Genomic DNA, 56737 nt, shown 5'->3' with positions numbered 1-56737 from the left:
CAGCCCCAAGCCGAGCCCATCGCCCACGGGCTTGGTGGTGAAGAAGGGGTCGAACACGTTGTTCAAATGTTCCTCGGCGATGCCGCCACCGCTGTCGCTGACGGTCAACTGCCACAGTTGCTCATCGGCGTGCAGGCGGATTTCCAGGCGTTTGCGCGGTTTGTTGGCCATGGCGTCGAGGGCATTGCGCAGCAGGTTGATCAGTACCTGTTCCAGGCGGATCGCGTCGCCACGGACCCAGGCGGGGCGGGTCAGGTCCAGCACGGTGCCGATGCCTTCATCGCGCAGGCGTGCGTCGAGCAACTCCAGGGATTGGTCGACCACCGTGGCCAGGTCCAGGCGTTCGCGCAGGCCGCTGGGGCTCTTGCGGGCGAAGGTCTTGAGATGGCCGGTTAGCGCGGCCATGCGCGTGAGCATGTCGTCCAGTGGTGTGAGCGCCTTGTAGGCATCGCCCACGCGGCCATGGTCCAGCAGCAGACGTAGGGTCGCCAATTGCATGCGCTGCGCGGTGAGTGGTTGGTTGATTTCATGGGCGAGGGCGGCGGACATCTGCCCCAGCGCCGCCAGCTTGGCCGATTGCACCAAACCATCCTGGGCCGTGCGCAGCGCCTGGGTGCGCTCCTCGACAAGCTGTTCGAGCTCTTCGCGGCTGCGCTGGCGCATGCGGGCCAGACGCCAGCGTTGGGTCAGAAACAGCACCAGGAACACCAACGCCAGCCACGAACCGGCGGCAGCGAGGCCGGCGTTGCGTTGGTCTTCGAAGGGGAACTGAGGTTTGCGCAGCAGGTGCAAGGTCCAGCCTTCGGCCTTCAGCGGCAGGGATTCCCAGATGTAATTGGCGTTGCCATCGGGGCCGTTGACGCGCATCAGGTGGCTGTTTTCGTCGAAACGTTGCAGGGCCTGGGTCTCCAGCGGCTGCAATTGTTTCTTGTCGTATTGGCGGGTGGCCTGTAGTTCGGCCAGATCGCTAGCCGACAGCGGGCGCAGGTTGCGATAACGCCAGCCCGGCTGGTTGGCGATAAACACGATACCGCGCGCGTCGCTGACCAGCAGCAGGTCATTGCCTTGGGCCCACTCACGCTCGAGCTCGGGGAATTCCAGCTTGACCACCATGGCGCCGAGGAACTGCTCGTGTTCATCGAGCACCGCGCTGGAAAGGAAATACCCCGGCACGCCGGTGGTCACCCCGACCGCAAAAAAGCGCCCGGTGCCCTGGCTCAACGTCTGCCTGAAATACGGCCGGAACGCGTAGTTATGCCCGACGTAACTGCTCGGCAGGTTCCAGTTGCTGGCGGCCACGGCCAGGCCGGTGCGGTCCATCAGTTCCAATGTGGAGGACTGCGCGGCGCCGTTGATACGTTCCAGTTTACGGTTGAGCACGCCCTGGGTCGCAGCATCCAGCGGGCCTTTCAGCGCGCTGATCATTTCCGAATCCAGCGCCAGCACGGCGGGCAGCGCACGGTAGCGTTCGATCAGGGTGTGCAACGAGTTGCCATATAGCGTGAGCTGCTGATTGGCGCGGGCGGCATCGTCTACCAGGGCCTGGCGTTCAGCGTGGCGTGTGGCCAAGGCGGCGGCCAGCACCGCACCGGCGATGATCAATAGGGAGTAGACGGTCAGGCGCAGGGGACGGGTGATCGCGATCATACGAAGATGAACAGTTGCAATTAGGGGGGGCACCATAGCATGCGCCATAAAAAAGGCGACTGGGCCGTGTAGCCGCAGTCGCCTTTATCGGTACGAAGAAGTGTTTACTGCACTTCTATCGCCAGGCTTTCACTGATCTTTTTCTGCCAGATGGCAGGACCGGTGATGTGGACGGATTCGCCCTTGCTGTCCACCGCAACGGTGACCGGCATGTCTTTGACCTCGAACTCGTAGATCGCTTCCATGCCCAGCTCGGCGAAAGCGACAACGCGCGACTTCTTGATGGCTTGCGCCACCAGGTAAGCAGCGCCGCCCACGGCCATCAGGTACACGGCCTTGTAGTCCTTGATCGCTTCGATGGCGGTCGGGCCACGCTCGGATTTGCCGATCATGCCCAAAAGGCCGGTTTGCTCGAGGATCTGGCGGGTGAACTTGTCCATCCGCGTCGCGGTGGTCGGGCCAGCCGGGCCAACCACTTCATCGCGCACCGGATCAACCGGGCCGACGTAGTAGATGAAGCGCCCCTTGAGGTCCACCGGCAGGGTTTCGCCCCTGTTCAGCATCTCGACCATGCGCTTGTGCGCGGCGTCGCGACCGGTGAGCATCTTGCCGTTGAGCAACACGGTTTCGCCCGGCTTCCAGCTCTGCACGTCTTCCGGGGTCAGGGTGTCGAGGTTGACGCGACGGGCCGACGGGCCGGCTTCCCAGACGATTTCCGGGTAGGCGTCCAGCGATGGTGCTTCCAGCGATGCCGGGCCCGAACCGTCGAGCACGAAGTGCGCATGACGGGTGGCGGCGCAGTTGGGGATCATGCACACCGGCAGCGAGGCGGCGTGGGTCGGATAGTCCATGATCTTCACGTCGAGCACGGTGGTCAGGCCACCCAGGCCCTGGGCGCCGATACCCAGTTGGTTGACCTTCTCGAACAGCTCCAGGCGCATCTCTTCGATACGGTTGGAGGGGCCGCGCTTTTTCAGCTCGTGGATGTCGATGGATTCCATCAACACTTGCTTGGCCATCACGGCAGCTTTCTCGGCGGTGCCGCCGATGCCGATGCCGAGCATGCCCGGTGGGCACCAGCCGGCGCCCATGGTCGGAACGGTCTTGAGCACCCAGTCGACGATCGAGTCGGACGGGTTGAGCATGGCCATTTTCGACTTGTTCTCGGAACCACCGCCCTTGGCGGCCACATCCACTTCCACGGTGTTACCCGGGACGATGGAGTAGTGGATCACCGCCGGGGTGTTGTCCTTGGTGTTTTTGCGCGCGCCCGCCGGATCGGCGAGGATCGAAGCACGCAGGACGTTTTCCGGCAGGTTGTAGGCGCGACGCACGCCTTCGTTGATCATGTCGTCCAGGCCCATGGTGGCGCCGTCCCAACGCACGTCCATGCCTACGCGCACGAACACGGTGACGATACCGGTGTCCTGGCAAATCGGGCGGTGGCCGGTGGCGCACATGCGCGAGTTGATCAGGATCTGGGCGATGGAGTCACGGGCTGCTGGCGATTCTTCGCGCAGGTAGGCTTCGTGCATTGCCTGGATGAAGTCAACGGGATGGTAGTAGGAAATGAATTGCAGGGCGTCGGCAACGCTCTGAATCAGGTCGTCTTGCTTGATCACGGTCATGAGTCGCGCTCCTCTATAAGGGAACATTCAATAAAGGCGGCTTCAGAGGGGTGTATCGGTCGGCTGAAACCACCTTTCCAAGGCACGCCGAGTGATGCTGGCGCGACGCTAAAAAGGCGCGGCAGTATAACCCGGCACGGTGGCCGATACACCCGACTATGGTCAAACTCTGCCGGGCGTGATTCCCTGTGTACGCTTTTTTGATCAGAGACCTTGTATGCCTGAACTGCACGTCGGCGAACGCCACTGGTCGGTCTCCACCGGCAGCAACCTGTTGGATGCCCTGAACCAGGCCGGCGTCGCTGTGCCCTACAGTTGCCGCGCCGGCAGTTGCCATGCGTGCCTGGTACGTTGCCGGGGCGAGGTCGAGGACCAGCAGCCCGACGCCCTCAGCCCGGCGCAACGCGAGGACGGCTGGCGCCTCGCCTGCCAGTGCCGGGTGACGGCGGACCTGCAGGTCGAAGCGTTTGACCCGAGCCGCGACGGCGTGTCGGCCGAGGTGGTGGGCGTGGATTGGTTGAGCGCGCAGGTGTTGCGCCTGCGCCTGCAACCGGAGCGCGGCCTGCGCTATCGGGCCGGGCAGCATCTGGTGTTGTGGGCGGGGCCGGTGGCGCGCCCGTACTCCCTGGCCAGCCTGCCCCAGGAAGATCCGTTCCTGGAGTTTCATCTCGATTGCCGTCAGCCCGGCGCATTCAGCGATGCCGCTCGACAGTTGCGCGTCGGTGACCGCCTGCGCCTGGGCGAACTGCGCGGCGGCGCGCTGCAATACGACCCCGACTGGCAATCCCGGCCGATGTGGCTGTTGGCGTCCGGCACCGGCCTGGGCCCGTTGTGGGGGGTGTTGCGCGAGGCATTGCGTCAGGATCATCAAGGCGCGATCCGCGTGATTCACCTGGCCCACGATGCCAGCGGTCACTACTTGGCCGAGCCCCTGGCAGCGCTGGCCGCCCGCCATCCGAACTTGACGGTGGAGCTGTGGACGGCGGCGGAGTTGACCCCGGCATTGGCGCAACTGCGGCTGGTTTCCCGGCAAACGCTGGCCTTGCTCTGCGGGCATCCGGCCAGCGTCGAGGCGTTTTCCAAGCGCCTGTTCCTGGCGGGGCTGCCGCGCAATCAACTGCTGGCCGATGTGTTCCTGTCCCGCTCGACTGCCGGGCGCTGATGACGCCATCGCAGGCAAGCCCATCACCGTGAGCTGCAAAGCAAAAAGCCCCGCCATTCACAGGGCGGGGCTTTCGTTTTTCAGCGGATCACTCAGACCATTGGGTCGCCAACGTGCAGGATCTTCATGCCGTTGGTGCCGCCGATGGTGTGGTAGCTGTCGCCCTTGGTCAGGATGACCCAGTCGCCTTTCTCCACTACGCCACGCTTGAGCAGTTCGTCGATGGCAGCCTGGCTGACTTGCTCAGGCGGCAACGACGCAGGGTCGAACGGTACGGTGTAGACACCACGGAACAAAGCCGCGCGGGCCTGGGTTTCGCGGTGCGGGGAGAACGCGTAGATCGGCACCGAGGAACGGATACGGGACATGATCAACGGCGTGTAGCCACTTTCGGTCAGGGCGATGATCGCTTTGACGCCAGGGAAGTGGTTGGCGGTGTACATGGCGGCCAGGGCGATGCTCTGGTCACAGCTTTCGAACACTTTGCCGATGCGGTGGCTGGAGGTCTTGCTGGTCGGGTGCTTTTCGGCACCGATGCAGATACGCGCCATGGCCTGAACAGCTTCCAGCGGGTACGGGCCAGCGGCACTTTCAGCCGAGAGCATCACGGCGTCGGTGTAGTCGAGCACGGCGTTGGCCACGTCGGACACTTCGGCGCGGGTCGGCATCGGGTTCTGGATCATCGACTCCATCATCTGGGTCGCCACGATCACTGCTTTATTGTGGCGGCGTGCGTGCAAGATGATTTTTTTCTGGATACCGATCAGTTCGGCATCACCGATTTCCACGCCCAGGTCGCCACGGGCAACCATCACGGCGTCGGACGCCATGATCAGGCCGTCGAGGGTTTCGTCATCGGCCACGGCTTCGGCGCGTTCGATCTTCGCCACCAGCCAGGCAGTGCCGCCAGCTTCGTCGCGTAGCTTGCGGGCGTATTCCATGTCGGCGGCGTCGCGAGGGAAGGACACCGCGAGGTAATCCACTTCCATTTCGGCGGCGAGCTTGATGTCGGCCTTGTCTTTTTCAGTCAGGGCCGGCGCCGTCAGGCCACCACCGCGACGGTTGATGCCTTTGTGATCCGACAGCGGGCCGCCGATGATCACGGTGCAGTTCAGTTCGGTGACGCTGGCGGTGTCGACTCGCATGACCACGCGGCCGTCGTCCAGCAGCAGTTCGTCGCCGACGCCGCAATCCTTGACCAAGTCCGGGTAGTCGATACCCACGATTTGCTGGTTGCCTTCGGTCAGCGGGTGGCTGGTGGAGAAGGTGAACGTGTCACCGATCTTCAGCTCGATCCGCTTGTCGGTGAATTTGGCGATACGGATTTTCGGGCCTTGCAGGTCACCCAGCAGTGCGACGAAGCGACCGTGCTTGGCGGCCAGGTCACGCACCAGCTTGGCGCGAGCCTTGTGCTCGTCCGGGGTGCCGTGGGAGAAGTTCAGACGGGCAACGTCCAAACCAGCCAGAATCAGCTGTTCGAGGACTTCCGGCGAGTTACTGGCCGGGCCAAGGGTGGCGACGATTTTGGTGCGACGGACGGACATGCACAGACTCCTGAGTTCAAGCGCTGAGGAAGGCTACTATGCTCTTTGGTTGTAGTCATTGTTCGTTTGCACTACTTATCGGCGATTCGCTTTTCGCTATGATTGATTAGATGAACATCCTTGAAGATTTTTGACGAGGGGTCGATACACTGCACGAGACAGGAGAACCCTCATGCGAATTTTGCTCATTGCTGCCCTGGCCGTCAGTGTTGTCGGCTGTACCCGTTGGTCGATGGACCACCATTTGAACGACGCCTACCGTGCGTATGGGGCCGGTGACTGCGAGCGCGTTACCCTGGAATTGTCCCAGGTCGACCGTGAAAGTCGCACTCGGCGCTATGTGCAGCCGGAGGTCTCGATGTTGCGCGGGCAGTGCCTGGAGCGGCAGAAGCTGTTCGTCGACGCGGTGCAAACCTATCAGTTCATCATCAACCAGTATCCGTCCAGCGAGTACGCCTACCGAGCCCGCGCGCGCCTCGACACCCTGCAGCAACTGGGGCATTACCCCGGTGCGAGCGTTGCGCAGCCACGTCCTGCGTCGTTGTGATGATATTTGTCATGCTATAGCTGGCTCGTCACCAGTCTTGGGCTATTCTTTGAGCGTTCGTTTGTACAAGTTTGTGTTCGAGCGGATGGAATACTTGGAGTTGGCAAGCGGTAGAGTGGCAAAGCGCTAGCTGTTGTCGCACCGATCTCCAGGGAGAGCGGGGGTGTTAGGCCCGTTCCGAATCACTGGCGCGGCCAGAGTTATGGCCAATGGATGGCGATATCAACATGTTTACCAACCGACGAATTGAGCGGCATCAATTGTCTCGTTTCCTACAAGTGTTCAACCGGCTTACGGACAAGCCCATTGGTTACTTGGGTAACGTCTCTGCAGAAGGGCTGATGTTGATCAGTCAATTGCCGATGATGGTCGACGTGGAGTTCGAGCTGCGCTTGAAGATTCCCACGGCTGGCGGCGATTTCCATGCAGTTGATTTCACGGCGAGCTGTTTATGGAGTCATGAGGACATCAATCCCCAGCATTACGACTCAGGCTTCAGTGTGGTTGAGGCGCCTGCCGAATACGGTCAACTGATCAATGCCTTGCTGCGGTACTTCAGTTTTGACCCCTTGCAGGCGTCTGCTTAGGTATTGCGCGCAGTCGCCCCGACTTGGGTGTGGCGAACCACAGCCTGGAGTTTGCTGCTTTCATAGTACGCCGGCTTTTTTCCAGCCCAGGTAGCGTGTCACCAGGGCGGCGCCCAATTCCGAGGGCGGCGTATCCAGTACCGACAACCCGTGAGCGCTCAGGCGGTCATGCAGTTCGTCGCGTTGATTGAGGTAGTCGACGGCGCCGCTATAGGCCAGCGCTTCGGGCAGGGTTTGCACGGGCGACAGGCGCAGTTGGTCGAGTACTTCTTCACGCAAGCTGGCGACCAGTACCCGGTGTTGCCGGCTGATGCGTTTGACCGCCGTCAGTAACGCCTCATCGTCCTCATCCCGCAGGTTGCTCACCACGATCACCAGCGCCCGGCGTTTCTGCCGAGCCAGCAGTTGGCTGGCTGCGGCCTCGTAGTCGGCCGCGCGTCGGGTGGTGTCCAGGTCGTAGACGGTGTTGAGCAACAGGTTCAACTGCCCGGTGCCCTTGACGGGCGCCAGGTAGCGCGGCTGGTCACAGGCGAAGGTGCATAGCCCGACCGCATCGCCCTGGCGCAACGCGACGTAACTGAGCAGCAGGCAGGCGTTGAGGGCGTGATCGAAGTGGGAAAGTTCGGCATCCTGGCTGCGCATGCGCCGACCACAATCGAGCATGAACACGATCTGCTGGTCGCGTTCGTCCTGGTATTCCCGGGCGATCGGCGTGCGTTGGCGCGCGGTGGCTTTCCAGTCGATCTGCCGCAGGCTGTCGCCCTCCCGAAACTCGCGCAGTTGATGAAACTCCAGTCCCAACCCCCGTCGTTGGCGCTGACGCACGCCCAACTGGCTCAACCAGTTATCCACACCCAATAGCTGTGCGCCATACAGACGGGCGAAATCCGGATAGACCCGGGTTGCATCGCTGACCTCAACAACGCGCCGCGCGGACCACAACCCCAAGGGGCTGGGCAGGTGAAGCTCGCAACGACTGAAGCAGAAGTGGCCACGCCGCAAGGGGCGCAGCCGATAGCCAAGTTCGCTGCGCTCACCGGGGCGCAGTTCGATGGACTGCGGCATGTTTTCCATGCTCAGGCCGTCGAGGACGTGATCGAACACCTGTACAGTCATTGGCTGTGGGTAATCGTGTTCAAGCGTCAGGCGTACTTCGCCCCAGCGAGCCAGTGCCAGGCTGCCGGGCATCTGCCGTTGTACCCGTGGGGACGGACGGCGGCGAAGACGCATGGCGTCCAATAGCGCCAGCAGGAACAGGGCCAGCAGCAGGCCCCAGGCTACCGAATGCAGGCTTTCGGGCACCCCTAGCTGCAACGCCTGTGCAGTGCCCAGGAGGATATTCAGGCCCAGCAGCACGCCGAGCCAGGTCAACAGCAGACGGGTCGGCTTCATGGAGGGTTCATTGCCGAGGTGCCGGAATCTGGTCCAGCAGTTGTTGGAGTACCTGATCCACTTCCAGTCCGTCGATATCCAGTTCGGGGGCGATGCGAACCCGATGACGCAGCACCGCAAGGGCGCAGCCCTTGATGTCGTCCGGGGTGACGAATTCGCCCCCGCGCAGCAAGGCTCGGGCTCGGGCGCCGCGCACCAAGGCGATGGAGGCACGTGGGCCGGCACCGATGGTCAGCCCCGGCCAACTGCGGGTGGCTCGTGCCAGGCGCACGGCGTAATCGAGCACTTGCTCATCCAGCGCCAGTTCGCTGGCGATCTGTTGCAGTTGCAGCACGTCCTCGGCTTGCAGCACGGTGCGCAGCGGCTGTACGTCGAGCATGTCGGCCCGGGATGAGCGCGTGACTTCGCGCACCATCTCCAGCTCTTGCTGGGAATCAGGGTAGTCCATGCGCACCTTGAGCATGAAACGGTCCAGCTCTGCCTCGGGTAGCGGGTAGGTGCCTTCCTGCTCAATAGGGTTCTGGGTGGCCAGCACCATGAACGGTTGGCCGATGGGCAGCGCTTCACCCTCAAGGGTGACTTGGCGCTCCTGCATGGCTTCGAGCAAGGCGGCCTGGGTCTTGGCCGGCGCTCGATTGATCTCGTCCGCCAGCAACAGGTGGGTAAACAACGGCCCCTTGCGCAGCTTGAACTGTTCGGTGTGCAGGTCGTACACCGCGTGGCCGGTGACATCGCTGGGCATTAGGTCCGGGGTGAACTGGATGCGCGCAAAGTCGCCGCCAAAGCAACGGGCCAGGGCCCGTACCAGCAAGGTCTTGCCCAGGCCGGGTACGCCTTCGAGCAGCACGTGGCCGCCGGCGATCAAGGCGGTGAGTACGTCATCGATCACCTGGTCCTGGCCAATCACTGCCTTGCGCAGTTCAACGCGCAAGGCCTGGGCTTGGCGGCTGGCGTGTTGCAGGGTTTCGGTGGTCAGGGCAGTGGCCGTTGGAAGTTCGCTCATAGGGCATTCCTGAGAGTTTGCAGGCACGCCACCTGGCGGCTGAAATCGGCGCTGGAAAGCCGTTTTGCCGCAAGTGGGCCGAGGGCCTGGCTGATCACGTGAGAGGGTTGGCGCGTCAGGTGTTCAAGCACCTGCCACTGTTCTGCGGTGTCGAGGTGTTCAAAGCCTGGGTGGCGCCGCCGGGCAGCGCGCAGGATATCGCGCTGCAAGGCGTGTAACAGGGGGGCCTGGCCGCTGCGGCGCAGCAGGAAGTCGGCGCTGGCCTCCAAGTGTTCCTGCAGTTGCCGGCGTGCTCTGGGCGCTGGCGCCTGGAGCGGGCCTTGGCGCATGCCGGCCTGCCAGAGCGCCAGGGCGATCAGCGCGGCGAGTGCCGCCAGCGCCTGGGGGAAATAGCGCATCAACAAGGTGAACAGATCGTCCACGTCGCTGTTGAACAACAGTGTCACGTGCGTGCCTTGGTTCAGGTACCACAGCAGCCAGGCGTTATCGTGTTTGCCGATGCCTGGGGTTTTCCACAAGTCGCTGTCGGTGACTACTGTCACATTGCCTTGCCCGAGATTGAGTTGCATCAGGTGGCTGGACTTGGCGCTGTTGGCCGAAAACTGGGCCAGATGCTTGGGATCGGTGAGGTTGAAGTCGGTATCGAAGCTGAAGTACGCCGGGGCCGTTTCATTGTCGACATTGAGTTTGGTCAGGTCTGGCCCTTTCTTTTTGCGTGCTGGGGCGAGTTGGTCGGGTTCGTCGCTCAAGGTTTGGTGGATGTACAGGCGATCGAGCAGCAGGTCGCCGCTTTTATCTGTTGCTTCATCCCACAGTGCTTCGGCCACCACCAACAGGTGGCCACCGGACTTTGCCCAGTCCAGCAGTTGATCCACCTGGCGCGGGGTCATGTTGCCGCGTTCGCCCAGCAGCAATAGGCTGCGATCTTTCGGGGGCAGATCGGACAGTCGTTCAAGGCCGTTGGCGTGGTCCACCACCAGGCCTTGCTCGCGCAGAAAGTGTTCGGCCGCCAGGTAGGGATTGCCCAACGCCTCCGGTGAAGGGCCGCGATCCACTACTTCGTCATAAGGAATTGCCTTGTGCCACACGTACAGGCCACCCGCACCCAGCAGGCATGCGAGCAACAACACCACCCACAACAATGGCCGGTTCATCGGGCTGCTCCCGGGTTGAACAGGGCGCGCCAATCGCTGCACAGTTGCTGCTGCACCACTGCGGGAGGAAGGCGGTGCCCGTAGGCGAGGTTTTGCCAGTGCCGGGTCAGTTCATCGCTGAATGCCTGCAGTTGCGGTTGTTGCAAGCGCTGAACGCGTTCCAGTACCTGGCCTTCGGTGTCGGCGTTTTTCAGTGGCAGGTTGAAGTCGTGCAGCAACCGGCTGAGCAGCCCGCGATACAACAGGCCCAGGGCTTCCCTGGGGTGCGTGGGCCATAGTTGCTCGGCGGTGCTGGCAATGTCAGCGGGCAGGGTTTCGGCGCCCAGTTCCAGGCCGAACAATTGCGTGGGTACCGGTTTGGCGAGCTTGGGTTTGCGTGGCCCGCGCCGGCTGACAAAGGTGTGCAGCCACTCGCGATAACGCCAGATCAACAGGGCCACGCCGCCCGCCAGCAAACTCCACAACAGCAACTCCAGGCCTTGGGCGAGGTGCTTGAAGGTGTTGCTGTTGAAGTTGTCCAGGAGTGTTTGCAGCCAGGCCGGTAGCTTGCCATCACCGTGTGCCTTGGGCTTAATGTTGGTTTTTTCGTCACCGAAGCGATAGCGGGTCACGGTTTCCGGATTTTTGAATGGCGGCTTGTCCAACAGCGCCTTGATCGATTGGCTGGCGGATTGGGGGGTGACTTGCCGGATGGGGGGCGAGTCATCGGCCATAGCGGGCCGGCCCAGCGGCAGCAGTATCAGCCCGATCACCAACAGTACCAGTGGGGTCACGCTGCTCAATCGCTGACGCAGGCGGCGAAATGCCAGCTCCAGGTCCCACGCTTCCAGCACGGTGCGGCGGTTGAGGTACAGGCTGAAACCGCAGGCGACGTAGATCGGTTCCCAAAACACCAGGACCAGCGCGTAGAAGGCGTTGCTCAGGTGTTCCAGCCACAGCCCCTCCGGGCCTGTCGCCAGCGCCAGCCGCTGCCAGTCCCAAGCCAGTTCAACCTGCTGGGGGATGAATAGATAGAACAGTGCCATGCAGCCGAACCACAGGCCGATCTCCAGGTGTACACCGAGGGTGGTCAACCAGCGCGCCGCGCCGGCGTTGTGTTGCTGCAGCACGCCCAGGCGTTTTTGGCGCGCCTTGCCATCCAGGCCTTCGAGTTGGCTGACCGGCATCAAAAAACTGCGGCTCAGGCTCAGTCGCCGCCAGGTCAGGCTGGCCAGGAGTTGGCCTTTGAGCAGGCGCGGCCAGTGACGCACGGCCTGCTTGAGGCTAGGCGTCTCGCCAAACAGGGCCTTGGATAGGATATACAGGGGCAAACGGTCGAAGGCCGGCTTCAACCACCAGAATACGAACATGGCGGTGGACGGGTATTGCCATAACAGAACACTAAGCACGATGAATATCGGCAGGCTCACCAACGCCCAACTGGCCATCAGCAGCAGTCGATGTTCCTGGGCCATTAACACGCCCAAGTCCATGGCTTCCCATGACGTTCGAGGGCGAATCACCACGCTGGAATCACTCAGGCGCATGGCGAGTCCGTCCGGCAAAGGTCAGGTAGGTGGCCACCAGTAGCCAGAGTCCGGCGCCCACCAGGTATTTGACCCAAGGCGCGATCGCGGTGGTGGAGGACCAATAGGCTTCGATAAAAGCGGCGATCAGCAGGAACAGCATGACACCGCAGAGCATCTGTACGCTTTTACGTGCCGCCAGCCGTAGCGACTCCCCTCGTGTCAGGTGCCCCGGAGCGATCAACGCCCAGCCCAACTGCAAGCCTGCCGCGCCAGCCAGCGCAATCGCGCTGAGTTCGAAGGCGCCATGGCCGATGACAAACGACCAGAAGGTCTGGCCGTAGCCGATTTCAGTGAGATGCCCGGAAATCGCGCCGATGATCAGACCGTTGAAAATCAGAAAGAACGCGCTGCCCAGGCCAAACAGCAAGCCGGCGGCAAAGGTCTGGAAGGCGATGCCAATGTTGTGCATCACGTAGTAGCCGAACATCATCCAGTCTTCACTGGATGCACGTTCGGCGACGCGGCCCAGGCGACTGGCGTCGGGGTCATACATGCTCTGCATCTCGGCCACCTGCTGGGGGCTGACGATGCTGTAGATCAGTTCGGGAAACAGGTACACCAACAGCGCAATACCCACCAGGCTGCCGAAGAACAGCAGGCTGGCGATCAACACGAAGCGCCACTGTTCACGTACCAGCCGGGGGAAATCGGCCAGCAGGAAACTCAATACGTTCGCCGCCAATTGGCTACGGTGGCGATACAGCTGTTGGTGGCCGCGCAGGGCCAGTTGTTGCAGCGGGTCGACCAGGTAACTGCTATAGCCGCGCTCCTGAGCCAGGGCTAGGTGCTGGCACAGGCGCCGATAGTGATGAGGGAAATCAGCCAGCTCACCGGCCTTGGTCTTGCCCTGTTCCAACTGTGTCAGTTGTTCGGCGAATGCTTGCCATTGGGGCTGATGACGGCTTTCGAACAGGCTCTGTTTCATGTAGGCCCCAGCAAACCACGGGCCACGCCGTTGAGCTGCTCGACGGCGCGAGCCGGGGACACCTGCAGTGGCGTGGCGAGGATCGAGGCCAGTTCCTGCACTCGCTCGGCGGACAGTTCGCCCTGGCGCTCGGCGAAATTGAGAATGGCGCGCTGTTCGCTCAGGTCCAGGGCAAATGGCAGGCGCAGGGCAGGGGTCTGCGGCACCTTGGGGCGTGCCAATGGTAGTTCGCGGTAGACCACCAGCGTGCCGGCCGCCAGATCGCCGAGCCGTTTGAAGTTAGGATGCTGCAGGCAACTGATGGCGCCGAGAAAGTAGCCGAAAGGCAGCATGTCGACAAAGCGCAGCAGGTTGCGGATGAGTGAGGCTGACCAGCCGATGGGTGTGCCGTCATCCTGTACCACGCGCAAGCCCATGACTTGCTTGCCCGGCGAGCAGCCCTGATTGAGTACTTCAAACAGCACCATGTACCACCAACTGACCAGGAACAGCAGTAATGAGCCCAGCCCTATGCCGATATTACCGAGCAGGGCCAACGGAACCAGCAGGATGCCCATGAGCAGCCCGCGCACGCCCAGATCGAAGGCGAAGGCCAGCGCGCGTGGTAGCAGGCCGGCCGGGCGCAAGGGTAGGTCGATGCCCTCCGGGGTCTCGATCTGGTAACGGGTATCCAATGGAGCTGATGGCATCGCGATCCTTGGCAGCGCAGGGCGGTTGGAAGACACGGATGCTAGCAGTGTCGGCGATGGAAGCAACCATTCAAGGTTTTGCTGGATATTTATACAGTTAATATGGCTCTGGCCTCGGGCACCTTCCAGCGCCTAGACTTCGTCGATCTTCAGCACAGGAATAGACCGTGACCACTCTTTTTTGGTACGACTATGAAACCACCGGCATCAACCCGCGCAGCGATCGCCCCCTCCAGGTCGCCGGTATTCGCACCGACGTCGACCTCAACGAGGTTGGCCCGCCGGTCAACCTGTATTGCCATCCCAGCGACGATATCCTGCCCCATCCGGCAGCCTGTGCGATCACCGGCATCACCCCGCGCATACTGGCGGAAAAGGGCTTGGCCGAAGCCGATTTCATGACGCGGGTACATGCCGAACTGGCGGTTCCCGGTACCTGTGGGGTGGGTTACAACACCCTGCGGTTTGACGATGAAATGACCCGTTACAGTCTTTATCGAAATTTCTTCGACCCTTATGCGCGTGAATGGCAGGGCGGTAACAGCCGCTGGGACTTGATCGATGTGGTGCGTACCGCCTACGCGCTGCGTCCGGAGGGGATCGTCTGGCCCGAGCAGGATGGGCGTGTGACGCTCAAGCTGGAGCGTTTGACCGACGCCAACGGTATCGCCCATGGCCAGGCCCACGATGCGTTGTCCGACGTGCGCGCGACCATTGCCTTGGCCAGATTGGTCCGTGAAAAACAGCCCAAGCTTTACGACTGGCTATTCCAGTTGCGCAGCAAGCAACGGGTGATGGATCAGGTGCGGCTGTTGCAACCGATGGTGCATATATCCGGGCGTTTTTCTGCAGAGCGCCATTACCTGGGTGTCGTACTGCCCCTGGCCTGGCACCCGCGCAATCGCAACGCATTGATCGTCTGTGATCTGGGCCTTGATCCGCAGGGGCTGCTGGATCTCGATGCCGATACCTTGCGTCAGCGCCTCTACACCCGTCGTGATGATCTGGCCGAAGGCGAGTTGCCGGTACCGCTCAAATTGTTGCAAATCAACCGCTGCCCGGTGGTGGCCCCATTGAATGTGCTGCGGGCGCAAGACCGTGAACGGCTGCAATTGGATATGGACGCTTATCAGGCACGGGCGCTGCGGCTAACTGACGCACAGGAAGTTTGGCGCGACAAGTTGGCCGCGATTTATGCCGAGGAAGATTTTGCGCCGAGTTCGGACCCGGAGCAGCAGCTCTATGATGGTTTTATCGGTGATCGCGACCGTCGTTTATGCGAACAAGTCCGCGCGGCAGAGCCGACGCAATTGGCGCTGCAGCAGTGGCCCTTTGATGATCAGCGTTTGCCCGAATTGTTATTTCGCTACCGGGCGCGCAACTTTCCTGAAACCTTGAATAGCGAGGAGCAACAACGCTGGAAACTGTTCTGTCAACAACGCTTGTCAGATGGCGACTGGGGCGCCCCCAATACCTTGGAAGCATTTAAACGGGCGCGTAATGAGTTGGCTGTTAGTGCCACACCGTTTCAGTCTCAGGTGCTGGATCAATGGCAGGAGTATGCCGACTCTTTAGCCGCTCGGCTGAATCTGTAACCGGATAATTTCAGACTATTCAGACAATAAAAAACGCCAGCAAGCTGGCGTTTTTTGTATATCGCGTATCAGGCGAGAGCCTGGCGAGGCTTAGCCCAGCAGGGTAGCCCAGCCTTCAACCACGTCACCGCCCCACTTGGCTTTCCACTCTTTCAGAGTCTTGTGGTTGCCGCCTTTGGTTTCAATCACTTCGCCGTTGTGCGGGTTTTTGTATTGCTTGACCTTGCGCGCACGCTTGGTGCCGGTAGTTTTTACGGCGCCGCGCGGTGCTTTAACTTTCGACTCTGGGTCCAGCAGCGCGATGATGTCACGCAGGGATTTGGAGTATTCGCCCATCAGGGTGCGCAGTTTGCCTTCGAATTCCAGCTCGGTTTGCAGTTTGTCGTCTTGGGACAGATTCTTCAAACGGGCTTGCAGCTCTTTGATAGCTTCTTCGGTGGCACGGTATTCGTTGATCAGGGACATGTGGACTACCTTATGTAGAGCGCAGATTGGCAGGGATAGTGGCCCAATAATAGTCAGGCTATTTCCCCAAGTAAACATTTAAGGGAATATTTATGTGAATTACTTTGAATGTTTGTGGCAAATCTATGCAAACGAGTTAATTGGTGGGGGGATGGCTAAAGATAACCTGCTTAATTTTCGGTAATTGCTTGAGCTTGCCGATGCGCATGCATATAGCGGTGGTAAAACCTTACGCCATTAAGGGGGGGTGGCCAAGGCAAGGGCAGAATAAGCGTCAACGGATACTGCAGTTTTTCTGCGTAATCGCTAGAATGGCAACCTTTGCGAAGTTCTGGAGTTTTCCCCTAATGCGCACTTTTCGGCTGGTGATTGCTTGCCCGGACCGGGTTGGCATCGTTGCCAAAGTCAGTAACTTTCTGGCCTCCCACAACGGCTGGATCACCGAGGCGAGCCATCACTCGGACAATCTCAGTGGTTGGTTCTTCATGCGCCACGAAATCCGTGCCGATACGCTGCCCTTTGGTCTTGAGGCCTTTCGCGAGGCGTTTGCGCCGATCGCCGAAGAGTTTTCGATGATCTGGCACATCAGCGATACCGAGCAGAAAAAACGTGTGGTATTGATGGCCAGCCGTGAATCCCACTGCCTGGCCGACTTGCTGCACCGTTGGCACAGCGATGAGCTGGACTGTGAGATCGCCTGCGTGATTTCCAACCACGACGACCTGCGCAGTATGGTCGAGTGGCATGGCATCCCGTACTACCATGTGCCGGTCAACCCGCAGGACAAGGAACCGGCGTTCGCCGAGGTGTCCCGCCTGGTCAAACAGCACGAAACCGACGTCGTGGTGCTGGCTCGCTACATGCAAATCCTGCCGCCGGAATTGTGTCGCGAATACGCCGGCAAGGTGATCAATATTCACCACAGCTTCCTGCCGTCGTTTGTCGGTGCCAAACCGTACCACCAGGCTTCCCTGCGTGGTGTGAAGTTGATTGGCGCAACGTGCCATTACGTCACTGAAGAGCTGGACGCCGGCCCGATCATCGAGCAGGACGTGGTGCGTGTGAGCCACAGCGACAGCATTGAAGACATGGTGCGTTTCGGCCGTGATGTCGAGAAGATGGTTCTGGCCCGTGGTCTGCGCTATCACTTGGAAGACCGCGTGCTGGTACACGGCAATAAGACTGTGGTGTTCTGATCAACGCGTTTTGATTGAAGAATGAAGGGCCTGGGCGTTAAATCGTTCCAGGCCTTTTTTCATTGATCTCCCATCAGGACAAGCCCATGACCGACCCACTCGATAAAGCTACATCCAGGGCGCCGGCTACGTTGGGCGAGGGGTGTCTGAGTCGCTATGATCCGGATGCGCTGGAGGCTGAGGACGGTACTGACTTTCCTGGGGCGGCCCAATTGTGGGATGAGTTGCAGAAACGGCCTGCTTCCCCTGAAACAGACGCTTGAGCTGCGGCTTGCCGGCCAGTAGATAGAAGCGTCACCGCCCGCCAGATCAAAATCGCTGCCGCTGCGTTGGATTTCCAGCACAGGAGAACCATGCCGGACATCAGCGACGGCTGGAAAAGGCTTGGGGGCGAAGCGTCCCCGCAAAGTGGGCGACTGCCGGGTAGTCGAACGGGAGCAAGCTCCCTCGTCACGGTGAGCGCGCTCCTGCAAGGGTTGTCAGATGCGGAAACTGCCCACCAGATGCTTCAGTCGTGCCGCCTGCTGTTCCAGGTCGGCGCAGGCGCGCAGGGTCGACTGCAGGTTTTCCACGCCTTCCTGATTGAGCGTGTTGATCTCGGTAATGTCCATGTTGATCGACTCCACCACCGAGGTTTGCTGCTCGGTGGCGGTGGCGACCGACTGGTTCATGCCATCGATCTCGCCGATGCGTTGGGTCACGCTGCTCAAACGTTCGCCGGCCAGGTTGGCGATTTCCACGCTGTCGAGGCTGTGGCGCTGGCTTTCGCTCATGGTGCTGACCGAATCCCTGGCGCCGACTTGCAGTTCCTCGATCATCTTTTGCACCTGTTGTGCCGACTCCTGGGTGCGATGCGCCAGGTTGCGCACTTCATCGGCCACCACCGCAAACCCGCGTCCGGCTTCCCCGGCCCGTGCGGCCTCGATGGCGGCGTTGAGCGCGAGCAGGTTGGTTTGCTGGGAAATACTGGTGATCACCTCAAGGATCTGACCGATATTCACCGTTTTGCTGTTAAGTGCTTCGATATTGCTGCTGGACGCGCTGATCATCGCGGACAACTGGGTCATCGCCTTGATATTGCGTTCAACCACCTGCTGACCTTCTTCGGCCAAGTGCCGCGCATCGCTGGCCTGGTTGGAGGCTTGTGCGGCGTTACGCGCGATTTCCTGGGCGGCTGCCCCCAATTGGTTGATGGCGGCGGCGACACTGTTGGTGCGGTTGGCCTGCTCGTCGGAGTTGATCATCGACGAGTTGGAAGCGCTGACCACCCGCAGGGCTACTTCATTGACTTGCCCGGTGGCCGAGGACACTTCGCGGATCGACGTATGAATCCGCTCTACGAAGCGGTTGAACGCATTACCCAGGATGCCGAATTCGTCGTGATTCTGGATGGTCAGGCGGCGAGTCAGGTCACCCTCGCCATCGGCGATGTCCTGCATGGCTCGGGTCATCACGTGCAGCGGTTGCATCAGCACTCGGATCAGCATGCCCAGGAGCGCGATGATGATCACCACGGCGATGATCGTGGCAATGATCGCTGAGGTCCGGAATTCGCTGAGCATGGCAAAGGATGTGGCTTTATCCACGGAAATACCGAGGTACCAGTTCACCGACGGCAGGCCCTTGATTGGTGTAAAGGTCACGATGTTGTCTTTGCCGTTGGCCTCGACTTCGCTGAAGTCGCTGCTGATCTTCGGCGTGTGTTTCGGGTAAACGTCAGCCAGGGTCTTCATCACCAGGTTTTTGTCCGGGTGTACCAGCACCTTGCCGTCGGCGCTGACCAGGAACGCATAGCCCATGCCGCCGAAGTTCAGCGCGCCGATGTTGTCGACCAGGGTTTGCAGGCTCAGGTCGCCGCCGACCACGCCGATGCTCTGGCTGCCCTTGGCGCTGGGTGTGGCGATGGAAATGATCAATTGCCCCGTCGCGGCATCGATATAGGGTTCGGTCAGGGTTGAACCATTGTTGCTCTGGGCGCCTTTGTACCAAGGGCGAACGCGTGGATCGAAACCGTCCGGCATCTTGGTGTCGGGGCGAATAGTGAACGCGCCCTGGCTGTCGCCCACGTAGGTTGCCATGAACGAGGAGGTCAGGGTTTTCTGTTCCAGCAGGCTGGCAACCACCTTCGGTTCGGGGTTGATCGCGATATTTTGTGCAGCGTTTTCAACCAGTGCAATGCGCCCGGTGAGCCAGGTTTGAATATTACTTGCAGTGACATCACCCATTTCATGCAGGTAGTTGTTGAGGTCTTCGCGAATTGCGTTGCGTTGCAGGTAGTCATTATAAAGGGTGAACAATGCGAATGCGGCGATGACGATCAGGGAGGCCGCAAGCAGGATTTTGTGGCTGAATCGCAGATTTTTATTCATGGTTTTATGGGTCCGCTAAGGTCTTAATATCCAAAGCGCGTCCTTATGGGATGCGCAAAATGGTAGCGCCAAAAAAGGTGTGCTACTTCTGGCGATAGCTCTATGGGTCCCTGTAAGAACTATCTGACCTATTTTTAGACTTTGTCGGTCTTACATTTATCTATATCGACCTGGCGGCATGAAAGATTAACCATGGGTGACGAAATGCCTGACTCCACGCAACTCCTTATCGGCGCCGGCCTCGACGGCCAGCCCATCGCCCAGGCCATGCGCCTGGCCAATCGTCACGGGTTGATTGCCGGTGCCACGGGCACCGGCAAGACCGTCACCTTGCAACGCCTGGCGGAAGCCTTCAGCGATGCGGGCGTGGCGGTATTCGCCGCAGATATCAAGGGCGACCTTTGTGGCCTCGGCGCTGCCGCCAACCCTCAGGGCAAGGTGGCCGAGCGCATCGCCGGCATGCCCTTCCTGAATTACGCAGCCAAGGCGTATCCGGTCACGCTGTGGGATATCCACGGTCAGTCCGGTCATCCATTGCGCACCACGATCAGTGAAATGGGCCCGTTGTTGCTCGGTAGCCTGTTGGAACTCACCGACAGCCAGCAGTCAGCGCTCTATGCCACGTTTAAGGTTGCGGACCGTGAAGGCCTGTTGCTGCTGGATCTCAAGGATCTCAAGGCGGTGCTCAACCACTTGCGCTATAACCCGGAGCTGCTGGGTGAAGATGCGGCGCTGATGACCACCGGCTCCAGCCAGGCGCTGTTGCGGCGCCTTGCGGTGCTGGAACAGCAGGGCGCCGAAGCGTTGTTCGGCGAGCCGGCGCTGCAGCTTGAGGATATTTTGCAACCTGCCAGTGATGGTCGTGGGCGTATCCACTTGCTTGACGCCAGTCGCCTGGTACACGAAGCGCCCAAGGTATACGCAACCTTCCTTTTATGGCTGCTGGCTGAACTGTTCGAGCAGTTGCCCGAGCGCGGCGATGCCGACAAACCGCTGCTGGCGCTGTTTTTCGACGAAGCGCATTTGTTGTTTGCCGATACGCCCAAGGCCTTGCAGGACCGCCTGGAACAGGTGGTGCGGTTGATTCGCTCGAAAGGCGTGGGCGTGTATTTCGTCACGCAATCTCCCGGGGACTTACCTGACAGCGTACTGGCGCAACTTGGCCTGCGTATCCAGCATGGCCTGCGCGCGTTCACCACCAAAGAACAGAAATCACTGCGCGCGGTGGCAGACGGTTTCCGGCCCAATCCGACATTTGATGCGTTGTCGGTCCTGACAGAACTGGGCACCGGTGAAGCACTGGTGGGCACTTTGCAGGAAAAGGGCACACCGGAAGTCGTCCAGCGCGTGCTGGTCGCACCACCGCAATCGCGGATTGGCCCGCTCAGCGACGCCGAACGCGCCGCCCTGATTGCCAGTTCGCCGTTGCAGGGCCGCTATGACAAGCCGATTGACCGCGAGTCGGCCTATGAGGTGCTGATGGCGCGCAAGGCGTTGGGCCCGACCGAAGAAACCAGGCCTGTGAGCGAAGAGCCGAGTATTACCGACAGGGCCGGGGCGTTTCTCGGGACTGCGGCCGGCAAGGCACTCAAGTCAGCCATGCAACAAGCCGCCAATCAGATGGGGCGCCAATTGGTGCGGGGCTTGCTGGGGTCGTTGCTGGGCGGCAGTAAGCGCAAATAGTGGGTTAGGTTTTGGGCTTGGCATGGGCGGCCAGCCGCTCCAGCGCCGCGCGCAAACCCGGATCGCTGATACCGTCGGCCGTTGCCTGGATGGTTTCGGCCGCGTTCGCCGATAAGTCCATGGTGTGCCCCGCTGCGCCTTGCGGAACGGTCGGCGGTTGTACCTTGAACTGGATGCGCGTCAGGCTGGCGAACTCGTCAAATGCCATCAACTGCCGCTGCAAGCGTTTTTGCTGATAGCGCAAGCGTGTTGCCCAATGGCCGTCTGTGACAATAAGCAGCAGGTTGCCCTCGCGCCACGAAGCGACATGGCAGTGTTCCCGTGCCGCCGGTTGCAATTGGCTTTCTACCAGGCGTTGCAGATGGCCCAAGCGTTGCGCATGGCTGAAGATGGCTTTCAACGGCTTGGCTTCGCGAAGCAACACGCTGGGCGCGCGGGCTGTAAGAGGGCGAAACGCCATGGTCAGACACCTTAAGTAACAGAGCCGCCATCTTAGCAGAAACCACCTGTGGACCCCCAGGCAATGCATTTGCGGGGCTTTGCCTACGAAATCAATGTCCCTCCATGGGTTGAAGTTCCGGTAAAAGCCCATATTTTAAACAAGCCCTCTCACGGGCTCATGCCTGCATTGGGGAACAACGCCACTTTCCTCACCCACGATTCCGGGTAGAATGCGCGTTCGCATGCGCCCGTGAGGGCTGCTCGGGCCACTCACGGTGCGCCCTCCATCCCTATGTGTGGAAGAACCTGCCGATATGTTTGCGCCTTTGTTAAAGAAACTTTTTGGAAGCAAGAATGAGCGCGAAGTTAAACGCATGCTCAAGACGGTGCAGCTGGTCAATGCCTTCGAAGAGCAGATGGTTGCCCTTTCGGACGAGCAATTGCGCGCCAAGACCCAAGAGTTCAAGGCCCGCATAGCCAAAGGTGAAACCCTCGACCAGCTGCTTCCCGAAGCCTTTGCGGTCGCCCGTGAAGCCGGTAAGCGCGTAATGGGCATGCGCCACTTCGACGTGCAGTTGATCGGCGGCATGACCTTGCATGAAGGCATGATCGCCGAAATGCGCACCGGCGAAGGCAAGACTTTGGTCGCAACCCTGGGTGTTTACCTCAATGCACTGTCCGGCAAGGGCGTGCATGTGGTGACGGTGAACGACTACCTGGCCCGCCGGGACGCCAACTGGATGCGCCCGCTGTATGAATTCCTCGGCCTGACCGTCGGCGTCGTGACGCCGTTCCAGCCGCCGGAAGAGAAGCGCGCAGCCTACGCTGCCGACATCACCTACGGCACCAACAACGAATTCGGTTTCGACTACCTGCGCGACAACATGGCGTTCAGCATGGAAGAAAAATTCCAGCGCGAACTCAACTTTGCCGTGATCGACGAAGTCGACTCCATCCTCATCGACGAAGCCCGTACCCCGCTGATCATCTCCGGCCAGGCCGAAGACAGCTCGCGCCTGTACACCGAGATCAACAAGTTGATCCCGCGCCTTGAGCAGCACATCGAGGAAGTGGAAGGCGTGGTGACCAAAGAAGGTCACTTCACCATCGACGAGAAGACCCGTCAGGTCGAACTCAACGAAGCCGGTCACCAGTTCGTCGAAGACATGCTGGCCCAGATCGGCCTGCTGGCCGAGGGCGAAAGCCTGTACTCGGCACACAACCTGGGCCTGCTGACCCACGTGTATGCCGGCCTGCGCGCGCACAAGCTGTTCCATCGCAACGTCGAATACATCGTCCAGGACGGCCAGGTTGTCCTGGTTGACGAACACACCGGTCGTACCATGCCGGGTCGTCGTCTGTCCGAAGGCCTGCACCAGGCCATCGAAGCCAAGGAAGTGCTCAACATCCAGGCCGAAAGCCAGACGTTGGCGTCCACCACCTTCCAGAACTACTTCCGTCTGTATAACAAGCTGTCCGGCATGACCGGTACGGCCGACACCGAAGCGTTCGAATTCCACCAGATCTACGGTCTGTCGGTGATGGTTATCCCGCCGAACAAGCCGCTGGCGCGAAAAGACTTCAACGACCTGGTGTTCCTGACAGCCGACGAGAAATACGCGGCCATCGTCGCCGACATCAAGGAGTGCATGACCCAGGGCCGTCCGGTGTTGGTGGGTACTGCCACCATCGAAACGTCCGAGCACATGTCCAGCTTGCTGAACAAGGAAGGCATCGAGCACAAGGTTCTCAACGCCAAGTTCCACGAAAAAGAAGCCGAGATCATTGCCCAGGCCGGTCGGCCAGGCGCGCTGACCATCGCCACCAACATGGCCGGTCGTGGTACCGACATCCTGTTGGGTGGCAACTGGGAAGTGGAAGTGGCGTCTCTGGACAATCCGACACCTGAGCAGATCGCCCAGATCAAGGCCGACTGGCAGAAACGTCACCAGGCCGTGCTGGAATCCGGCGGTTTGCAGGTGATCGCGTCCGAGCGTCACGAATCGCGCCGTATCGACAACCAACTGCGTGGTCGTGCCGGTCGTCAGGGTGACGCCGGTTCCAGCCGTTTCTACCTGTCCCTGGAAGACAGCCTGATGCGCATCTTCGCCTCGGATCGGGTGAAGAACTTCATGAAGGCGCTGGGCATGCAGTCCGGTGAAGCGATTGAGCACCGCATGGTGACCAACGCCATCGAGAAGGCCCAGCGCAAGGTCGAAGGCCGTAACTTCGACATTCGTAAGCAACTGCTCGAGTTCGATGACGTCAACAACGAACAGCGTAAAGTGATCTATCACATGCGTAACACGTTGCTGGCCGCCGACAACATTGGCGAGACCATCGCCGATTTCCGTCAGGACGTGCTCAACGCGACAGTCAGCGCGCACATTCCGCCGCAGTCCCTGCCAGAGCAGTGGGATGTTGCCGGCCTGGAAGCTGCGTTGAAGAGCGACTTCGGTGTCGACTTGCCGGTTCAGCAGTGGCTGGACGAAGACGATCACCTCTACGAAGAGACGCTGCGTGAGAAGTTGATGGCCGAATTGCTGGCCGCGTACAACGAGAAAGAAGAGCAGGCGAGTGCCGAAGCGCTGCGCACCTTCGAGAAACAAATCGTGCTGCGCGTGCTGGACGACCTGTGGAAAGACCACCTGTCGACCATGGACCACCTGCGTCACGGTATCCACCTGCGTGGCTACGCCCAGAAAAACCCGAAGCAGGAGTACAAGCGCGAGTCGTTCACGCTGTTCTCCGAACTGCTGGATTCGATCAAGCGCGATTCGATTCGCGTGCTGTCCCATGTTCAGGTGCGTCGCGAAGACCCAGTCGAGGAAGAAGCGCGCCTGCGTGAGGAAGCCGAGGCACTGGCGGCGCGCATGCAGTTCCAGCATGACGAAGCGCCAGGTCTTGAGGCACCTGAGGAATTGGGCGAAGAGGTCGATGTGGCCCTGGCTCAGACTCCGGTGCGCAACGAACAGAAGTTGGGCCGTAACGAGCTGTGCTGGTGCGGCTCGGGCAAGAAGTTCAAACACTGCCACGGCGAAATCAACTAAGATTTTCGCCTGACGCTGCAACACCCCGCGCCGCGACCGGCATCAGCCGTCGCGGCGTTTTGCCATTAATTCCCACCGTCGAACGCGACGGCACAGACATCATCTATTTTTAAGGAGCGCATTCATGGCTGTTGGTCTTGGTCCTTTGCCCACATTGCACCCGGTTGCCGGTTTTGAACTCGGTATCGCTTCGGCCGGCATCAAACGCCCGGGGCGCAAGGATGTCGTGGTGATGCGCTGTGCTGAAGGCTCGACCGTCGCCGGTGTGTTCACCCTCAACGCCTTCTGCGCAGCGCCGGTGATCCTGGCCAAACAGCGCGTGGCCGGCCCGATTCGTTACCTGCTGACCAACACCGGTAATGCCAACGCTGGCACCGGCGAGCCGGGCCTGGTCGCCGCCGCGCGTACCTGCGCCAAACTGGCGCAACTGGCCGGCGTGGACGCCAACCAGGTGCTGCCGTACTCCACCGGTGTGATCGGTGAGCCGCTGCCTGTGGAAAAAATCGAAGGTGCCCTGCAAGCCGCGCTGGATGACCTGTCTGTGGATAACTGGGCGGCCGCCGCCACTGGCATCATGACCACCGACACCCTGCCAAAAGGCGCGAGCCGCCAGTTCGTGCACGACGGCGTCACCGTCACCGTGACCGGTATCAGCAAGGGCGCGGGCATGATCCGTCCGAACATGGCCACCATGCTCGGCTATATCGCTACCGACGCCAAAGTCTCCCGCGATGTGCTGCACAGCCTGATCCTGGACGGCGCCAACAAGTCGTTCAACCGCATCACCATCGATGGCGACACCTCGACCAACGACTGCTGCATGCTGATCGCCACCGGCCAGGCCAACCTGCCCGAAATCACTGAGGCCCGCGGCCCGCTGTTCGCCGCGTTGAAGCAAGCGGTGTTCGAAGTGTGCATGGACGTGGCCCAGGCCATCGTGCGTGACGGTGAGGGCGCCACCAAGTTCGTCACGGTTGAAGTCAACGGCGGCGGCAACCACCAGGAATGCCTGGATGTCGGTTACACCGTGGCTCACTCGCCGCTGATCAAGACCGCGCTGTTCGCCTCCGACCCGAACTGGGGCCGTATCCTCGCCGCCGTCGGCCGTGCCGGCGTGCCGGACCTGGACGTGAGCAAGATCGACGTGTTCCTCGGTGACGTGTGCATCGCCAGCCGTGGCGCCCGCGCCGAGAGCTACACCGAAGCCCAGGGTTCGGCGGTGATGCAGCAGGAAGAAATCACCATCCGCATCGAGTTGGGTCGTGGCGAGTGCAGCGAAACCATCTGGACCACGGACCTGTCCCACGAGTACGTGAAGATCAATGCGGAATACCGTACCTGAAGCCCGGAGGATAAGCGCGGTGAAACGAGTGCATGTAGCAGCAGCGGTGATCCGCGGCGTCGACGGCAGAATCCTGCTGGCGCGCCGTGCCGATACCCAGCATCAGGGCGGCCTCTGGGAATTTCCCGGCGGCAAGGTGGAGGCCGGAGAGTCGGTCGCCACGGCGCTGTCCCGCGAGTTGCAGGAAGAGCTGGGCATCCAGGTCACCATGGCGCGGCCGCTGATCAAGGTGCAGCATGACTATCCGGACAAGCAGGTGTTGCTGGATGTCTGGGAAGTATCGGCCTTTACCGGCGAGCCCCATGGTGCCGAAGGGCAGCCACTGGAGTGGGTGGCCGCTCGGGACTTGCTCAACTATGAGTTCCCAGCAGCCAATGCGCCGATCGTTGCCGCCGCACGGTTGCCCGGTGACTACCTGATCACGCCGGGTGAGCTGGAAACCGCGCCGCTGTTGTGCGGTATCCGGAAAGCCATCGCGGGCGGTATCAAACTGGTTCAACTGCGCGCGCCCAACGGTTACGACCCCAAGTACCGTGACCTGGCGGTAGACGCCGTGGGCCTGTGTGCTGGCAAGGCGCAGTTGATGCTCAAGGGCCCGTTCGAATGGCTGGGGGATTTTCCTGCAGCCGGTTGGCACATGACGTCGGCGCAACTGCGCAAATACGCAAGCAAGGGCCGACCGCTGCCGAAGGATCGCTGGTTGGCGGCGTCTTGCCATAACGCTGAGGAACTGGCGCTGGCGGAAATGATGGACGTGGATTTTGTCACGCTGTCGCCGGTGCAGCCGACCCAGACCCATCCCGATGCCCAGCCGTTGGGTTGGGAGCAGGCGGCGGCGTTGATCCGTGGGTTCAGCAAGCCGGTGTATCTGTTGGGTGGGGTTGGGCCGGCTGAGCGCGAGCAGGCGTGGGAAGCTGGGGCTCAAGGCGTGGCAGGGATTCGGGCGTTTTGGCCGCAAGATTGAGGTAGCGTTTGCTGGCCTCATCGCGGGCAAGCCCCCTCCCACATTGGAAGGTGTTCACAAATCCAAATGTGGGAGTGGGCTTGCCCGCGATGGCGCCAGACCAGACACCTGATAATCAGTTCAGTGGGGTTTGGCCGCCGCCTGCCACAACACCTCCGCCACCCCCTGGCGCTTGGCAATCACCCGCGCCGCCACAAACAGCAAATCCGATAGCCGGTTGATATACGCCAAACCCACCCCTTCCAACGGTTCAACCGCATTCAGGTGCTGGCAGCGTCGCTCCGCACTGCGCGCCGCGCTACGGCATACGTGGGCCTGGGCGATCAGCGCTGAGCCACCGGGCAAGATGAAATTCTCCAGGGGGCCGACCTCTTCGTTCCAGCGATCAATCGCCGCCTCCAGCCGATTCACCTCCGCCGCATTCAGCGCCTTGTAAACCGGCATCGCCAGCTCCCCGCCCAGGTCGAACAGACGATGCTGGCAAGGCGTCAGCACTTCGATCACATCCTTCAGGTGCGGATGCTTGCCGCTTTGCTCTTCAAGGCCGGCCAGCAGCAAACCCAGCTGACTGTTCAGGGTGTCGACTTCGCCGATGGCCTCCACCCGTGGGTGGTCCTTGGGCACGCGGCGGCCGTCGCCGAGGCCGGTTTCACCCTGGTCGCCGGTACGGGTGTAAATCTTCGACAGGCGAAAGCCCATGGTCAGTGCTCCAGTTGGGTAAGTTCAGCGGGGGACAATTGGCTGCCGGCCAGGGGCAGGCGCAAGGTAAAGCAGGTGCCTTGGCCCAGGGTGGAATGCACTTCCATCTGCCCTTTGTGGTTGTTGGTGATGATGAAGTACGACACCGACAGCCCCAGCCCGGTGCCCTGGCCGATTTCCTTGGTGGTGAAGAATGGCTCGAAGGTACGTTTACGCACGTTCTCGCTCATACCGATGCCGTTGTCTTCGACTTGTATCTCCGCCCAGGGCGGGTTGAGGCGGGTGCGCAGGATGATGCGCCCCGGCTCGCGGTCGTCTTCGCGCTGATGAATGGCCTGCGCCGCATTTTTCAGCAGGTTGAGCAGCACCTGTTCCAACTCGTTGGCGGTGCCCGGCACCGGGCCGAGCTGCGGGTCGAACTGGCGGATGATCGCCTGGCCCCTGAAGTCAAAACCGATGGCCAGGTCAAAGTCGTTGCCGGCGATTTCCACCGCCTGGTCGATCAGCGCCGGCAAATCACAAGGGGCCATCTGTCGATTGCTGAGGCGACTGAAACTGAGCATGTGGGTGACGATTTTCGCCGCCCGCGCGCCGGCCTGCTGGATACCGTCAAGCAATTGCGGGACTTCGCGGCTTTGCAGGTAGCGGTTGACCGTCTGCAGTTCGATGCCCACCTGTTCGGCGTGTTCCTGGTTCTTGGGCAGGTCGGGGGACAGGCGGCGGCGGATGTTCTGCACGTTATGCAGGATCGCCCCCAACGGGTTATTGATTTCATGGGCCATGCCTGCGGCAAGGCCGCCGACGGAGAGCATTTTCTCCGACTGCACCATCATTTCTTCCAGGGACAGGCGCTGGGTGATGTCATCGATCCGGATCACCACACCGCGCCCGGCGCCGCCCATCAGTGGATAGAACGTCAGGGCGTAATGCTTGGGCTCATCGTCCTTGACCCAGGTGACGCGCTCGATGCGCTCCACCGTGTGTTGCTCGACCGTGGCCTTGATCTGCGGCAGGTAGGGCTTGAGCGGTTGGAAGGCGAGGAAGATCGGCTGGTTCAGCGCTTCATCCAGCCGCGTGCCGGAAAGCGCAGTGGCTTCCTGGTTCCACTGGGTGACGTAGAGTTGTTCATCCAGGGCGATCAGCGCCGAGGGCATCGAGTCGATAATGCTGTTCAGATAGTTCTGGAAACCGGTGAGTTTCTTCTCGATCTTGCTGCGAACCTGGACTTCCAGCTCCAGCTTGCGGTTGGTATGGCGCGTTTCTTCGGCCAGGCCCTGTGCCTGGTCGTAAGCCGCCTGAGCCTCATCGCGCGCCCGCTTGAGTTGCTGCTCGCGGGCCTCGATACGCGACAACATGGTGTTGAAGGCCTCTGCCAGGCTGCCGATTTCGTCACGATTTCCACGGCCGGCGCGCAGGGCGTAGTTCTCTTCGCGGGTGACCTGGCGCGAGAGCTCTTCCAGCTCATGGATCGGCCGGGTGATCAGGCGTTTGATCTGCCGGGCGATGACCAGCCACAGCAGCACGCTGAAAATCAGGATGCCCAGGCTGGCCGTCAGCGTGCCGGTATAGAACGCCATCGGCAGCTCACTGCTGGCGACCAGCAATAAATGCCCGGAAGGCTGGCCGGGGCGGGGCAGGGTGATGACCTGGTTGCTGCGAAACTCGGTGACGCGCCAGGCCTCGATATGCCGGTAGTTGTCCGGCAGATGCAGGCGGTCGCCGTGTTGCATCTGCGCCAGGCGGTTGCCCTCGGCGTCGTACAGCGCGGCGGCGCGCAGCGGTGAATAGCTGGTCAGCTCATTGAGCAGGGCGTCGGCCTTGTCGGGCGACTCAAGGGCTTCGGCGGCGAGCGCCGGGTTGGACACCAGTCGACCAATCGCCTGCAGCGCCTGGGGCGCCATGCTCTCCTGGGAGATCCAGTAGGCGGCACTGATAAAAGTCAGGTTGGCCACCAGCAAGACGGTGGTTAGCAGCACCAACAGGGCGGCCAGCAGTTTCTGCCCTACCGGTAGGTTTTCAAGACGCTGGCGCAGTGGCATCAGGGGTTTCACAGGTAATAGGCGAGTGGGCAGGGTAGCGCGTGCCTCAGTCGCTGGGCAATCCGCGTGCAATCAGTTGGTCGACGAGGCGCGTCTGCACCTCTTGCAGATGCGGCAGCGTCAACCGGTGCCGAGCGGCGGCCTGGCAGGCATAGCCCAGCAGGTAGCTGATTTCGGTGCGCCGCGCACTGGCCACGTCTTGGTACATCGAGGAGTAATTGGCCGCCGTGGCCTGGATCACCCGTTCCACTTCCGTGTGCAGGTCCTGCGCCGCTGCTGGTTGGCCGCAGCATTCCAGCAACTCGGCCAGTTCGGCGCATAGGGTCGCGACTTCACACTGATGGGCTTGCAGGCCACCATTGCGGCATTCGTACAGCACGGTCAGCGGGTTGATGGCGCAATTGAGTGCGAGCTTGCGCCACAGGCGCGTAAGAATGTCGCTGCTCCATTCGTGAGGAATACCTGCGGCGCACAAGTCGTCCAGCCACAGCGGGGCAGTGGGGTGACTGGCGTCCCCCAGCCAGGTGTAGCCATGGCCGGCAAACACCACGCGCCAATCGCCGTCGCGAAACGCGCCTTCGGTGCTGGAGGCAAAAATGCAGCGGGCCTGGGGTAGCTGCGCGGCGACGGCGTCCTGGCTGCCCAGGCCGTTTTGCAGGAGGATCAATTCGGCGTCCGGCGCGAGACGCGGTTGCAGTTGTGCGACTGCGCTTTGGGCGTCGTAGGCTTTGCACGCTACCAGTAAGCGATGAATCGGCTCGGGGCTGTCGGGCGTTTCGCCGAGTACCGGGTAAGTGTGCGCTACGCCGTGCTCCACCAGGGTCAGCCCGCTGGCCGTCTGATAGCTGGCCAGGCGTGCCGCATCACGCAGGATCAGCTTCACCGGCACGCCGGCACGCGCAAGGCGGGTGGCCCACAACGTGCCAAGGCTGCCGGCGCCGAGAATATGCCAGGTGGTCGACATCAGTTTGTGCTCCGTAGGGTCGCTCACAGCGAATAGGGCGAAAGAACCGCTATAATGCTCCCGCATTTTAGCTTGGGCGCGCTCCATCTCTACTGAGCCCGCCCCTTATATTGGAGAAATGACATGCCTTCGTTCGACGTGGTATCCGAACTGGACAAACACGAAGTCACCAACGCCGTCGAAAACGCCGTCAAGGAGCTGGACCGTCGCTATGACTTGAAAGGCAAGGGCAGTTTCGAATTCAAGGAAAAGGAACTGACCGTCAACCTGACCGCTGAAGCCGATTTCCAACTGGAAGCGATGATCGAGATCCTCAAGCTGGCCCTGGTCAAGCGCAAAATCGACGCACAGTGCCTTGAAGTCAAGGACGCCTACGCTTCCGGCAAGTTGATGAAGCAGGAGGCCGTCCTCAAGGAAGGCATCGACAAGGAGCTGGCGAAGAAAATCGTGGCGCATATCAAGGATGCCAAGCTGAAAGTCCAGGCCGCCATCCAGGGTGAACAGGTGCGCGTCACCGGCAAGAAGCGTGATGACCTGCAAGAGGCCATCGCGTCCCTGCGCGCAAAGACCTTCGACATGCCGCTGCAGTTCAATAACTTCCGCGACTGATGGCATTTTGGGGAACCTGAGGACGTTTTTGACGTCCCACGCCCCAGAAACCGCGCCTCACATTGAGCCCTTCCGGGCTCAATTGCGTAATGGGCACTCAATAACGCCGCACACCCGGTAAACAGGAGCTTGTAGATGGATTTGAACGCTGAAGTGGATCACCTGATCAAGACCTCCCAGTCGTGGATCCCGATGATCATGGAGTATGGCAGCCGGGTATTGCTGGCAATGATTACACTGGCTGTCGGCTGGTGGCTGATCAACCGACTGACCCACCGAGTGGGGCGCTTGCTGGCCATCCGTAATGCGGACCTGGCGCTGCAGCACTTCATCACCAGCCTGGCGAACATCGTGCTGAAGGTCATGCTGATCGTCAGCGTGGCCTCGATGATCGGCGTGGAAACCACCTCGTTCGTCGCCGCTATCGGTGCCGCAACCCTGGCCATCGGCCTGGCCTTGCAAGGCAGCCTCGCCAACTTCGCTGGCGGCGTGCTGATTCTTTTGTTCCGCCCGTTCCGCATCGGTGACTGGATCGAAGCCCAGGGCACCTCGGGTACGGTCGACAGCATCCAGATCTTCCACACCGTGCTGCGTACCGGTGACAACAAGACAGTGATTGTGCCGAACGGCATCTTGTCCAACGGCATCATTACCAACACCAACCGTCAGCCGACCCGCAAGGTAGTGTTTGATGTGGGTGTGGACTACGAGGCTGATCTGCAGAAAGCCCGCGAAGTGCTGCTGGAACTGGCGAAAGACCCACGGGTGTTGGCTGACCCGGCTGCGGTGTCGGTGGTTTCGACCCTGGGCGACAGTTCGATCACAGTGTCTTTGCGCTGCTGGACCAAGACAGCGGATTATTGGGATGTCGTGTTCATGCTCAATGAACTGGCGCGGGATCGCTTGAAAGCGTCGGGGATCGATATTCCATTTCCGCAGCGGGTTATTCGCGTGATGCAGGAAACAGCGGCGAAGTAATGAAAGGCATTTGCACTTAACTTGGCTGATAGGTCAGGTTAAGTGCGAGAGCGTTACTGTCGTTAGTTAGCTTGCTAGTTATTTTACTGCTGAAATAATACTGCAATAAAAAAGCCGCTCCCTTGCATGCAAGGGAGCGGCTTTTTATTTAAGGCCGAAGCCTTAAGTCATCGTTGTAATCGAGCGGGCAATTACAAGATGTTCAGCGGGTATTGCGCGATCAGACGCAGTTCGTCGATAGACGCCGAACCGTAGTACACGCCGTCAGACGAACGATAGGTGGCTTGACGGACGCGCAGGCTCAGGTCTTTCGCTGGGCCGCTCTGGATCACGTATTTGGCTTCGATGTCGCGTTCCCACTCTTTACCGTTCGACGTGGTGCCAGTGTTGGCGCCGCTACCGTTGACGTAACGAGTCATGAAGCTCAGGCCTGGCACGCCGAAGGTGGCCATGTTCAGGTCGTAGCGAGCTTGCCAGGATTTCTCGTCTTCAGCGTTGAAGTCGGAACGGGCGACGGAGTTGGCCAGGAAAATCGAGCCGCCGCCGTCTACGCCGTAACCGTAGTCGCCGTCACCGCTAACTTTCTGGTAGGCGAGGGTAAAGGTGTGAGCCTGGTAGGTGTAAGCGCCTTGCAAGCTGTAGGCACGGTTATCCAGCTTGGTGGTGCCGTCTTTTTCTGCACGTTGCAGACCGGCGCCGTCGCTTTTGGTGTCGTAGATGTTGAAGTCGATAGCGAAGGATTGGTCGGCGCTCAGCGCATGGGTGTAGTTGATGTTGCTGTATATTTTGCGGAAGTAGTCTTCCACTTTCGAGTAGTACAGGCTACCGGTCAGCTCTGGGGTGAAGGAGTAGACAGCACCGCCGAAGTTGGCCGAAGGCAGGTGCAGGCTGTCACGGAAGGTCTGACGCTGCGCGGTGATACCGGTAAAGTGACCGGCTTCCAGCTTCAGGCCCTTGATTTCGTTGCTGGTGATCGAGGTGCCTTCGGCAACCTCTGGCAGCAGACGGCTATCGTCAGTCGCGAACACCGGCGCGGTGGTGTATTGATCACCGATTTTCAACACAGTGTCGGAAATACGAAATTTAACCGCTGCGCCGCCTTTGGAGTAATCGTCCTGAGAGCGACCATCCGAAGCGTTCGGGAACAGGCCTGTGTCAGCGCGACCCTTGCCGCTGTCGAGTTTGATGCCCAGCAAGCCGATGGCGTCAAAACCTACGCCGATCGTGCCTTGGGTAAAGCCCGACTGGTACAGAGCGTTGAAGCCCAGGCCAGTTTCTTCGGAGCGGCTCTTGTTCTTGCCGTTGACGGTGTCGTATCCGCCCGTTGGTTCGTTACGGAAGTCTCGGCTGAAGTACAAAGCACGGGTATTGATACCGAAAGTGCTGTCTTCGACGAAGCCCTTGGAATCATCCTGGGCGGACGCCATTGCGAACTGCGAGGTGCCTGCTGAAACAGCGAGGGCGATCATGCTCCACTTCATCACGCGCATCGTGATTTGCTCCTTTGGTTTTAGGAAGAGTACTGCCGTCCCACCTGTATTTTTATCTGGGCGGCTCTTTCTTTTTTGTGTCAGCGCAAAGTTATATCACGCTGACTCTAATGACGATACTTACCCATCTTTCCTTTCAGCTTCTTTACGAGGCTGTCGTAAATTGCTAGATCCGTGTCGCAAATTCACAGTCCGAATGCAACCGGACTGACAACTTCAATGCTCTTTTCAAACCCCTTTCATAGTTTGAATGCGTCCTTGTTCTGCATTGACCCGCTGCTGTTCTTATCGCGAAACACCCGCTTCCTGAAGGGTGCCGTTGCCGACGATGTGGGTGTGAATGCAACAAGCGCGCCCAAACCGGTAACTGAATGTCATTTTTTCGTGAAAAACCTTGCTGCACTGTAAAAAGCGCATAAGCACGGGCTTCTTACGCCGTTTGGTTTGCTCTTGACGGCCATGCATTCCCTTGCTCCTGTGGTGCATGAATCCTGTACCTGAGAGAAACGTTACCGATTCACCCTCATGAGTGGGTACTTGGCGGATCTATTTGATGCACGGGTGGGTCATTTTGGTGCATCCCGGTGAGGCCCGAGTTAGCGTAGCTCAATTATTCGCCTGCCTCGAAAAAGGGCAGGTTTTTTATCGGGATGCGCGCTGGCTTCTGCATTCGAAGTGAAGCCGCAAGCGTTCGAAGGTATGCTGGGCCCCAGAATCTGACCTGCCGAACGGAGTGCCCGCGGTGTTCGCCTTAGATCAACGCCTGCAACAAGACACACTGGCCATCGGGGACTTCCCGTTGTGCCGCCTGCTGCTGTCCAATGACTCGAATTACCCCTGGTACATTCTGGTGCCGCGTATCAACGGTATCAGCGAAGTGTTTCAACTGGGTGTCGCAGATCAACAGAAGCTGTGGGAAGAAACCACGGCCCTGGCGCAATTGCTCAACGAAGGCTTAGTGGCCGATAAGATGAACATCGGCGCGCTGGGGAATGTTGTCAGTCAGTTGCATGTGCATGTGATCGTGCGCAAACGCGACGACATTGCCTGGCCTGCGCCAGTCTGGGGCAAGCACCCGGCGCGGCCGTATACAGAAGAACAAGTGGCTGCCATTCGTGCGCGGTTGCGCGAGCTATTGCCTGCCGACTTCATCTTTACCCAGGACTGAACCATGGATCTGCAAGACCGCGTGACCGACCTGGAAAGCCGCCTGGCCTTTCAGGACGACACCATCGAAACCCTCAACGATATTCTGGTCACCCAGCAGCGGGCGGTCGAACGCCTGCAACTGCAGATGACTGCGCTGCTCAAGCGCCAGGAAGAAATGGGCAGCCAGTTCGAGTCGTCCGAAGAAGAAGCGCCGCCGCCTCACTATTAATAGCCGCGCCATAAAAAAACCGCGATCCAGCCTACGCCGGATCGCGGTTTTTTTTACTGCTTAGCCTGGAATCAGCGACGCGGCAAGGCGGCGATCACGTCTTCGGCTTGCAGGCCTTTGTCGCGGTTCATGACGGAGAATTCCACACGCTGGCCTTCGACCAGAACGCGATGGCCTTCGCCACGGATGGCCCGGAAGTGGACGAAGATATCGTCGCCCGAATCGCGGGAAATAAAGCCGAAGCCTTTGGACGTGTTGAACCACTTGACGGTCCCGGTATCCCGATTGGTCATGTCGTAGTTTTGCGACGCGGCCGTAGGGGACGAACGGTAGAAGCTGATGGCCAGGTGAAGAACGATGGCGACCAGCGCAATCACCAGGCTGAGCAGGATGGCCGGGTGGCCACCGACTTCAGGCATGGGTGCCAGGAGGGTGAGGGTTTGTACGACAACAGTCAGCACCAGCAGCGCGCTGACCAGGTTTTGCAGTTGATGACGCGTGCCTTTGTTCCAGTAAGGAATCACTGGCGCCAGCGTCAGGTTGAGAAGGCCGAACAAGGCCAGGTACAGAGCGTCATGTTGTTGCAGGTAAGGCAGGCTTTCAGGCTGCAGGCTCGGGATAAAGGACAGCAGCAAAGCTGCAACGCCCGTTAGCAGGTGGACGATTTTCAACATTTTGATTAACTCACGTTAAGACGGATCACAAGGAAGAGCTGACTGGCACGGTTCGCTTCTGAACAATGGGAGGCGTTGAGCACGTGCGCGGGTATCAGCCTATGCGCTGGACGAAGAAAATAACGACAGCGACACGCTGCCTATTTAACAGCAAAGGCTGTGCCTACTCAAATCAAGCATTTCCGGGGGGTTGCGAGGGGAGGGGCATTTCTGCGTCAAACGCTTGTCCTAGACAGTTGCAGGTGTTTTGCCTGCTGTCGGGAAACTTCCTACAGCGCCCAAAGCCCTCACCGTCGCGGGCCAGCGAGGCCTAGCAGGGCGATTTGCCGCGCGTGCCTCGGCGTGTTGAGCTGCACACGCTGGTTACTCTTGCTAGAGTGGTCCGGCACCTGGTCAATGAATGCTGTTCAATTGAAGGGGATAAACATGGCAATCGATATCGGTATCAGTGAAGAAGATCGCAAATCCATCGTCGATGGGCTTTCGCGTCTGCTTTCCGATACCTATGTACTGTACCTGAAGACCCACAACTTCCACTGGAACGTCACGGGCCCCATGTTTCGCACGCTGCACTTGATGTTCGAAGAGCAGTACAACGAGCTGGCGCTGGCGGTTGACCTGATTGCCGAGCGAATTCGTGCCTTGGGCTTCCCGGCGCCGGGGGCCTATTCGATCTATGCGCGACTGTCTTCGATCAAGGAAGAAGAGGGCGTGCCCAGCGCTGAAGAGATGATCAAGCAGTTGGTGGCGGGGCAGGAGGCGGTTACGCGCACCGCGCGCGGCATTTTCCCACTGCTCGACAAGGTCAGCGATGAACCGACGGCCGACCTGCTGACCCAGCGTATGCAAGTTCACGAAAAAACTGCGTGGATGCTGCGTTCCCTGCTCGAAAGCAAGTAGACGTCGACCCCGGGTGGCGCCGTCCTGGCGCCGCTCGCTTGTTTCTCCGTGTTTCCTGGCGTTGTCCTACGACTATCAACTCCCCGTCTTCTGGCTGCCCCCGTCTTCCTGCTGTTTGATAGGTCCACCGTCCAATGGGAGAAACCCATGGACCGCTGTTTGGCAATGGAGTGTCAGGTGTATGTCACGTGGAGTGGGTAGTAGAGTGATGGAGACCTGTGGTTTTCAAAAGATAAACGTCGATCCCTTTGTCAAAGGGTTCGATATGGGGCTGGCGCGGCCGCTGTCCCGATCGGTAAGGCTCAATGGGTTTTCGACTTGCTTGCGGCTGGAACAGATCTACTGGAATATCCTCACGGAAATAGCCAGGCTCAATGCCTGTTCAGTCAGTGCATTGTTGTCTTATGTCGATCGGGAAGTGCATTTGCGCTATGGCGGCGTGAAGAACTTCAGCGGGCTGGTCCGGGTAGTTTGCGTGGTTCACGTATTGAAAGGCCGTGCTTGCCTCTCAAACCCTGAGTAGTCCGGTGGTTCCGGGGCCGGCCCAACGTGCAGGCGGGCCGGGCCTCGGGCAGAAAGCCGGCTGCGCTGCCTCGATTTACCAGATATAATCCCGCGCTTTGCTGCTGCCAGCGCTTTCTGCGCGGTGCCCTCTGTTCGGAGGCAGGCGCGGCACAGTAACGATCTGATCGCCGAGACATCTCCATGCCCATGTACGACTATCAATGTGCTTCCTGTGGTCATCAGTTGGAAGCCATCCAGAAGATCAGTGACGCGCCGCTGGTCGATTGCCCAGCCTGCCAGGCGCCGCAGCTTAAAAAGATGTTGTCCATGCCGGGCTTCCGCCTGAGCGGCAGCGGCTGGTACGAGACCGACTTCAAGACCGGCTCGAAGAAGAATCTGGCGGGCGGCGACAAAGCAGACTGAGTTGAACTCTACGCGCAGGCTCCTGCATTATCCGTCCCCTGACTTATGTGCGGTGACTGAGGCCAAGCCTGCCACCGAATTTCGAATTACGAGAAGTGAAACCACTACCATGATGCGCAGCCATTATTGCGGCCAACTGAACGAGACCCTGGAAGGTCAGGAAATCACCCTTTGCGGATGGGTTCACCGTCGCCGCGACCACGGCGGGGTGATCTTCCTCGATATCCGTGATCGTGATGGTCTGGCCCAGGTGGTGTTCGACCCGGACCGCGCCGAGAGCTTCGCCGCGGCCGACCGCGTGCGCAGCGAATACGTGGTGAAGATCACCGGCAAGGTACGCCTGCGTCCGGCCGGTGCGGTGAACCCGAACATGGCTTCTGGCGCGATCGAAGTGCTGGGCTACGAACTGGAAGTGCTGAACGAGTCGGAAACTCCGCCGTTCCCACTGAACGAATACTCCGATGTTGGCGAAGAAACCCGCCTGCGCTATCGCTTCCTGGACCTGCGCCGCCCGGAAATGGCCGAGAAGCTGCGTCTGCGTTCGCGCATGACCACCAGCATCCGCCGCTTCCTCGATGAAAACGGCTTCCTCGACGTCGAAACCCCGATCCTCACCCGTGCCACTCCGGAAGGCGCGCGTGACTATCTGGTGCCGAGCCGTACCCACGCCGGCAGCTTCTTTGCCCTGCCGCAATCGCCGCAGTTGTTCAAGCAACTGCTGATGGTGGCCGGCTTCGACCGTTACTACCAGATCGCCAAGTGCTTCCGTGACGAAGACCTGCGTGCTGATCGCCAGCCTGAATTCACCCAGATCGACATCGAGACCAGCTTCCTCGATGAAAAAGAGATCATGGGCATCACCGAACAAATGATCCGCAATCTGTTCAAGGAAGTGCTGGACCTGGAATTCGGCGAATTCCCGCACATGACCTTCGAAGAAGCCATGCGCCGCTACGGTTCCGACAAGCCAGACCTGCGTAACCCGCTGGAACTGGTGGACGTGGCCGACCAGCTCAAGGATGTCGACTTCAAGGTGTTCAGCGGCCCGGCCAACGACCCGAAATGCCGCATCGCCGCCCTGCGCGTGCCTGGCGGCGCGAGCATGCCGCGCAAGCAGATCGACGACTACACCAAGTTCGTCGGCATCTACGGTGCCAAGGGCCTGGCGTACATCAAGGTCAACGAACGCGCCAAGGGCGTTGAAGGCCTGCAGTCGCCGATCGTGAAAAACATCCCGGAAGCCAACCTCAATGTGATCCTGGATCGCGTGGGCGCGGTCGACGGTGACATCGTGTTCTTCGGCGCCGACAAGGCCAAGATCGTCAGCGAAGCCTTGGGCGCGCTGCGGATCAAGCTGGGCCACGACCTGGATCTGCTGACCTGCAAGTGGGCGCCGATGTGGGTCGTCGACTTCCCGATGTTCGAAGAGAGCGACGACGGCAGCTTCAGCGCCTTGCACCACCCGTTCACCGCGCCGAAGTGCTCGCCTGAAGAGCTCGAAGCCAACCCTGCGGGCGCTCTGTCCCGGGCCTACGACATGGTCTTGAACGGCACCGAGCTGGGTGGCGGTTCGATCCGTATCCACCGCAAGGAAATGCAGCAAGCGGTATTCCGTCTGCTGGGCATCAACGAAGCGGAACAGGAAGAGAAATTCGGCTTCCTGCTCGACGCCCTGAAATACGGCGCACCGCCCCACGGCGGCCTGGCCTTCGGCCTGGACCGTCTGGTGATGCTGATGACCGGCGCCCAGTCGATCCGTGAAGTGATTGCCTTCCCGAAAACCCAGAGCGCTGCGGACGTCATGACCCAGGCCCCGGGTGTCGTGGATGCCAAGGCACTGCGCGAGCTGCATATCCGCCTGCGCGAGGCGCCGAAGGCTGAGTAAGGCCGCTGCGTGAAAGCGCGATAGGGTTTTACGCAGTCAAAAAGGCGCATCTTCGGATGCGCCTTTGCGTTACAAGGGTTGTATCCCGCCGGGTGCGGGGTTGATAAGGTTTTTAGAGAATTTCGGAGTTGTGTTATGGCTGGCCATTCCAAGTGGGCGAACATCAAGCACCGCAAAGAGCGTCAGGATGCCAAGAAAGGCAAGATTTTCACCAAGTGGATTCGCGAGCTGACCGTCGCCGCCCGCCAAGGCGGCGGTGATCCGGGCTCCAACCCGCGTCTGCGCCTGGCGCTGGACAAAGCCCTCGGCGCGAACATGAGTCGCGACATCATCGACCGCGCCGTGGCCCGTGGTGCCGGTGCGGCCGATACCGACGACATGGTCGAGCTGACCTACGAAGGCTACGGCCCGGGCGGCGTGGCGGTGATGGTCGAGTGCATGACCGATAACCGCAACCGTACCGCCGCGGCCGTGCGCCATGCGTTCAGCAAGTGCGGTGGCAATCTCGGCACGGATGGCTCGGTGGCCTACCTGTTCGAGCGCAAGGGCCAGATTTCCTTCGCGCCGGGTGTGGATGAAGACGCGTTGATGGAAGCCGCGATGGAGGCGGATGCCGACGACGTGGTGACCAACGAGGACGCTTCCATCGACGTGTTCACCTCGTTCGCCGGGTTCTATGCGGTGCGTAACGCGCTGGAAACCGCCGGTTTCAAAGGCACCGACGCGGAAATCGTGATGCTGCCGACCACCAGCGCCGAACTGGACCTGGACGGCGCGCAGAAAGTGCTGAAGATGCTGGATATGCTTGAGGACCTGGATGACGTGCAGAACGTCTACTCGAACGCTGACATTCCAGAATCGGTAGCCGAGCAGCTAGGCTGAAGGGCGATGTGGATCAACATGTGAGAGGGGGCTTGCTCCCGATGGCGGTGTGTCAGTCATTTATAAATCGACTGAATCACCGCCATCGGGAGCAAGCCCCCTCCCACATTGGATCTTCCCTGTATCAAAAACTGTGTTTACCCGACCTGCAGGCGTTATGACTTTAATCCTAGGTATCGACCCCGGTTCGCGCATCACCGGCTTTGGCGTGGTGCAACACACCCCGCGCGGCTGCGTGTATGTCGCCTCGGGCTGCATCCGCACTGGCGCGGGCGAGTTGGCCGAGCGCCTGCAGATCGTCTATCGCGGTGTGCGTGAAGTGATCCAGACCTACAAACCGGTGACGATGGGGATCGAAAAGGTGTTCATGGCGAAAAACGCCGACTCGGCCCTCAAGCTTGGCCAGGCCCGTGGCGCCGCGATCGTAGCCGGTGCCGAAGAGGCCATGGAAATCGCCGAGTACACCGCCACCCAGGTCAAGCAGGCCGTGGTCGGCACCGGTGCAGCCAATAAAGAACAGGTGCAGATGATGGTCATGCACATGCTCAAGCTCACCTCCAAGCCGCAGATCGACGCCTCCGACGCCCTGGCCATCGCCATTTGCCACGCGCACACCCGTTCCAGCCTGCTGCCTCACGGCCTGGGTGCGGCGCGCAGTCGTGGCGGGCGGCTGCGTCTCTGATAGCATCGGCGCAATCGTTATTTCCGGTCAGGCCTCGATCTGACCCCAAGCCTTAAGGATCTGAACCGTGATTGGACGCTTGCGCGGCACCCTGGCTGAGAAACAGCCGCCGCACCTGATTCTGGATGTCAACGGGCTGGGGTATGAGCTGGAAGTGCCCATGACCACCCTGTACCGCCTTCCGTCGGTTGGCGAGCCACTGACCCTGCATACTCACCTTGTGGTGAGAGAAGATGCGCAACTGCTCTATGGTTTCATTGGCAAGCGTGACCGTGACTTCTTCCGCGAACTGATTCGCCTTAATGGCGTAGGGCCTAAACTGGCCCTGGCGCTGATGTCGAGTCTGGAAGTGGATGAACTGGTGCGTGCCGTTTCGGCCCAGGACACCTCGGCGCTGACCAAGGTGCCGGGGGTCGGCAAGAAAACCGCCGAACGCCTGCTGGTGGAGCTCAAGGACCGCTTCAAGGCCTGGGAAGTCGCCCCGAGCATGTTCGCGCTGGTGCCGAACCAGCCGGATCTGCCGGCGGGCCAGGTGGCGAGTGCCGAAAGCGATGCGGTCAGCGCGCTGATCTCCCTGGGCTACAAGCCGCAGGAAGCCAGCAAAGCGGTGTCGGCCATCAAGGACAAGAACCTGAGCAGCGAAGACATGATCCGCCGAGCCCTGAAGGGAATGATTTAAGTGATTGAAGCTGATCGTCTGATCGCGGCCACGGGCCCCCGTGACCGTGAAGAAATCCAGGATCGCGCCATCCGCCCCCTGAGCCTGGCCGACTACATCGGCCAGCCCACCGTGCGCGAGCAAATGGAGTTGTTCATCCAGGCCGCGCGTGGGCGCAGTGAATCCCTGGATCACACCTTGATCTTCGGCCCGCCGGGGTTGGGTAAAACCACCCTGGCCAACATCATCGCCCAGGAAATGGGGGTGTCGATCAAGTCCACCTCCGGCCCGGTGCTGGAGCGCCCGGGCGATCTGGCGGCGTTGTTGACCAACCTCGAACCGCACGACGTGCTGTTTATCGACGAAATCCACCGGCTGTCGCCCATCGTCGAGGAAGTGTTGTACCCGGCGATGGAGGACTTCCAGCTCGACATCATGATCGGTGAAGGCCCAGCGGCCCGCTCGATCAAGCTCGACCTGCCGCCGTTCACCCTGGTGGGCGCAACCACACGTGCGGGCATGCTGACCAACCCGTTGCGAGACCGTTTCGGTATTGTTCAGCGTCTAGAGTTCTATAGCACCGCAGACCTGGCGACCATCGTCAGCCGTTCGGCCGGCATTCTCGGCCTGCCCCTGGACCCCGAAGGCGCGTTTGAAATCGCCCGTCGGGCGCGGGGCACGCCACGGATCGCCAACCGCTTGCTGCGGCGCGTGCGTGATTTTGCCGAAGTGCGGGCCAAGGGGCATATCACCAAACCTGTGGCCGACCTGGCGTTGAACTTGCTGGACGTGGATGAGCGCGGCTTCGATCACCAGGATCGACGGCTACTCTTGACCATGATCGAGAAGTTCGACGGTGGACCGGTGGGCGTGGACAGCCTGGCGGCCGCCATCAGTGAAGAGCGCCATACCATTGAGGACGTGCTGGAGCCGTACCTGATCCAGCAGGGCTACATCATGCGCACGCCGCGGGGCAGGGTGGTTACCCGGCATGCCTATTTGCACTTTGGGCTAAACATTCCGTCACGATTGGGCGAGATGCCCGTGGTAGACGAATTCCTCGATGCGGTGGACGATTAAAAAGGCTTTGTTCGTCGATTTATTCGAGGTTTGTGCTGTCCTAGTGGCTGGCGTCGTCATTCAGTCAGTGAAAATGTTTCAGCGAATGAAAAAACAGTTGCCTGAGCGGATTGGCAACCTGAGGAGTAAGCACTAGAGTATGCGCGCGCAAAACGGGGATCAGTCGTTCGCACATCGCTGTCGCGTTTATTACGAGGACACCGATGCGGGCGGCATCGTGTATTACGTCAATTACCTCAAGTTCATGGAGCGGGCTCGAACCGAGCGGCTACGGGAGCTGGGCTTTGCCCAATCCCAGCTGGCAGGAGAGGACCTGTTGTTTGTCGTGCATTCCAGCGAGGCGCGTTATTTCGCACCCGCGCGATTGGACGATGAGCTGCTGGTCAGCGCTGAAGTAATCGAATTGAACCGGGCCAGCCTGCGCTTTAAACAGCAGGTCAGGCGGGCTACGGATGCAACGCTGCTCTGTGAGGGGCAGTTTCTGGTGGCGTGTGTGCGCACCAATAGTTTGAAACCTCGGGCCATTCCCGAAACTCTACGTGCGGCCTTTGCTGCCGTGAGCGGCGCGGGTAAACAATCAAAGCAGGAGATTTAGCGTGGAACCTACCGTCGTCGACCATTCCTCCATGTGGAGCCTGGTCAGTAATGCCAGTGTCGTGGTTCAACTGGTGATGCTGATCCTGTTAGCCGCATCGGTTACATCCTGGGTCATGATTTTTCAGCGCAGCAACCTGCTGCGTGCCGGTCGACGAGCCCTGGAGAGCTTCGAAGAGCGCTTCTGGTCGGGTATCGACCTGTCCAAACTGTATCGCCAGGCGGGCAGCAACCCTGACCCGGATTCGGGCGTCGAGCAGATCTTCCGTGCCGGCTTCAAGGAATTCTCGCGCCTGCGCCAGCAGCCGGGCGTCGACCCGGAAGCGGTCATGGAAGGCGTGGCCCGTGCCATGCGTGTGGCCATCTCCCGCGAAGAAGAGAAGCTGGAGCAGAGCCTGCCGTTCCTCGCCACCGTGGGTTCCGTCAGCCCGTACATCGGCCTGTTCGGTACCGTGTGGGGGATCATGAACTCCTTCCGCGGCCTGGCCCAGGCCCAGCAAGCGACCCTGGCCACCGTGGCTCCGGGTATCGCCGAAGCCCTGGTCGCCACCGCGATCGGCCTGTTCGCTGCGATCCCGGCGGTAATCGCCTACAACCGCTTCGCCGCGCGCGGTGAAACCTTGATCAGCCGTTACTACACCTTCGCCGACGAATTCCAGGCGATCCTGCACCGTAAAGTGCACACCAGCGAAGAATAAGCAGGTAATTCCCAATGGCTTTAATCGCTCGAGCTCGCAAAAAGCGCAAGCCGGTCGCCGAGATGAACGTAGTGCCTTACATCGACGTGATGCTGGTGCTGCTGGTGATCTTCATGGTGACCGCGCCGATGCTCAATCAGGGCGTGAAGGTTGATCTGCCCAAGGTTTCCAGCGAAGCCTTGCCGCAGGACAACAACACTCAGGTCCTGACCATTTCGATCAAGGCTGACAAGACCTATTACTGGAACCTTGGCAGCGAAGTCGACACCCAGAAACAGCAGGACAAGGCCATGACCTTGCCGCAGATGACCGATGCCGTGACCAAGATCATCCGGTCCGGCAACGAGGGCGGCAAGCACACCCAGGTGTTCATTCGCGGCGATAAAGTCGTCGACTATGGCTCCGTCATGGGCGCCATGGGCGGGCTGCAGAAGGCCGGCGTCGGTAACGTTGGCTTGATTACCGAGGCGCCCTGATGCACCAACAGCGAGAGCCGTCCGCCTCGGAAAGCTTCTTCTGGCCTAGCGTCTGGGCAATTGCCCTGCACGTCCTGGTGTTTGGCATGCTGTTCGTCAGCTTTGCCATGACCCCGGACCTGCCGCCAGCCAAGCCGATCGTGCAGGCGACCCTGTATCAGCTGAAATCGAAAAGTCAGGCCACCACCCAGACCAATCAGAAGATTGCGGGTGAGGCCCAGAAGTCGGCTGCGCGCCAGACTGAAGTCGAGCAGATGGAACAGAAGAAGGTCGAGCAGGAAGCGGTGAAGGCTGCTGCGGAACAAAAGAAAGAAGAGGCGGCTCAAAAGACCGAGGAATCGAAAAAGGCTGACGAAGCGAAGAAGGCTGACGAGGCGAAAAAGGCTGATGAAGCCAAAAAGTCCGAGAAGGCTGCCGAAGCTAAAAAAGCTGAAGAGAAACAATTGGCTGATATAGCCAAGAAGAAATCTGAAGAAGAAGCCAAAAAAGCTGCCGAAGAAGAGGCCAAGAAAAAGGCCGCTGAAGAAGCCAAGAAAAAGATAGTCGAAGACGCGAAGAAGAAAGCCGCCGAAGACGCCAAGAAAAAAACTGAAGCAGACGAGGCGAAGAAGAAAGTCGCCGACGACGCGAAGAAGAAAGCTGCCGCCGACGCCAGCAAGAAAAAGGCCCAGGAAGCAGCGCGTAAATCCGCCGAAGAGAAAAAGGCCCAGGCCTTGGCAGATTTGCTCTCCGACACGCCGCAGCGTCAGCAAGCCTTGGCCGATGAGCGTGGCGATGAAGTCGCGGGCAGTTTCGATGACCTGATTCGGGCACGGGCAGCAGAAGGTTGGACACGTCCACCTTCGGCACGCAAAGGCATGACAGTAGTGCTGCAGATCGGCATGTTGCCGGACGGTACGGTGACTTCGGTCAGCGTGGCCAAGTCCAGTGGTGACGGTTCGTTCGACAGTTCGGCGGTCGCGGCGGTCAAGAATATTGGCCGGTTGACCGAGATGCAGGGAATGAAACCAAGCGACTTCGCTCCCTATCGTTCATTCAAGATGACATTCACACCTGAGGATTTAGCCTTGTGAGAAACCTTCTTCGAGGAATGCTTGTCGTTATTTGCTGCATGGCAGGGATAGCGGCGGCGGATGAAAAGAACATCCTGGTCACCAGCGGTAGCGATCGGGCCACCCCGATCGCCGTTGTGCCGTTCGGTTGGCAGGGCGGCAGCGTGCTGCCGGACGACATGGCCCAGATCGTCAGCGACGACCTGCGCAACTCCGGTTATTACGCGCCGATTCCGAAAGGCAACATGATCAGCCAGCCGACCCAGGCCAGCGAAGTCATCTTCCGTGACTGGAAAGCCGTAGGCGCCCAGTACCTGATGGTCGGCAGCATCGTGCCCGCCGGCGGTCGCCTGCAGATCCAGTACACCTTGTTCAACGTGGCGACCGAGCAGCAGGTCTTGACCGGCAGTGTATCGGGCACCGCCGAGCAATTGCGGGACATGGCCCACTACATCTCGGATCAGTCGTTTGAAAAACTCACCGGTATCAAGGGTGCTTTCTCGACGCGTCTGCTCTATGTAACGGCTGAGCGTTTCTCCGTAGATAACACGCGCTACACGCTGCAGCGTTCCGACTATGATGGCGCGCGGGCCGTGACCTTGCTGCAATCGCGTGAGCCAATCCTGTCGCCGCGCTTCGCGCCGGACGGTAAGCGCATTGCCTACGTGTCCTTTGAACAGAGGCGTCCGCGCATCTTCGTCCAGCACATCGATACTGGCCGTCGTGAGCAGATCACCAACTTCGAAGGCCTCAACGGTGCGCCAGCCTGGTCACCGGATGGTTCTCGCCTGGCATTCGTGCTGTCCAAAGACGGCAACCCGGATATCTACGTGATGAACATGGCTTCGCGCCAGATCAGCCGCGTAACCAGCGGTCCTGGTATCAACACCGAACCGTTCTGGGGTAAAGATGGTTCGACCATCTATTTCACCTCCGACCGTGGCGGCAAGCCTCAAATTTATAAAACGAGCGTGGGTGGCGGTGGCGCGGAACGCGTGACCTTTATTGGTAACTACAACGCCAACCCTAAGCTTTCGGCTGATGAAAAGACGTTGGTGATGATTCACCGTCAGGATGGTTTCACTAATTTCCGGGTTGCGGCCCAGGATTTGCAGCGCGGAACCGTAAAAATCCTTACAGATACCAACCTTGATGAGTCAGCCACTGTTGCGCCCAACGGCACCATGGTAATCTACGCCACCCGCCAGCAGGGCCGGGGAGTCTTGATGCTCGTGTCCATTAATGGACGCGTAAGGCTCCCGCTTCCTACCGCACAAGGCGAAGTCAGAGAACCATCCTGGTCCCCTTACCTGAACTGACGCGGCGCTACATGATTTGCTTAACACACTGGGGTTCATTAGGAGTTTCACGATGGAAATGCTGAAGTTTGGTAAGTTTGCTGCTCTGGCTCTGGCTCTGTCCGTAGCCGTTGGTTGCTCGTCTAAAGGCGGCGACAATGCCGGTGAAGGCGCAGCTGTTGATCCAAACGCTGGTTACGGCGCTAACACTGGTGCAGTTGACGGCTCCCTGAGCGAAGAAGCTGCTCTGCGCGCAATCACCACTTTCTACTTCGAATACGACAGTTCGGACCTGAAACCAGAAGCCATGCGCGCTCTGGACGTTCACGCGAAGGACCTGAAAGCTAACGGCGCTCGCGTTGTTCTGGAAGGTAACACCGACGAACGTGGTACTCGCGAGTACAACATGGCACTGGGCGAGCGTCGTGCGAAAGCCGTTCAGCGCTACCTGGTACTGCAAGGTGTTGCTCCAGGCCAACTGGAACTGGTTTCCTACGGTAAAGAGCGTCCAGTTGCTACTGGCCACGACGAGCAGTCCTGGGCTCAAAACCGTCGCGTCGAACTGCGTAAGTAATTCGTCATGCGAACGTGCCGTCGTGCTCTAACTGTATTGGCTCTCAGCCTCGCACCGCTTGCGGTGTGGGCTGCGGTTCCTGTGGAAGATAGCAACTCAGGCTATAACAATAGCGGGAGCAGTTATCCGCCAGCGGGTTATGGCACGAACGGCGCCTATGCTGGGGGGGCGGCTACGTCCGCTCCCTCGGCACAGGGCGAACTGTTCAACCAGCTGCAACGCATGCAGGATCAATTGTCGCAGCAACAAGGCACCATTGAAGTTCTGCAGAATCAAGTGAACCAGCTGAAGCAAGAAGGCCTGGAGCGATACCAGGATCTTGATCGACGTATAGGAGCCGGCGTTACACCTGCCGCTACTCCTGATAATTCTTCTGCCGGTGGCGCGCCAAGTGCCGCCACCGGTGGAGCAGCAGCAGGGGGCGCCGCCGCGGCCCCTGCTGCCAGCAGTGAACCGGGTGATCCGGCGAAGGAAAAACTGTACTACGACGCAGCCTTCGACCTGATCAAAGCCAAGGATTTCGACAAGGCCAGCAAAGCCTTTACCGCATTCCTTGGTCGCTACCCAAACAGTCAGTACGCGGGCAACGCCCAGTACTGGCTGGGTGAGGTAAACCTGGCAAAGGGTGATCTGCAGGGGGCGGGCCAGGCATTTGCCAAGGTCAGCCAGCTGTACCCCAAGCACGCCAAGGTGCCGGATTCGCTGTACAAACTTGCTGACGTAGAACGCCGCCTGGGTCACACCGACAAGGTCAAAGGCATTCTGCAGCAGGTCGTTGCTCAGTATCCGGGGACTTCCGCTGCACAGTTGGCTCAACGCGACCTGCAGCGCCTATAAGCGATGCAGTCCGTTTAGAAGAAACCCGCGCCTGGCGCGGGTTTTTTCGTTAGAATCCGCTCCCTTTTATGAAACACGCTTCCTGGGGTTGACGCGTTGGCGTAATTCCTTGAAGTGCCTGACGGAGGCGGACAGCCTGTTTAGCTGTTACGCCCGTGGCGACTATGCAAGACACATTACGCATCACCGAAGTTTTTTACTCGTTACAGGGTGAAACGCGAACGGCCGGCCTGCCCACAGTATTTGTGCGCCTGACTGGTTGCCCCCTGCGTTGCCAATACTGTGACAGCGCCTACGCCTTCAGTGGCGGCACGGTGCGCACCCTTGAAGACATCCTGGAGCAGGTTGCCGGTTACCGGCCACGCTACGTCTGCGTGACAGGCGGCGAGCCGTTGGCGCAACCCAACGCCATCCCCTTGCTCAAGCAGCTATGTGACGCCGGTTACGAGGTGTCCCTGGAAACCAGCGGCGCTCTGGATATTTCCGCTGTGGACCCGCGTGTAAGTCGGGTGGTCGACCTCAAGACCCCGGGCTCCAAAGAGGCGCATCGCAACCTCTACGAGAACCTGGACCTGCTGACAGCCAACGATCAGGTCAAGTTCGTGATCTGTTCGCGCGACGATTACGACTGGGCGAGCACCAAGCTGATCCAGTATGGTTTAGACCGCCGCGCGGGCGAGGTGCTGTTCTCGCCAAGCCATCACGACCTCAACGCACGCGACCTGGCCGACTGGGTGGTGGCTGATAACCTGCCGGTCCGTCTGCAACTGCAGCTGCATAAATACCTTTGGAACGACGAGCCGGGACGCTGAAATGACCGAACAACCGATTGATCAAAAACGCGCAGTGATCCTGCTGTCCGGTGGCCTCGACTCCGCCACGGTGGTGGCCATGGCGCAGGCTGAAGGCTACACCTGCTACACCATGAGTTTTGACTACGGCCAGCGCCATCGCGCCGAGCTGAACGCCGCTGCCCGCATCGCCCGCGAAATGGGGGTTGCCGAGCACAAGGTCATTGGTCTGAACCTAAACGGCATCGGCGGCTCGGCCCTCACCGACAGCAGCATCGACGTGCCGGAAGCGCCCAGCGAAGGCATCCCGATCACCTATGTACCGGCGCGCAACACCGTATTCCTGTCCCTGGCCCTCGGCTGGGCAGAAGTGCTGAATGCCCGCGATATCTTTATCGGCGTTAACGCAGTGGATTATTCCGGTTACCCGGACTGCCGCCCAGAGTTCGTCGAGTCGTTCGAGCGCATGGCCAACCTGGCGACGAAGGCCGGCGTAGAGGGGCAGGGCTTCCGTATCCTGGCGCCGCTGCAGAACCTCAGCAAAGCCGATATCGTGAAGGCTGGCGTAGGACTTGGCGTCGATTACTCGCTGACTGTTTCCTGCTATCAAGCGGACGCTGACGGCCGCGCTTGTGGGAAATGCGACAGCTGCCGACTGCGCGCAGAAGGCTTCCAAACGGCCGGAATTACGGACCCGACGCGTTATTTCTGATTTATTTCAAATAAGGTGTTGAATAATCCTTAGAAATCAGTATTATACGCGCCACAACACAGCGGGTCGTTAGCTCAGTTGGTAGAGCAGTTGGCTTTTAACCAATTGGTCGTAGGTTCGAATCCCACACGACCCACCATTTTTGGCGGTTTAGAAAATCCGGAAGGCCCACGCAAGTGAGGATTTCCGGGTTTTTTTTTGCCTTGTGAAAAAGTTGACGTGCCATGTCTCACCGCACGCAATCCGCCTTCCGATGCTGAAACGCGGCTCCGCTTATGCGTGCGTGCTGACGCGGAGGTCGCTTCGACCTATTCCCCGCCCAGCGAGCCGCCCAGCCGGCCCTTGATGACCTTTTGCAGGAGTAAGGCCAACGTCTCAGTGGCGTAGGGCTTTTGCAGCAGCACAAAGCGCTTGGTTTCTTCCTGGGCGATGCGCGCGTATTCGTCGTTGTAGCCTGTAGTGAGCACCACGGGCAGCCACGGGTAGAGTGCTTCGATTGCGTCGAGCAGTTCCAGGCCGCTCATACCCGGCATGGAGATGTCGGAGAACACCACCTGGAAACTTTCCGGGTTAGGGGCCAGGGCTTCCAGCGCGCTCTTGGCGTTCGGCACCCACAACACGTGAAAGCCCATCTGCTCCAGTGTTTGCGAGGTGTAGAGGCCAACGTCGGCGTTGTCCTCGACCATCAGCACGCACAGGTTCGAGACAATCGGTGCGCTAGGGTTGTCCTGGGAGGTCGGCATCGTGCTGGCCTCGACCTTGGGCAGGTACAACATAAACTGGCTGCCCTTGCCGCATTCGCTCTGCACCAGAATTTCCCCGCCCGACTGTTTGGCAAAGCCAAACACTTGCGACAAGCCCAACCCGGTGCCTTGGCCGATGCCTTTGGTGGTGTAGAAGGGCTCGAAGATGGCATCGAGTTTTTCCGGCGCAATACCTGTGCCGGTGTCGCTCAGCGTGATGGTCACGTAGTCGGCGACCAGCCCCGGGTGGGCACGTACCGACGGTAGCCAGGCGGCTGTCGCGACCTGGATGGTCAAGTGGCCATTGCCGGACATGGCATCCCGCGCATTGACCACCATGTTCACCAACGCGGTATCGAACTGGCTTTCATCGGCGTTGATAAAGCAGGGTTCATCCGGCACCTCGATGGTGACCTTGATCCGCGAGCCGGTCAGGCTGTCCATCATCTCGCCCACCCGCAACACGCTGTCTCCGACGTTGAACACTTCCGGGCGCAGGGCCTGGCGGCGGGCGAAGGTCAGCAGTTGCGCGGTCAGGCGGGCGGCGCGGTCGACCGTGTTGGCGATGGCTTCCACGTATTTGATGCGCCGCACTTCGCTCAGCGACGGGGTCTTGAGCAAGTCGGCGCAGGATTTGATCACCGTCAGCAGGTTATTGAAATCGTGTGCGACACCGCCAGTGAGTTGGCCAATGGCTTCCAGTTTCTGGGACTGACGCAGGGCGTCTTCCGACAGGCGTAGGGCGTCCTTGGCTTCTTCTTCAGCCTGGATATCACGGCCCACCGCATGGATGTAGTCGCTATCGGGCACGGCGGTCCAGGCGATCATGCGGTAGCTGCCATCCTGGTGGCGGTAACGGTTCTTGAAGTTCGGGAAGTTCTTGCCGTCTCCCAGGCGGCTGACTGCCGATGAGGAGTCGGCCAGGTCGTCCGGGTGTACCAGGGCCAGCAACTGGCTGCCCACCAAGTCGTGTTCGGTGTGACCGAGCATGCGAGTCCAGGCTGGGTTGACGGCGGAAATCACGCCGTCGAGTTGGGCCACCAGCATCAAGTCCGGAGACAGCCGCCAGATGCGGTCACGGTCGCGGGTGCGTTCTATCACCCGTTGTTCCAGGGATTCGTTGAGCTTGCGCAACGCCTCTTCGGCTTCACGTAGGGCCGTGATGTCGCGGGATACGCAGAGGATCTGTTCCGGTCGGCCGTTACTGCCCAGGATCGGGCTGACCTGTACATGCCACCACTTCAGGTTACCGGCCAGGGTCTGGGCCGGGCCGATAAAGCTGGCACTCTCGCCGTTTTTGGCGGCCTGTACGGCGGCCTTGGCGTCTAGGTTGCCTTGATCCTGCCAGAAATCGGGCCAGGAGCAGCCACGGATAGTGTTGAAGTCACTGACCTCCATGATTTTTTGGCCGCCTTCGCTCATGAACGTGAGGCGGGCATCGAGATCGAGTACTTTGATGCAATCGTTGATGCTGGCCAGTACGCGCTCGGTGAACGCTTCGTTTTGGCCCAGGCCGGAGGTGGCCAGTTCGCTGGCCTCAGAGCCCATCCCGACGGTGCTATTCATTTGAGTTTGGCCGATCGGGTTAAATGGCCTTCATCATGTCATTAAGATACCTCCCCCCACCAGCGACTTCCTTACGCACTGCACTGCTTTTGCTGTGGTAGGGCATTCGATAATGCCGGCACGTTCTGTACATATTCCTACGAGCGATCGCGCGGTATGTGTTGCGTTGACTTACAGCTCCTGAGTCTGCGCGATGCGGCAAAGAGGCAGTTTTTTGACGTGGCTCTTTGCCACTTATTTCGGCTTTAATGCTGTCAATCGCGGCTTATCTTGACTAGATTGGAGGCTACTAAGCTTTTAAGACACGGACTGTCATGACTACGCTAACTCCGATCATCGCTAGCAATCCACTCATTGTTCGCGCGGCAGCCACACCGCTCGCCATTTCGGCGAACACTGTCGATGTCTCGCCGGTGCGACCTGCCTCGGTGGTCAGCCTCGGTAATCCGGCTGTCGATGTCGTTGATATCTACTCCCGAGACGGGCAGATGCCGGGTCGGGAAAGTGTGCGGGCCTGGGAAAATAGCAGCCAGGACGCAGTCAGCAAGATCATCAACACCAGCTTTAACTCGACCTCCACGGCCAGTCGCTACAGCGGCTTGGGGGCAGCATTGGTGGCGCAGTTCGCCAAAGACGGCGGCGCGGGCATTTCACAGTCGGTGCTCAACACCACGGCCGACCGGGCCGGGGACGCCGGTGCGATCAAGGCCGACCAGACCGTGCTGCACAGTAAGGCCGAGAATCAGGTCAGCCTCAGCATCAAGACCGCCAGCGGCAAGACCGTCACCTTCAGCTTGTCGAGCCAGAAAGATGGGCTGGGCGTGCAGGCCACGGTGGAGGGGGGCGATTTAAGTGCTGACGAGCTCAAGGCCGTCGGTCAACTGGGCAGTGCCTTCCAAGCCTCGGTTGATGGGCTGACCGCTGTGCCGCCAAAACTCGACCTAAGCCAATTGACTCAGTTTGATTCAAAGGTGCTGGCGTCCGTAGACCTTAATGCCAAGGTGAAGTCCCAGGGCGGCGATGACCTGACTCTGGCTTTTCACGCCGACAGCCAGAGCCGCACCACACGCATGAGTGGCCCGGCGGGTAGCATTGACCTGGCGGTGGACCTGAAAAACGCGGCGATCCTCGGCGATGCCAAACAGCAGGCCAACGCGCTGAAAACCTACCTCGCCCAGTTCGACCGGGTGGAAAAGCGAGGGAGTGCCAACACTGACTTGATGGCGATGTTCAAAGACGCGTTCAGCGCCATGAACAGTAACTATCCACAAGGCGCTGGCGCCGTGGAAGCCTTGAGCAACAATCCGAGCGACAAAGGCTTGCTGACCGGTCTGGCTGACTTCAAGGCTTCCATCAAGCAGGCCGTAGACAGCTCCAACCCGATGCGCGCTTCAGAGGTCGACAGCTTTTCCTACAATGTGTCGCAGAAAACCCAGGTCAATGGTCGCAGCAGCGCGGATCGCAGCGTCACCCAGAACCAGCAATCGGTGCTTTCGGCGAGCTTCCACAAAGGCCTTGATGGTGGGAAACCGCCGGTGTTTGATGGCAGTCGCGAATCGCAGAATTACCTGTATGTGCAATTGCAGGACAGGGCCAGCAGCACCGCGAGCTTTGCCTACAAAGACGGCCAATTGACCCGTGCTTCCGTCACACAGTCGGCTTCCCAGAATACCCACACGCAGAAGTATGTGATGGCCAACCTGGTAGAAGACACCGTGGTGCCGAAGGAAGGCTCATCCAAGCGTGACTACCTGGCACTGCTCGAACACGCGGGCAGGGAAAGCAAAAAATCCAAGGATGCGCTGGAGCAGTCGACGTTGAAGGATGCATTGGCGACGATGCATGACTCAGTCCTGTTGCAGGATGATCCGGATGTGCTGATGCGCTGAGGTTAATCGTGGTCAACGCGGGAAGGCCCAGTGATGCGCCTTCCCGCTTTTTTTTGTCCGACAGATGCGTCGCGCCATGCCAGATTAGGCTTTTGAATCCATTCGATATTCTGTAGCCTTGCGCAGCTTCACCTTAACCCGTGCTTGATGACACATCACTTCGTCCGGCGGCGCCCGAAGGGCTCCAGAGCCGGTGGTACACTCGACTTTCGCGCAACGGCGCCTGCAGGTCTTGCGAACATGACGCAAATTTCCGAACGCCTTCTGGTTCAAGCCCACCTCGATGCCAAGCAGCCCAAGGCCCTCAGCGCCGAGGAAGAGGCCAGCCTGCGTACCGCCATCGCCGCCGAGCTCAAAGCTCAGGACGCGGTGCTGGTCGCCCACTTCTATTGCGACCCGGTGATTCAGGCCCTGGCCGAAGAAACCGGCGGCTGTGTCTCCGATTCCCTCGAAATGGCGCGCTTCGGCGCCGCCCACCCGGCCAAGACCGTACTGGTCGCCGGCGTGCGTTTCATGGGCGAGACTGCCAAAATTCTCACCCCTGAAAAACGCATCCTGATGCCGACCCTGGAAGCCACATGCTCCCTCGACCTGGGCTGCCCGGTGGATGAGTTTTCGGCGTTCTGCGATCAGCACCCTGAGCGCACCGTGGTGGTGTATGCCAACACCTCGGCGGCGGTCAAGGCGCGGGCGGATTGGGTGGTGACCTCCAGTTGTGCACTGGAAATCGTCGAAAGCCTGATGGACAACGGCGAGACCATTATCTGGGGGCCGGACAAACACCTGGGCACTTACATTCAGCGCCAGACCGGTGCCGACATGCTGCTGTGGGACGGTGCCTGCATCGTCCACGAAGAGTTCAAGTCCAAGCAACTGGAAGACATGAAGGCGCTGTACCCGGACGCGGCGATCCTGGTCCACCCGGAATCCCCGACCTCGGTGATCGAACTGGCGGATGCGGTGGGTTCCACCAGCCAACTGATTGCTGCCGCTCAGCGTTTACCGAACAAAACGTTCATCGTCGCCACCGATCGCGGCATTTTCTACAAGATGCAGCAGCTGTGCCCGGACAAGGTCTTTATCGAAGCGCCTACCGCCGGCAATGGCGCGGCGTGCCGCAGTTGCGCGCACTGCCCGTGGATGGCGATGAATACGCTGGAGCGCACGCTGCAGTGCCTGCGTGAGGGCAGTAACGAGATCTTCGTCGAGCCTTCGGTGATCCCGCAGGCTGTACGCCCGCTCAAGCGCATGCTTGATTTCACCCAAGCTGCGCGCCTGAAGCAGGCCGGCAACGCCTGACCCGGTCGAACATGTGGGAGGGGCTTGCCCCCTCCCACATTTTGATCCGCACCAGCAGGGCGTTATTTTTTCCGCTTCGGAACCTGCACCAACCGCGTGTCAGAGTAGATGTCATGCCAGCTGCGTTTCTGCTTGTCGAACAGCGACCAGATAAAACCCAGCCCCACGCATAACCACGATGCGATCGACACCACAAAGCGCAACAGCGCCTGCCACAGGCTGATCCGCGAGCCGTCGGCGTTCTGTACGCGCACGCCCCACACCTGCATGCCCAGGGTCTGCCCGGAATGGGTCCAGAACTTGGCGAAGAAACCAAACAGCACGAAGAATAGAATCGTCGACAGCAACGGGTCGCCGTCCAGCGTGCCGGATTCGGTGAGGGTGCGCATTTTGGCTTCGCCCACGAACGCGATCCACACCAGCTTGTAGATAAAGGCCGTGACAATCAGCAGCGCAGTGCAGAGGAGGAAGTCATAGAACATCGCTGCCAGACGACGGCCCAGGCCAACGGCGGGAAATTCGCCTTGGGGGCTCAGCAGGGGTTTGGACATGGCAGGGCTCTCTGAAGAAAAAAGCATTTTACGGCGCAACACCCTTCACGCGCCCATAAAAAAACCCCTGATGTCACCATCAGGGGCTTTTTGTCGCAGGAAGGATCAGGCTTCGGGGATCACTTCATCAGCCTGCATACCTTTCTGGCCTTGCACGGCGACGAAAGACACTTTCTGGCCTTCTTTCAGGCTCTTGAAGCCGTTGCCCTGAATAGCGCGGAAATGTACGAACAGATCCGGACCGCTTTCTGGAGTGATAAAACCAAACCCTTTTTCGTCGTTGAACCACTTGACGGTACCGCTCTGACGTTTATCCGACATTTTCTTATTTCCTTGACGCTAAAAATGAATGACAGCCCCTTTCGCATGAAAGAGTACTGGGCTGGGTTGCAGGAAAGTAAGAGACGTCGAACGGGTTGTAGCAAACTTTGGCTACTGCCCAGGTCAGGTTTCAAGCGACCCATGCAAACACAGTGGACAAACTCTACGACAACTAATGCAGAAAAAACAAGCCCTGCAAAAAGCCCAGGTTTTGCTAGGCCTAGTGACATTTCGTTGAATACTCGTGCACCGACTTATTCGATAGAATTGGTCACTTGTTATAGGTTAACCCCTATAACAATGACTATCGAAAATGCACTGTTTTATGGCGGTCGCGTTACAGTTTAGTGCGCGTTATTGCGACCGCGTTACTTATAGAAGCAGTCAATCAGCCGCGGTAGTAACGTTGCGGCACAAATGGCATTTTACTTACACGTAGTGGCACCTTTTTCCCACGCACCAGTGCAGACACTTCGGTATCCAGCGCAATGAACGCGCTGTCCAGGTAGGCCATCGCCAACGGGCCACCGAGGCTTGGGC

At 59.9% G+C, this 56737-nt stretch carries 53 protein-coding genes and 1 tRNA gene (2 of these 54 running past the window's edge); 33 read left to right on the top strand and 21 right to left on the bottom strand.

Annotated elements, in window-relative coordinates; translation table 11 throughout:
* On the bottom strand, window positions 1–1647 hold the 5' portion of the coding sequence (locus P3S72_RS24520) for an ATP-binding protein (RefSeq protein ID WP_276194648.1). It extends 120 nt beyond the left edge of the window; only the first 1647 of its 1767 coding nucleotides appear in the window; it begins with the start codon at window positions 1645–1647; its stop codon lies beyond the left edge, outside the window.
* A 104-nt stretch (window positions 1648–1751) separates the two neighbouring features.
* Window positions 1752–3275, bottom strand: a complete 1524-nt coding sequence (locus tag P3S72_RS24515) for a fumarate hydratase (protein ID WP_276194647.1) — start codon at window positions 3273–3275, stop codon at window positions 1752–1754.
* A 217-nt stretch (window positions 3276–3492) separates the two neighbouring features.
* Here P3S72_RS24515 and P3S72_RS24510 point away from each other — a divergent pair, with 217 nt between their 5' ends.
* Entirely contained in the window at window positions 3493–4437 is a 945-nt protein-coding gene (locus P3S72_RS24510) for an iron-sulfur-binding ferredoxin reductase (protein WP_276194646.1), read from the top strand.
* A 92-nt stretch (window positions 4438–4529) separates the two neighbouring features.
* On the opposite strand, the gene pyk is transcribed toward P3S72_RS24510, so the two are convergent.
* Entirely contained in the window at window positions 4530–5981 is a 1452-nt protein-coding gene (gene pyk, locus P3S72_RS24505) for a pyruvate kinase (RefSeq protein ID WP_253398501.1), read from the bottom strand.
* A 172-nt stretch (window positions 5982–6153) separates the two neighbouring features.
* Here pyk and P3S72_RS24500 point away from each other — a divergent pair, with 172 nt between their 5' ends.
* Window positions 6154–6528, top strand: coding sequence for a tetratricopeptide repeat protein (locus P3S72_RS24500; RefSeq protein ID WP_276194644.1), 375 nt, complete (start codon window positions 6154–6156; stop codon window positions 6526–6528).
* Between the two features lie 227 nt (window positions 6529–6755).
* Complete coding sequence (locus P3S72_RS24495) at window positions 6756–7115, top strand: PilZ domain-containing protein (protein WP_276197991.1); 360 nt, start codon at window positions 6756–6758, stop codon at window positions 7113–7115.
* A 60-nt stretch (window positions 7116–7175) separates the two neighbouring features.
* Here the strand turns inward: P3S72_RS24495 and P3S72_RS24490 are convergent, their stop codons facing one another.
* The 6 genes from P3S72_RS24490 to P3S72_RS24465 are packed head-to-tail and all read right to left on the bottom strand — an operon-like array spanning window position 7176 to window position 13846.
* Window positions 7176–8507, bottom strand: coding sequence for a DUF58 domain-containing protein (locus tag P3S72_RS24490; protein WP_276194643.1), 1332 nt, complete (start codon window positions 8505–8507; stop codon window positions 7176–7178).
* Window positions 8508–8514: 7 nt separating this feature from the next.
* Window positions 8515–9510, bottom strand: a complete 996-nt coding sequence (locus P3S72_RS24485; protein WP_276194642.1) for a MoxR family ATPase — start codon at window positions 9508–9510, stop codon at window positions 8515–8517.
* Window positions 9507–10664, bottom strand: coding sequence for a DUF4350 domain-containing protein (locus P3S72_RS24480; protein WP_276194641.1), 1158 nt, complete (start codon window positions 10662–10664; stop codon window positions 9507–9509). Before P3S72_RS24480 ends, P3S72_RS24485 begins: the two co-directional genes overlap by 4 nt.
* Window positions 10661–12190: a DUF4129 domain-containing protein gene (locus P3S72_RS24475; RefSeq protein WP_276194639.1), complete on the bottom strand. Its 1530-nt coding sequence runs from the start codon at window positions 12188–12190 to the stop codon at window positions 10661–10663. The genes P3S72_RS24480 and P3S72_RS24475 overlap by 4 nt, the downstream gene beginning before the upstream one ends.
* Window positions 12177–13157, bottom strand: coding sequence for a stage II sporulation protein M (locus P3S72_RS24470; protein WP_276194638.1), 981 nt, complete (start codon window positions 13155–13157; stop codon window positions 12177–12179). Before P3S72_RS24470 ends, P3S72_RS24475 begins: the two co-directional genes overlap by 14 nt.
* Window positions 13154–13846 (bottom strand): RDD family protein, encoded by a 693-nt coding sequence (locus tag P3S72_RS24465; protein ID WP_276194636.1) that lies wholly within the window; start codon window positions 13844–13846, stop codon window positions 13154–13156. The genes P3S72_RS24470 and P3S72_RS24465 overlap by 4 nt, the downstream gene beginning before the upstream one ends.
* Window positions 13847–14013: 167 nt before the next feature.
* Between P3S72_RS24465 and sbcB the strand changes: the two genes are divergently transcribed.
* Window positions 14014–15441: an exodeoxyribonuclease I gene (sbcB, locus tag P3S72_RS24460; protein ID WP_276194635.1), complete on the top strand. Its 1428-nt coding sequence runs from the start codon at window positions 14014–14016 to the stop codon at window positions 15439–15441.
* A 90-nt stretch (window positions 15442–15531) separates the two neighbouring features.
* Here sbcB and mvaT read toward each other — a convergent pair whose 3' ends face one another.
* Window positions 15532–15906: a histone-like nucleoid-structuring protein MvaT gene (mvaT, locus tag P3S72_RS24455; RefSeq protein ID WP_005790963.1), complete on the bottom strand. Its 375-nt coding sequence runs from the start codon at window positions 15904–15906 to the stop codon at window positions 15532–15534.
* A gap of 347 nt (window positions 15907–16253) precedes the next feature.
* On the opposite strand from mvaT, the gene purU reads away from it, so the two are divergent.
* On the top strand, window positions 16254–17102 hold the full coding sequence (purU, locus tag P3S72_RS24450) for a formyltetrahydrofolate deformylase (protein WP_247399654.1): 849 nt from the start codon (window positions 16254–16256) through the stop codon (window positions 17100–17102).
* A 479-nt stretch (window positions 17103–17581) separates the two neighbouring features.
* Here the strand turns inward: purU and P3S72_RS24445 are convergent, their stop codons facing one another.
* Window positions 17582–19471, bottom strand: coding sequence for a methyl-accepting chemotaxis protein (locus P3S72_RS24445; protein ID WP_276194633.1), 1890 nt, complete (start codon window positions 19469–19471; stop codon window positions 17582–17584).
* A 204-nt stretch (window positions 19472–19675) separates the two neighbouring features.
* Here P3S72_RS24445 and P3S72_RS24440 point away from each other — a divergent pair, with 204 nt between their 5' ends.
* Complete coding sequence (locus tag P3S72_RS24440) at window positions 19676–21154, top strand: helicase HerA-like domain-containing protein (RefSeq protein WP_276197990.1); 1479 nt, start codon at window positions 19676–19678, stop codon at window positions 21152–21154.
* A gap of 4 nt (window positions 21155–21158) precedes the next feature.
* Here P3S72_RS24440 and P3S72_RS24435 read toward each other — a convergent pair whose 3' ends face one another.
* Window positions 21159–21614 carry a DciA family protein gene (locus P3S72_RS24435; RefSeq protein ID WP_276194632.1) on the bottom strand — a complete coding sequence of 152 codons (456 nt, stop codon included), beginning with the start codon at window positions 21612–21614 and terminating at the stop codon, window positions 21159–21161.
* Window positions 21615–21909: 295 nt separating this feature from the next.
* Between P3S72_RS24435 and secA the strand changes: the two genes are divergently transcribed.
* From secA to P3S72_RS24420, 3 genes are all read left to right on the top strand, one after another.
* On the top strand, window positions 21910–24645 hold the full coding sequence (gene secA, locus P3S72_RS24430) for a preprotein translocase subunit SecA (protein ID WP_276194631.1): 2736 nt from the start codon (window positions 21910–21912) through the stop codon (window positions 24643–24645).
* Window positions 24646–24769: 124 nt separating this feature from the next.
* A complete protein-coding gene (gene argJ, locus P3S72_RS24425) occupies window positions 24770–25987 on the top strand; it encodes a bifunctional glutamate N-acetyltransferase/amino-acid acetyltransferase ArgJ (RefSeq protein ID WP_276194630.1) in 1218 nt (405 codons plus the stop codon).
* Between the two features lie 19 nt (window positions 25988–26006).
* On the top strand, window positions 26007–26951 hold the full coding sequence (locus P3S72_RS24420) for a Nudix family hydrolase (protein WP_276194629.1): 945 nt from the start codon (window positions 26007–26009) through the stop codon (window positions 26949–26951).
* Between the two features lie 120 nt (window positions 26952–27071).
* Here the strand turns inward: P3S72_RS24420 and P3S72_RS24415 are convergent, their stop codons facing one another.
* From P3S72_RS24415 to P3S72_RS24405, 3 genes are read right to left on the bottom strand one after another with little or no spacing between them, the layout of a single operon-like run.
* On the bottom strand, window positions 27072–27650 hold the full coding sequence (locus P3S72_RS24415; RefSeq protein ID WP_247401633.1) for a cob(I)yrinic acid a,c-diamide adenosyltransferase: 579 nt from the start codon (window positions 27648–27650) through the stop codon (window positions 27072–27074).
* A 2-nt stretch (window positions 27651–27652) separates the two neighbouring features.
* A complete protein-coding gene (locus P3S72_RS24410) occupies window positions 27653–29689 on the bottom strand; it encodes an ATP-binding protein (protein ID WP_276194628.1) in 2037 nt (678 codons plus the stop codon).
* 46 nt (window positions 29690–29735) lie between these two features.
* Complete coding sequence (locus tag P3S72_RS24405) at window positions 29736–30653, bottom strand: putative 2-dehydropantoate 2-reductase (RefSeq protein WP_276194627.1); 918 nt, start codon at window positions 30651–30653, stop codon at window positions 29736–29738.
* 123 nt (window positions 30654–30776) lie between these two features.
* Between P3S72_RS24405 and P3S72_RS24400 the strand changes: the two genes are divergently transcribed.
* Window positions 30777–31262 (top strand): YajQ family cyclic di-GMP-binding protein, encoded by a 486-nt coding sequence (locus tag P3S72_RS24400; protein WP_247401629.1) that lies wholly within the window; start codon window positions 30777–30779, stop codon window positions 31260–31262.
* A gap of 135 nt (window positions 31263–31397) precedes the next feature.
* Complete coding sequence (locus P3S72_RS24395; protein ID WP_276194626.1) at window positions 31398–32240, top strand: mechanosensitive ion channel domain-containing protein; 843 nt, start codon at window positions 31398–31400, stop codon at window positions 32238–32240.
* 191 nt (window positions 32241–32431) lie between these two features.
* Here the strand turns inward: P3S72_RS24395 and P3S72_RS24390 are convergent, their stop codons facing one another.
* Entirely contained in the window at window positions 32432–33730 is a 1299-nt protein-coding gene (locus P3S72_RS24390) for an OprD family porin (protein WP_276194625.1), read from the bottom strand.
* A gap of 742 nt (window positions 33731–34472) precedes the next feature.
* Between P3S72_RS24390 and P3S72_RS24385 the strand changes: the two genes are divergently transcribed.
* Together P3S72_RS24385 and P3S72_RS24380 are read left to right on the top strand one after the other, a co-directional pair.
* On the top strand, window positions 34473–34898 hold the full coding sequence (locus P3S72_RS24385) for an HIT domain-containing protein (protein ID WP_276194624.1): 426 nt from the start codon (window positions 34473–34475) through the stop codon (window positions 34896–34898).
* 3 nt (window positions 34899–34901) lie between these two features.
* Window positions 34902–35108 (top strand): SlyX family protein, encoded by a 207-nt coding sequence (locus tag P3S72_RS24380; RefSeq protein WP_247401620.1) that lies wholly within the window; start codon window positions 34902–34904, stop codon window positions 35106–35108.
* A 71-nt stretch (window positions 35109–35179) separates the two neighbouring features.
* On the opposite strand, the gene P3S72_RS24375 is transcribed toward P3S72_RS24380, so the two are convergent.
* Window positions 35180–35782: a cold-shock protein gene (locus tag P3S72_RS24375; protein WP_276194623.1), complete on the bottom strand. Its 603-nt coding sequence runs from the start codon at window positions 35780–35782 to the stop codon at window positions 35180–35182.
* A gap of 426 nt (window positions 35783–36208) precedes the next feature.
* Between P3S72_RS24375 and P3S72_RS24370 the strand changes: the two genes are divergently transcribed.
* The 18 genes from P3S72_RS24370 to P3S72_RS24285 all read left to right on the top strand — a co-directional run bounded on the left by P3S72_RS24370 (window position 36209) and on the right by P3S72_RS24285 (window position 49967).
* Window positions 36209–36682, top strand: a complete 474-nt coding sequence (locus tag P3S72_RS24370) for a Dps family protein (protein WP_104902566.1) — start codon at window positions 36209–36211, stop codon at window positions 36680–36682.
* Window positions 36683–36863: 181 nt separating this feature from the next.
* A complete protein-coding gene (locus P3S72_RS24365; protein ID WP_247401619.1) occupies window positions 36864–37205 on the top strand; it encodes a ribbon-helix-helix domain-containing protein in 342 nt (113 codons plus the stop codon).
* A gap of 182 nt (window positions 37206–37387) precedes the next feature.
* Window positions 37388–37609 carry a zinc ribbon domain-containing protein gene (locus P3S72_RS24360; RefSeq protein ID WP_100938824.1) on the top strand — a complete coding sequence of 74 codons (222 nt, stop codon included), beginning with the start codon at window positions 37388–37390 and terminating at the stop codon, window positions 37607–37609.
* Between the two features lie 109 nt (window positions 37610–37718).
* Window positions 37719–39494, top strand: coding sequence for an aspartate--tRNA ligase (aspS, locus tag P3S72_RS24355; RefSeq protein WP_276194622.1), 1776 nt, complete (start codon window positions 37719–37721; stop codon window positions 39492–39494).
* A gap of 135 nt (window positions 39495–39629) precedes the next feature.
* A complete protein-coding gene (locus P3S72_RS24350) occupies window positions 39630–40376 on the top strand; it encodes a YebC/PmpR family DNA-binding transcriptional regulator (RefSeq protein WP_276194621.1) in 747 nt (248 codons plus the stop codon).
* 157 nt (window positions 40377–40533) lie between these two features.
* Window positions 40534–41058 (top strand): crossover junction endodeoxyribonuclease RuvC, encoded by a 525-nt coding sequence (gene ruvC / locus P3S72_RS24345; RefSeq protein ID WP_017847125.1) that lies wholly within the window; start codon window positions 40534–40536, stop codon window positions 41056–41058.
* Window positions 41059–41125: 67 nt separating this feature from the next.
* Complete coding sequence (gene ruvA / locus P3S72_RS24340) at window positions 41126–41737, top strand: Holliday junction branch migration protein RuvA (protein ID WP_247400514.1); 612 nt, start codon at window positions 41126–41128, stop codon at window positions 41735–41737.
* On the top strand, window positions 41738–42796 hold the full coding sequence (gene ruvB / locus P3S72_RS24335; RefSeq protein WP_276194620.1) for a Holliday junction branch migration DNA helicase RuvB: 1059 nt from the start codon (window positions 41738–41740) through the stop codon (window positions 42794–42796).
* 139 nt (window positions 42797–42935) lie between these two features.
* A complete protein-coding gene (ybgC, locus tag P3S72_RS24330) occupies window positions 42936–43391 on the top strand; it encodes a tol-pal system-associated acyl-CoA thioesterase (RefSeq protein WP_276194619.1) in 456 nt (151 codons plus the stop codon).
* A 1-nt stretch (window position 43392) separates the two neighbouring features.
* Window positions 43393–44088 (top strand): protein TolQ, encoded by a 696-nt coding sequence (gene tolQ / locus P3S72_RS24325; RefSeq protein WP_017847129.1) that lies wholly within the window; start codon window positions 43393–43395, stop codon window positions 44086–44088.
* Window positions 44089–44111: 23 nt separating this feature from the next.
* Window positions 44112–44564 carry a protein TolR gene (gene tolR, locus P3S72_RS24320; RefSeq protein WP_161630238.1) on the top strand — a complete coding sequence of 151 codons (453 nt, stop codon included), beginning with the start codon at window positions 44112–44114 and terminating at the stop codon, window positions 44562–44564.
* Window positions 44564–45637, top strand: a complete 1074-nt coding sequence (gene tolA, locus P3S72_RS24315) for a cell envelope integrity protein TolA (RefSeq protein WP_276194618.1) — start codon at window positions 44564–44566, stop codon at window positions 45635–45637. Before tolR ends, tolA begins: the two co-directional genes overlap by 1 nt.
* A 17-nt stretch (window positions 45638–45654) precedes the next feature.
* Entirely contained in the window at window positions 45655–46935 is a 1281-nt protein-coding gene (gene tolB / locus P3S72_RS24310; RefSeq protein WP_174555573.1) for a Tol-Pal system beta propeller repeat protein TolB, read from the top strand.
* 52 nt (window positions 46936–46987) lie between these two features.
* Window positions 46988–47488, top strand: coding sequence for a peptidoglycan-associated lipoprotein Pal (gene pal / locus P3S72_RS24305; RefSeq protein WP_003209827.1), 501 nt, complete (start codon window positions 46988–46990; stop codon window positions 47486–47488).
* A gap of 6 nt (window positions 47489–47494) precedes the next feature.
* The gene (ybgF, locus tag P3S72_RS24300) at window positions 47495–48325 is read left to right on the top strand and encodes a tol-pal system protein YbgF (RefSeq protein ID WP_276194617.1); all 831 of its coding nucleotides are present in this window, start codon (window positions 47495–47497) and stop codon (window positions 48323–48325) included.
* A gap of 164 nt (window positions 48326–48489) precedes the next feature.
* Window positions 48490–49137: a 7-carboxy-7-deazaguanine synthase QueE gene (queE, locus tag P3S72_RS24295; protein ID WP_276194616.1), complete on the top strand. Its 648-nt coding sequence runs from the start codon at window positions 48490–48492 to the stop codon at window positions 49135–49137.
* Window positions 49138–49153: 16 nt separating this feature from the next.
* On the top strand, window positions 49154–49828 hold the full coding sequence (gene queC / locus P3S72_RS24290; protein ID WP_276197989.1) for a 7-cyano-7-deazaguanine synthase QueC: 675 nt from the start codon (window positions 49154–49156) through the stop codon (window positions 49826–49828).
* Between the two features lie 63 nt (window positions 49829–49891).
* Window positions 49892–49967: transfer RNA gene (locus P3S72_RS24285), tRNA-Lys, on the top strand.
* A 169-nt stretch (window positions 49968–50136) separates the two neighbouring features.
* Here the strand turns inward: P3S72_RS24285 and P3S72_RS24280 are convergent.
* Complete coding sequence (locus P3S72_RS24280) at window positions 50137–52137, bottom strand: PAS domain-containing sensor histidine kinase (RefSeq protein ID WP_276194615.1); 2001 nt, start codon at window positions 52135–52137, stop codon at window positions 50137–50139.
* 488 nt (window positions 52138–52625) lie between these two features.
* Between P3S72_RS24280 and P3S72_RS24275 the strand changes: the two genes are divergently transcribed.
* Together P3S72_RS24275 and nadA are read left to right on the top strand one after the other, a co-directional pair.
* Window positions 52626–54026 carry a lactate dehydrogenase gene (locus tag P3S72_RS24275; RefSeq protein WP_276197988.1) on the top strand — a complete coding sequence of 467 codons (1401 nt, stop codon included), beginning with the start codon at window positions 52626–52628 and terminating at the stop codon, window positions 54024–54026.
* A gap of 240 nt (window positions 54027–54266) precedes the next feature.
* Window positions 54267–55325 (top strand): quinolinate synthase NadA, encoded by a 1059-nt coding sequence (gene nadA, locus P3S72_RS24270; RefSeq protein WP_276194614.1) that lies wholly within the window; start codon window positions 54267–54269, stop codon window positions 55323–55325.
* Between the two features lie 62 nt (window positions 55326–55387).
* Here the strand turns inward: nadA and P3S72_RS24265 are convergent, their stop codons facing one another.
* From P3S72_RS24265 to gcvT, 3 genes are all read right to left on the bottom strand, one after another.
* Window positions 55388–55876 carry an RDD family protein gene (locus tag P3S72_RS24265; protein ID WP_276194613.1) on the bottom strand — a complete coding sequence of 163 codons (489 nt, stop codon included), beginning with the start codon at window positions 55874–55876 and terminating at the stop codon, window positions 55388–55390.
* Between the two features lie 105 nt (window positions 55877–55981).
* The gene (locus tag P3S72_RS24260) at window positions 55982–56197 is read right to left on the bottom strand and encodes a cold-shock protein (protein WP_247400485.1); all 216 of its coding nucleotides are present in this window, start codon (window positions 56195–56197) and stop codon (window positions 55982–55984) included.
* A gap of 388 nt (window positions 56198–56585) precedes the next feature.
* Window positions 56586–56737: the end of a glycine cleavage system aminomethyltransferase GcvT gene (gcvT, locus tag P3S72_RS24255; RefSeq protein WP_276194612.1), read on the bottom strand. It continues 973 nt past the right edge of the window; the window shows 152 of its 1125 coding nt (coding positions 974–1125); the start codon falls outside the window, past its right edge; it ends in the stop codon at window positions 56586–56588.

It is taken from the genome of Pseudomonas sp. D3 (assembly GCF_029320995.1).
Classification (GTDB): domain Bacteria; phylum Pseudomonadota; class Gammaproteobacteria; order Pseudomonadales; family Pseudomonadaceae; genus Aquipseudomonas; species Aquipseudomonas paraveronii.
This window is presented reverse-complemented; position numbering and strand designations above follow the sequence as displayed.

Bases quoted from the DNA above. Each gene is read 5' to 3' on its own strand.
- P3S72_RS24515 (WP_276194647.1), bottom strand. From the start codon at position 3,275: ATGACCGTGATCAAGCAAGACGACCTGATTCAGAGCGTTGCCGACGCC.
- P3S72_RS24510 (WP_276194646.1), top strand. From the start codon at position 3,493: ATGCCTGAACTGCACGTCGGCGAACGCCACTGGTCGGTCTCCACCGGC.
- pyk (WP_253398501.1), bottom strand. From the start codon at position 5,981: ATGTCCGTCCGTCGCACCAAAATCGTCGCCACCCTTGGCCCGGCCAGT.
- P3S72_RS24500 (WP_276194644.1), top strand. From the start codon at position 6,154: ATGCGAATTTTGCTCATTGCTGCCCTGGCCGTCAGTGTTGTCGGCTGT.
- P3S72_RS24495 (WP_276197991.1), top strand. From the start codon at position 6,756: ATGTTTACCAACCGACGAATTGAGCGGCATCAATTGTCTCGTTTCCTA.
- P3S72_RS24490 (WP_276194643.1), bottom strand. From the start codon at position 8,507: ATGAAGCCGACCCGTCTGCTGTTGACCTGGCTCGGCGTGCTGCTGGGC.
- P3S72_RS24485 (WP_276194642.1), bottom strand. From the start codon at position 9,510: ATGAGCGAACTTCCAACGGCCACTGCCCTGACCACCGAAACCCTGCAA.
- P3S72_RS24480 (WP_276194641.1), bottom strand. From the start codon at position 10,664: ATGAACCGGCCATTGTTGTGGGTGGTGTTGTTGCTCGCATGCCTGCTG.
- P3S72_RS24475 (WP_276194639.1), bottom strand. From the start codon at position 12,190: ATGCGCCTGAGTGATTCCAGCGTGGTGATTCGCCCTCGAACGTCATGG.
- P3S72_RS24470 (WP_276194638.1), bottom strand. From the start codon at position 13,157: ATGAAACAGAGCCTGTTCGAAAGCCGTCATCAGCCCCAATGGCAAGCA.
- P3S72_RS24465 (WP_276194636.1), bottom strand. From the start codon at position 13,846: ATGCCATCAGCTCCATTGGATACCCGTTACCAGATCGAGACCCCGGAG.
- mvaT (WP_005790963.1), bottom strand. From the start codon at position 15,906: ATGTCCCTGATCAACGAATACCGTGCCACCGAAGAAGCTATCAAAGAG.
- purU (WP_247399654.1), top strand. From the start codon at position 16,254: ATGCGCACTTTTCGGCTGGTGATTGCTTGCCCGGACCGGGTTGGCATC.
- P3S72_RS24445 (WP_276194633.1), bottom strand. From the start codon at position 19,471: ATGAATAAAAATCTGCGATTCAGCCACAAAATCCTGCTTGCGGCCTCC.
- P3S72_RS24440 (WP_276197990.1), top strand. From the start codon at position 19,676: ATGCCTGACTCCACGCAACTCCTTATCGGCGCCGGCCTCGACGGCCAG.
- P3S72_RS24435 (WP_276194632.1), bottom strand. From the start codon at position 21,614: ATGGCGTTTCGCCCTCTTACAGCCCGCGCGCCCAGCGTGTTGCTTCGC.
- secA (WP_276194631.1), top strand. From the start codon at position 21,910: ATGTTTGCGCCTTTGTTAAAGAAACTTTTTGGAAGCAAGAATGAGCGC.
- argJ (WP_276194630.1), top strand. From the start codon at position 24,770: ATGGCTGTTGGTCTTGGTCCTTTGCCCACATTGCACCCGGTTGCCGGT.
- P3S72_RS24415 (WP_247401633.1), bottom strand. From the start codon at position 27,650: ATGGGCTTTCGCCTGTCGAAGATTTACACCCGTACCGGCGACCAGGGT.
- P3S72_RS24410 (WP_276194628.1), bottom strand. From the start codon at position 29,689: ATGCCACTGCGCCAGCGTCTTGAAAACCTACCGGTAGGGCAGAAACTG.
- P3S72_RS24405 (WP_276194627.1), bottom strand. From the start codon at position 30,653: ATGTCGACCACCTGGCATATTCTCGGCGCCGGCAGCCTTGGCACGTTG.
- P3S72_RS24400 (WP_247401629.1), top strand. From the start codon at position 30,777: ATGCCTTCGTTCGACGTGGTATCCGAACTGGACAAACACGAAGTCACC.
- P3S72_RS24395 (WP_276194626.1), top strand. From the start codon at position 31,398: ATGGATTTGAACGCTGAAGTGGATCACCTGATCAAGACCTCCCAGTCG.
- P3S72_RS24390 (WP_276194625.1), bottom strand. From the start codon at position 33,730: ATGCGCGTGATGAAGTGGAGCATGATCGCCCTCGCTGTTTCAGCAGGC.
- P3S72_RS24380 (WP_247401620.1), top strand. From the start codon at position 34,902: ATGGATCTGCAAGACCGCGTGACCGACCTGGAAAGCCGCCTGGCCTTT.
- P3S72_RS24375 (WP_276194623.1), bottom strand. From the start codon at position 35,782: ATGTTGAAAATCGTCCACCTGCTAACGGGCGTTGCAGCTTTGCTGCTG.
- P3S72_RS24370 (WP_104902566.1), top strand. From the start codon at position 36,209: ATGGCAATCGATATCGGTATCAGTGAAGAAGATCGCAAATCCATCGTC.
- P3S72_RS24365 (WP_247401619.1), top strand. From the start codon at position 36,864: ATGTCACGTGGAGTGGGTAGTAGAGTGATGGAGACCTGTGGTTTTCAA.
- P3S72_RS24360 (WP_100938824.1), top strand. From the start codon at position 37,388: ATGCCCATGTACGACTATCAATGTGCTTCCTGTGGTCATCAGTTGGAA.
- aspS (WP_276194622.1), top strand. From the start codon at position 37,719: ATGATGCGCAGCCATTATTGCGGCCAACTGAACGAGACCCTGGAAGGT.
- P3S72_RS24350 (WP_276194621.1), top strand. From the start codon at position 39,630: ATGGCTGGCCATTCCAAGTGGGCGAACATCAAGCACCGCAAAGAGCGT.
- ruvC (WP_017847125.1), top strand. From the start codon at position 40,534: ATGACTTTAATCCTAGGTATCGACCCCGGTTCGCGCATCACCGGCTTT.
- ybgC (WP_276194619.1), top strand. From the start codon at position 42,936: ATGCGCGCGCAAAACGGGGATCAGTCGTTCGCACATCGCTGTCGCGTT.
- tolA (WP_276194618.1), top strand. From the start codon at position 44,564: ATGCACCAACAGCGAGAGCCGTCCGCCTCGGAAAGCTTCTTCTGGCCT.
- tolB (WP_174555573.1), top strand. From the start codon at position 45,655: ATGCTTGTCGTTATTTGCTGCATGGCAGGGATAGCGGCGGCGGATGAA.
- pal (WP_003209827.1), top strand. From the start codon at position 46,988: ATGGAAATGCTGAAGTTTGGTAAGTTTGCTGCTCTGGCTCTGGCTCTG.
- ybgF (WP_276194617.1), top strand. From the start codon at position 47,495: ATGCGAACGTGCCGTCGTGCTCTAACTGTATTGGCTCTCAGCCTCGCA.
- queE (WP_276194616.1), top strand. From the start codon at position 48,490: ATGCAAGACACATTACGCATCACCGAAGTTTTTTACTCGTTACAGGGT.
- P3S72_RS24280 (WP_276194615.1), bottom strand. From the start codon at position 52,137: ATGAATAGCACCGTCGGGATGGGCTCTGAGGCCAGCGAACTGGCCACC.
- P3S72_RS24275 (WP_276197988.1), top strand. From the start codon at position 52,626: ATGCCGGGTCGGGAAAGTGTGCGGGCCTGGGAAAATAGCAGCCAGGAC.
- nadA (WP_276194614.1), top strand. From the start codon at position 54,267: ATGACGCAAATTTCCGAACGCCTTCTGGTTCAAGCCCACCTCGATGCC.
- P3S72_RS24265 (WP_276194613.1), bottom strand. From the start codon at position 55,876: ATGTCCAAACCCCTGCTGAGCCCCCAAGGCGAATTTCCCGCCGTTGGC.
- P3S72_RS24260 (WP_247400485.1), bottom strand. From the start codon at position 56,197: ATGTCGGATAAACGTCAGAGCGGTACCGTCAAGTGGTTCAACGACGAA.